Here is a 56,385-nt window from a genome sequence, read left to right on the forward strand (position 1 = left end):
GCGGTCGCCGGGCCCGGCGACAACGGCGCTGTCGCCTGCGGCGTACACATTCGGATGCGACAGCGAACGCAATGTCGCGTCGGTACGCATCCGGCCGTGCGCATCCACCGCGAGACCCGCGCGCGCCGCCAGTTGCGGTACAGCGAAACCGGCGGTCCACACCGTCGCGGCGGAGTCGATCGAGGTGCCGTCGGCCAGTCGCACCGCGTCCGCGGTCACCTCGATGACCTTCGCCTCGGTATGGATGCGCACTCCCAATCGCTCCAGTACCCGCCGGATGTGCACCTGCGCCCGCGGCGACAGCCAGGCCCCCGGCTCCTCCGTGCTGATCAGCTCTACCCGTGTGCCGCTGCGGGATTCGGCGAGTTCGGCGGCCACCTCGATACCGGTCGATCCGGCGCCGACCACGACGATCGGACCCTTCGCCGGCACCCGCGCCGCGGATTCCGGCGTCGCCACCGAGTAGGCGTGCTCGGCCACCCCCGGCACTCCGGCGTCATCAGCGATGCTGCCAAGCGTGTAGACGAGCGTGTCGTAGGCCAGTGGTTCACGACCGTCGAACCGCACCAGCGAACTCCCGGCATCGATCTCGCTCACCTGACCGTGCACGACGTGGATCCCCTTGGGTTCCAGCAGTTCTCGCAGGCTCCAGCTCCGCGTCTGCTGTCCGGCGAAACGCTGGTGCAGCCGCACGCGTTCGACGAAGTGAGTTCGCGCGTCGACCACAGTGATGGTGGCGTCCGGCGCCTTCCTCGCGAACCTTCGCGCGGCGGCCAGTCCCGCGTATCCGGCGCCGAGGACGACGATTCGATGCTGTCCGGTCATGGTGCGGCTCCTCCAGTGCTTGGGATGGTGACACCTTCCAGACCAGATGGCCCACCGATCCCTGACAGCTCCGCGCTATGAACCCGGTCACACCGGTTCAGGCGGTATCGAATTCGCCTGAACCGGAGGGCCTGCGTGGTGACGCTCCGCTGCCGCCTTCGGCCCTTGACCGGTTCAGGCGGTATCGAATTCGCCTGAACCGGAGGGCCTGCGTGGTGACGCTCCGCTGCCGCCTTCGGCCCTTGACCGGTTCAGGCGGTGGCGCGGCCGAAGTAGCCGAGCTTGCCGGGTGCGACCACAAGACGCAGCGCCGTCACCACGGTTCCGTCGGAATCGGCCGTGCACACAGCCAGCGGCGCACCGTTCGACCAGGCACATACCGCCGGCAACCCGTTGACCTCGGCGATATCGATGGTGACACCGGGAACCACCCAGCTGAACAGCTTGGCCAGGTAGTACGCCACCTTCGAGGCACCCGCGACCGGCCGCCGCGCCACGCCGGCCATGCCGTTGCCGTCGGCCACCGAAACGACGTCGGCGGCCAGCATCCGCTCGAGCGCCGCGATATCGCCGTCACGTGCGGCGGCGAAGAATCGCTCCATCAAGGCGCGCGCATGTTCTGCGGGAATATCGAAGCGGGCCTTGCCGTCTCGCACCCGCCGACCCGCCCGGTGCAGGATCTGCTGAGAATTGGCCTCGGACAGCTCGAGCATCCCGGCGATTTCACGATGCGAATAGCCGAACGCCTCACGCAACACGAACACCGCGCGCTCTACTGGCGAGAGCCGCTCCAGCGCGGTGAGCAGCGCCATCGATACGAGCTCGCGCTCCTGCGCCGATTCCAGCGGGCCGAGTTCACCCCCACCGGTCGGCACCGGTTCCGGCAGCCACGGGCCGACATACTTCTCCCGACGCAACCGCGCCGAATCCAGCCAGCTGCGGCACAGATTCACCACCACGGTCGTCAACCAGGCCTGCGCCGAACGGATCTCGGCACGATCGGCGCCGTCCCAGCGCAGATAGGTCTCCTGCACCGCATCCTCGGCCTCGGTGGCCGAGCCGAGCATGCGGTAGGCGAGAGAGAACAGGCGCGGCCGCTCGGCTTCGAAGTCGGCCAGACCCTGTGCGTCCATTACGCCACCTCCCGCACGATCAGCGGCGACGATACCCGGGCGCTCAGGTCTCGACGCCGTCCTGTTCCCGAGATTCGACACCGTTGTGTTCGCGCTTACCTCCCGGACGCCGCAACCGCAGCCGCGACGACCCGCGCATGACGGGACGGCGAATGGCCGGACGCCTGATCGCCGGACGCCTGATCGCCGGACGCCGCCGCGCCGCACGCCGCTGGGCACGACGCTCAGCGGGCTTGTGCTCCCAGGTCTCGGGCCGCGCCGCCACCCAGCGCTGCGAATACCAGGCGAACGGAATATGACCCAGGTACAGCACGATCAGCACCAGCAACAGCACGATCGGGTAGGTGACCAGCGCGGCGGCGGCCGCGGCCACCAGCACCAGCAGTCCGGCCGCGGCCTGCGGCGCCACCGACACCGACTTCATGGCCAGTGTCGGGATAGTGCTCACCGCCAGCAGTGCCGCGAAGACCACCCATGCGGAGACGGCACCGAAGCCGACCCACCAGCCGTCACCGAACTGCACGTACAGCGCGATCGGCGCGAGCGCGATGAGCGCGGCGGCCGGCGCCGGAACACCGACGAAATACTCACGCGCCCAATCGGGACGGGTGTCGTCATCCATCAGCGTGTTGAACCGAGCCAGCCGCAACACGATGCTGACCGCGAACAGCAGGGCGATGATCCAGCCGGTGCTGTTATCGCTCAGCAGACCGATGTAGAGCACCAATGCGGGCGCGACACCGAAGGAGATGGCATCCGACAGCGAATCCAGCTCCGCACCGATCTTGGTGGTGGCCGCGAGCATCCGCGCCAGGCGCCCATCGAGGGTGTCGAGCACCGCGGCAGCGCCGATCATGGCGAGCGAGACCCCGAATTCGCCGTCGAGGGCGAATTTCACAGCGGACAACCCGGAGCACAGCGCCATGATGGTCACCATGCTCGGCAGCAACCGGATCGACCGGCGCCGCCGACCGGCGGTGTCCTGCTCCATCATGACCCGGCGGTAGGCAATACGGCCAGGACGGTCTCCGCGCCGATAGTGCGCTGACCGACGTCGACCAGCAGTTCGGTGCCCGCAGGGAAGTAGGTGTCCACCCGCGAGCCGAAGCGGATCAGGCCGTAGGTATCGCCGATGGCGAGCACGTCACCCGGCTTGGCGTCGCAGACGATGCGACGGGCCAGCAGGCCGGCGATCTGCACCACCACGATCTGGGCTCCGGAGGCCGTTTCGATGACCATGCTGTTGCGTTCGTTCACCGAGCTGGCCTCGGGCAGATCGGCGGAACGGAACTGACCGGCCTGATACTGCACCTCGCGCACGGTCCCGGAGACGGGGACGCGCTGCACATGCACATCGAGCACGGACAGGAAGATGCTCACCCGCGGCAGCGGCTGATCGCCGAGGCCGAGTTCGGCGGGCGGCACCGCGGTGTCGACCAGAGCGATCTCACCGTCGGCGGGTGCGACGACAGCGCCTGCGCGGTTCGGTGGCACCCGGTGCGGATGCCGGAAGAACGTCGCGCAGGCCGCTGCGGCCACGAGTCCGCCGCGGCGCACCCAGCGCCGCTTGCCGCCGAGTACTGCGACGGCCAGCGGCGCCGCGACGAACGGTAACCCGGCCGGATGCAGCGGTGGGATCGCGTTGCGCACCAGATCGGCGACATGGCCGAGGCCGGTGCGTTCAGGCGTGCCGGGCGGGGTGGGACGGCGTGCCACAGGCTCCTCTTTCGTGCTAGGTGCTGACGAACGCGCCGTTCGAGGTCCGTCGCGGCGACGGTCTCGCGGCCCGTCGACGGATGACAACGGTCGTCGAACGGGTTCGGCGCAAGCGTTCACACCTTACGGGAACAGAGCCGATGGCACCCGGTGTCAGCTTGCCGAACGACGTCCGGTGAACAGTTTGACCAGGTAGAGCAGGATGCAGGCGCCGGCGAGGCAGGTGAAGAAGCTGAAGAACCAGCCTGCGCTCTCGACATCAACGCCGAACAGCGCCAGCACGAAACCGCCGAGCAGGCCACCGACGATACCGACCACAATATTGAGCAGAATGCCCTGTTGAGCGTCGGTTTTCATGATCTTGCTCGCGATCCAGCCAGCGAGCCCCCCGATGATGATCCACGCGACAATCCCGATTCCGAGCATGACGTCCTCGAATCATTGTGTTGGGCACGCCGCCGGACGCGGCGTGTGCCAGGGATATACCCGGGTCATTGTGAGAATACGCACTCCTGTGTACCCCCGGTAGCGCTAATATGAGGGAGCCTCATGTCTACGGATTGCGTAGTACCAGCTGATTCGTAGCTATCGACCAGTGAGGATCCACATCGATATTCGGGGACAACCCGGCGGCTGTGCCGCAGGTACATAGGAGACGCACCATGGCTGCTCGATTCGCCCAGACCACTGGCGCAGAGCACACGGCGATCCTCGGGCTCGGCGTTTATCGCCCGGCACGGGCGGTCACGAACGACGAGGTAGCGGGCCCGATCGACTCGAGCGACGAATGGATTCGGACCAGGTCCGGCATTCGCACCCGGCGCTTCGCCGATGATTCCGAAACCATCAAGAGCATGAGCGTCGCGGCCTCGCGCGGCGCATTGGAGTCGGCAGGCGTCGATGCCGACCAGGTCGATTGCGTCATCGTTGCCACCTCGACCCATCTGCTGCTCACTCCGGCCGCGGCACCGCAGATCGCTACCGAGCTCGGCATGAGCGGCGCGGCCGCCTTCGATATCTCCGCCGGTTGCGCGGGCTTCTGCCATGCACTCGCGCTCGCATCCGATCTGGTGCGGGCGGGTACCGCGAACCACGTGCTGGTCGTCGGCGTGGAGAAGCTGACCAACACGATCAATCCCACCGACCGTTCCACCGCGTTCCTGTTCGCCGACGGCGCGGGCGCGGTCGTTGTCGGTCCGTCCGACGAGCAGGGCATCGGCCCAACGGTCTGGGGCTCGGACGGCACCCAGCATCACGCCATCCGCCAGGACAAGGACTGGATGGAGTTCTTCGCCGAGATCGACGAGAAGGGCCTGGACGCCGTCCGGCCGTATATGGCGATGGAGGGCACGGCGGTGTTCCGCTGGGCCGCGCATTCGCTGGAAAAGGTCTGCCGCGAGGCGATCGATCGCGCGGGCCTGTCCACCGACGATCTCGACGCGATGATCCCGCATCAGGCCAACGGCCGGATCATCGAGATCATGGCCAGGGTGCTGAAACTCCCCGAGGAGTGCGCGCTGGCCAACGATATCGAGGAGACCGGTAATACCTCGGCCGCCTCGATCCCGTTGGCGATGGAGCAACTGCTGCGCACCGGCCAATCGAAGCCGGGCGATACCGCCCTGCTCATCGCGTTCGGCGCCGGCCTGTCCTGGGCCGCTCAGGTGGTGGCGCTGCCGAACTGGCAGTCCTGAGCTACCTGACTCGAGCCGCGGGGCGGGTGCGTTCTACGCGCCCGCCTCGACTGTTGTCTTGATTTTGCCGAGGGTCTCGTTCATCCCCTTCAACAGCGCATCCTCGAAGGCAGGCTCGCCGCCGAGGATCCCGTCGATGGCCTTGCGCACGATCCAGGTGACGCCGTTGGGCACGTCCCGGCGCTCGATCAGCCTGGTGCCCGCCTCGGTGGGTTCGAGCGTGTAGCTCCAGACGGTGGCGTTCTCGTTCATCCGGAAAGCGAAGGCCTGGTTCGGCTCGAAGCGGACGATGCGCGAGCTCGTCGGCCAGCGCTTCCACCCGTCCTTGTTGAAATTGAGCGTCCAGGTCCCCGCCTTCGGGGCGCCGAGCGGCATCATTCGGATGCACTGCGGGCTGAACTCCGGCATGCGTTTGAGGTCCGAGACGACGGCCCACACCTGCTCGGGGGGTGCGGCGATATCGATGGCGGCTTCGAGATTCTTCGACAAGACTGCCTCCGGTTACATGAGACTATGAGTAACGCACATCTTAAACGGAAGAGGACCAGGTCACATTTTCGCATGTCTGCGGGCCCGGATGTAACGACCGGCGCACAATGGGGATAGACGAGAGACACAGCCACCAGCGAACCGCCCCGAACGTGAGGTGATCGGCCGTGAACCTGCGCTCCCTGCTTCATCGTCATCCGCCGCAGTCGACCCGTGCGGCGACCCGCCTTCCTCAACTGCCCTTGATCGAGCCCGAAGGCGAATCGACCCCGCGGGTCGAGGAGCGCCTCGAAAGATTGCTCACCCCAACTGAACTCGATTTGGTACTGCATCACCGCGTGTGAGCGGCCCTGCCGCTGCGACGACAACCACCTCGGCGAGACTTCATACTCGTGAGGTGAGTACCCCCGCTGCGCCAAAGCCGGCCATTCTCAGCGTCGACGACGACCCCGGTGTCTCCCGGGCCGTCGTCCGCGATCTGCGCCGTCGATACGGCGCCGACTACCGCATCCTGCGCGCCGAATCGGGCCCGCAGGCACTCGAAGCCCTGCGTGAGCTGAAGCTGCGCGACCAGCCGGTCGCCGTCCTGATCGCCGACTACCGCATGCCGGGTATGGATGGCATCGAGTTCCTCGAGCAGGCCATGGACCTGCATCCGTACGCGCGGCGCGTGCTGCTCACCGCCTACGCCGACACCAATGCCGCGATCGACGCGATCAACGTCATCGATCTCGACCACTACCTGCTCAAGCCGTGGGACCCGCCGGAGGAGAAGCTGTACCCGGTGCTCGACGCCCTGCTGGAGGCGTGGCGCGGCAGCGACCAGCGTCCGGTCACCGGGACCAAGGTGGTCGGCAATCGCTGGTCGCCGCGGTCGTCGCAGGTCCGCGAGTTCCTGGCCCGCAACCAGCTGCCGTATCGCTGGTATCTGGCCGATGAACCGGAGGGCGCGCGACTGCTGGAAGCGGCGGGTGCCGACCAGCGCCGATGTCCGGTGGTGATCACCGCCGACGGGCAGGCGCTCCTACAACCGACCGACAGTGAACTGGCCGCCGGCGTCGGACTCAGCACCGAACCGGTCGGCGATTTCTACGATCTGATCGTGGTCGGTGGTGGCCCTGCCGGATTGGGCTCGGCCGTGTACGGCGCGTCCGAGGGGCTGCGCACGGTGCTGGTCGAACGCACCGCCACTGGCGGGCAGGCGGGGCAGAGTTCCCGCATCGAGAACTACCTCGGCTTCCCCGACGGGTTGTCGGGCGCGCAGCTGGCCGATCGGGCGCGCCGCCAGGCCGCCAAATTCGGCGCCGAGGTCATCACCACCCGCGAGGTGGTCGGCCTCGAGGTCAACGGTTCGGCGCGCACCGTGCGCTTCGCCGACGGTGGACGACTGTGCGGGCACACCGTCATCATCGCGACCGGGGTGGACTATCGACGCCATCCGGCGCCGGGGGTCGACGAATTCACCGGGCGCGGCGTGTATTACGGCTCGGCGATGACCGAAGCCGCCGAATGCGCCGAACACGATGTCTACATCGTCGGTGGCGCGAACTCGGCGGGTCAGGCCGCGATGTTCCTGTCGCGTAATGCGCGCACAGTGCATCTGGTGGTGCGGGCGAATTCGCTGGAGCAGTCCATGTCCTACTACCTGATCCAGCAGATCGCGCAGACACCGAACATTCGCGTGCACACCCGCACCGAGGTGGTCGGCGTCGACGGTGACGATCACCTGCACACCATCGTGCTGCGCGATAACGACACCGGCGCCGAGGAGAAGGCCGCCACCGAGCGGCTGTTCCTGTTCATCGGCGCGGCACCGCAGACCGACTGGCTCGACGACGTGGTGCAGCGTGACGAGGCCGGTTATGTACTCGCGGGTCCCGACCTGCTGGTCGATAGCGCGCGCCCGGCCGGCTGGGAGCTGCCGCGGCCCCCGCACCACCTCGAGACCAGCGTGCCCGGGGTGTTCGTGGCCGGTGACGTGCACGCCGAATCGGCGAAGCGGGTGGCCTCGGCCGTCGGTGAAGGCGCGATGGCGGTCATGCTCGTGCACCGGTATCTGGCGTAGGAGGTCGCAGACGTGGGCAAAGAATTGATCTGTGATCCGGCGGAACTGCGCACCCTGTTCCTGTTCGAAAAGCTCGACGACGAGCAGCTGGCCTGGTTGTGCGCCGACGGACGCATCGAGCGGATCGAACCAGGACCGGTCTACCGCGAGGGCGAAGCCGCGACCTGCTTCTACGTGCTGATGGACGGTGAGGTGCGGTTGACCAAACTGTCCGCGGGCCAGGAGATCGAGATGGTGCGCACCGACCATCGTGGCTCCTACGCCGGAGCGTGGGCGGCCTATCTCGGCGAGCGCGCCGATCAACACTACGGCGGCTCGATGTACGTCACGCGCCCGTCACGGTTCTTCGTCATCGACGCCACCACCTTCTCGCGGATGATGCACGAATGGTTCCCGATGGCGGTGCATCTACTCGAGGGCGCATTCTTCGGCCAGCGCAATAACAACGCCCGCATCGCCCAGCGCGAGCGGCTGCTCGCACTCGGTTCGCTCTCGGCGGGCCTGACCCATGAGCTGAACAATCCGGCCGCCGCCGCGGTGCGCGCCACCTCCGGTCTGCGCGATCGAATCGCGGGCATGCGACACAAGCTGGCCATGATGGCCCACGGCAAATTCGGCACCGCCTCATTGGAGGCGCTGGTGCGGTTGCAGGAAGAGGCCGCGGCGCAGGTCGCCAAGGCACCAGAGCTGACCCCGCTCGAGGCCGCGGACAGGGAGGACCTGCTCGGCGAATGGCTCGACGAGCACGGCATCGCCGACGGATGGGATCTCGCGCCGAACTTCGTGCAGGCCGGCTTCGACGCCGACTGGCTCGACCGGGTGGCCGCGACCCTCGAAAACTGCACCCCGCAGGTGCTCGAGGGTGCGATCCGCTGGCTGAACTACACCATCGAAACCGAATTGCTGATGAACGAGATCGCGGACTCGACCACCCGCATCTCCACGCTGGTCGGTGCGGCCAAACAGTATTCGCAGATGGACCGGGCCCCGTTCCAGGTGGTCGACCTGCACGAACTGATCGATAGCACGCTGGTGATGCTCAACCGCAAGATCGGCGACTCGATCGAGGTGGTCAAGGACTACGATCGCGCGCTGCCCCCGGTCCCCTGCTACGCGGCGGAGCTCAACCAGGTGTGGACCAATCTGATCGACAACGCCGTCTACGCGATGGACGGATCGGGCACTCTCACCATCCGCACCAGGCACGAGAACGATTGTGCCGTCGTGCAGATCAACGACTCCGGCCCTGGCGTGCCCACCGAGGTGCGCGACCGCATCTTCGAACCGTTCTTCACCACCAAACCGGTCGGTGAGGGCACCGGCCTCGGCCTCGACATCTCGTTCCGGATCGTGGTGAACAAGCATCACGGCGATATCCGGCTCGAATCCCGGCCGGGCGACACCACATTCACCGTGTGGTTGCCGCTGCACCGAGAAGAGGACAAACCCGCGAATCTGGAATCGACAGGAGATCCGGCATGACCGAGCTACCTCAGGGCATCGATCCGACCGTTCCACCGAGCGGACCGGGCTGCGTGGAATGCGACGCCGCGGCGGGCTGGTGGGTGCATCTGCGCCGCTGCGCACAATGCGGACACGTCGGCTGCTGCGACAGTTCCCCCGCCCAGCACGCGAGCAAGCATGCCGCGGTGACCGGCCATCCGTTCATCCAGAGCTATGAGCCGGGCGAGGACTGGTACTGGGATTTCCGCACCGAGGAGATGTTCAGCGGCGGGCCCGAGCTGGCACCACCGCAGCAGCATCCCGAGGAACAGGGTGTGCCGGGTCCGCGGGCCAGGGTGCCTGCCGATTGGCAGTCGCTGATCAACCGCTGAGCTGCGGCGATGCGAGCCTTCAGCGATCGATAAGGGGACGGCAAGGCCGATACCCGACAGTAGGTCACGCACCTGCCCGTGCGCCCGACGGGCGCTCGATCCTGTGAGGCTCCCATGTCGAAGAACCGTCTATACCCGGTACGCTGCACCGGATGCGCCGGAGGCTCCGGCGCCGCTGATCACCGGGGAACCCACGATATGAAGCGAATTCCTGCGACGATTCTGTCCGTCGGCGCGTTGGCTCTCGTGCTGGCCGGCTGTGGACCGGATGAGGCCACCGAGGCGAATGGGCTGCGCAAGGGCACCACCGAGACCTCGACCGCCGCCACCACAACCGCGGCGACCACCACGACCGAGTCGAGCGAAACCACGGGCACGCCCACCACGACCCGCTCCGGGGAAAGCACGTCTGGCGCGGCCTCGCAGACCACCTGCGCGGAGTTCCGGGAACTCGACATCGAAGGGGAGAAGGCCCTGATCGAGCAGATTCTGGTCGAGCATCCGGAGAGCCCGTTCGTCGGCAGCCCCAATGTCGCGCTCGGCACCGCGAAGCTGGTCTGCCTGTCCGACGAAATGGCCGACGTTCCGGTCGCCGAAGCCGCGGGCATCGTCGAACCCTGACCTAGACCGTTAACGAAACAATCGACGCAACCGCTGGGGACACCAAGACGGGCGACCTCGAGGAGCCCGGTTCGCGGCCAGCCACGGGCCGCGAACACGCGACGCCGCAGGCGGCGCTAATCAGATGCAGAATGGTCAACGATGGCTGACTTGGCTTTGACCGCGCGTCTGAATCCTTCCGCCGCCGACGCTCGCCGTGGCGTGGTGCGGTTGCATGCCGAGGTGCTCACCGCACTCGGTTTGCGCGAGTGGGACGGGATTACGCTGGTGGGTTCCCGGCGCACCGCCGCGGTGGCCGGTATCGCGCCGGCGGGCACACCCGCGGGGGTTGCCCTGCTCGACGACGTGACATTGTCCAATGCCGGCCTGCGGGAGAACGCGACCGTTGTGGTGTCGCCGGCGACGGTCTACGGGGGTAAGCAGATCTCGGTCAGCGGCTCCGCGCATGCCACCGGATCCATCCCGGCGGCGACGCTGCGGCAGGCGCTGCTCGGCAAAATCGTCACCGTCGGTGACACGGTCTCGCTGCTCCCCCGCGATCTGGGACCGGATCTGCCGTCCTCGGCGGCGAGTCAGGCCCTGTCGCGCACCTTCGGCATCGCCTGGACCACCGAACTGCTCACCGTTACCTCGACCGATCCGTCACCGGGACCGGTGAGCGTTCAACCCAATACTGCGGTCGACTGGGGGCCGGGTTCCATCGCCGCCGCGGCGGGCAACAACGGCCGGCCGACCGCCACTTCGGGCGAACACGACTCCTCCGCGAGCATGACCACCGATCCGACGGGCACGGTCGCCGCGGCCCGCGCGGCCGCGATTCCGGTCGAGGATCTGGTGGGGGCGCATACCCAGGCGGCCAAGCTCGCCGAATGGTTGACGCTGGCGTTGGACGAACCCGACCTGCTGAAAACCCTTGGTGCGTCGCCACATCTCGGGGTGCTCATCACCGGCCCGGCGGGCGTCGGCAAGGCGACGCTGGCCCGCGCGGTCACCGCACCGCGCCGCATCATCGAACTGGACGGACCTGCCGCCGGCGCCGCCGAGAGCGGCGCACGACTGCGTGAGGTGGCCTCGGCTGTGGCCGAGGTGAGCTCCGGGCAGGGCGGGATCCTGCTCATCACCGATATCGATGCGTTGCTGCCCGCGACCGCCGATCCGGTGGCCACGCTGATTGTGGATCAGCTGCGGGCGGCGATCGCCGAACCATGCGTCGCCTTCCTCGCCACCACGGCCCATCCGGCCGCCCTCGATTCGCGGCTGCGTGGGCCCGACCTGTGCGATCGCGAGCTGGCCCTGACACTGCCCACCGCTTCGGTGCGCCGGGCACTGCTGGAGCAGCTGCTGCGCAAGGTCCCGACCGGAGAGCTGAAGCTCGACGACATCGCCGCGAAGACCCCCGGCTTCGTGGTGTCGGATCTGGCCGCGCTGTGCCGGGAGGCGGCTCTGCGCGCGGCGTCACGGGCCAATCGTGATCAGGCCGAACCGCAGCTGGACCAGCCGGATCTGCTCGGCGCGCTCGAGGTGATCAGGCCGCTATCGCGCTCCGGGATGGAGGAATTGGCCATCGGCAGTCTCGGTCTCGATGATGTCGGCGATATGGCCGAAACCAAACAGGCACTCACCGAGACGGTGCTGTGGCCGCTGCGGCATCCGGATTCGTTTGCCCGGCTCGGCATCGAACCACCGCGGGGAGTGCTGCTGTACGGGCCGCCCGGCTGCGGCAAGACCTTTTTGGTGCGCGCGTTGGCGGGCACCGGCCACCTGAGCGTGCATGCGGTCAAGGGCGCCGAGCTGATGGACAAATGGGTCGGGTCCTCCGAACGCGCGGTGCGCGAGCTGTTCCAGCGGGCGCGTGATTCGGCGCCGTCGTTGATCTTCCTTGACGAGGTGGATGCGCTGGCACCACGTCGCGGCCAGAGCTCGGACTCCGGTGTCGGTGACCGGGTGGTTGCCGCACTGCTCACCGAACTCGACGGAGTGGAGCCGTTGCGCGAGGTGGTCGTCCTCGGCGCGACCAACCGTCCCGAGCTGATCGATCCCGCGCTGCTTCGTCCCGGTCGGCTGGAGCGGCTGGTGTTCGTGCCGCCACCCGATGCGCAAGCCCGGCTGGCAATCCTGAAAACGACCGGGCGTTCGGTGCCGCTGGCCGCCGACGTCGACCTGGCCACACTGGCCGAGGTGCTCGACGGCTACTCCGCCGCGGACTGTGCCGCACTGCTGCGCGAGGCCGCACTCGCGGCGATGCGCCGTGATGTCGCCGCCGCCGATGTCACCGCCGCGGATCTGGCCGCGGCGCGGTCGGTGGTGCGGCCGTCACTTGACCCCGATCAGGTCGAATCCCTGCGCCGCTATGCCGAAGCGAGAGTCGACAAACGCTGAGTACGGCATGGTTGATCGCGTCGGCTCGACGCACTCCGGGCAGCGGCGCCCAACCGGATTCACACCGGACCTCACCGGCACCGAAAGATTTGCGGAGGCATAGCCCGTACGGCCGAATATGGCGGAACACATAGATACCTGGACGCAAGTCCTACTATCCGCCCACGTAGGATGAGACCGCACACCCCGCCGCACCGACCCGACGGAGTGAAGTTTGCTCGGAATTCTGCTCGCCCATGCCCTGGCCGCTCTCTTGGCACCACTGTGCGTTCGGGCGATCGGGCGAAACGCCTTCTATCTCCTCGCTCTCGTCCCCCTCGGCTGCTTGACCTGGGTCTTCGCGAACTGGAACGAGACGAAACAGATTCGGTTCAGCTGGGCACCGAGCATCGAGATGAATATCGACCTGCGCTTCGACTCGCTGGCAGCGGTCATGTGCGCACTGGTTCTCGGCATCGGGTCGCTGATCCTGTTCTACTGCGGACGCTACTTCGACGACTCCGAACCACGTCTCGGCGTGTTCGCGGCCCAGATGGTCGCCTTCGCCGGCGCCATGTTCGGTCTGGTCACCAGCGACAACATGGTGTTGCTGTTCGTCTTCTGGGAGACCACGACCGTCCTGTCCTTCCTGCTGGTCGGCCACAACTCCGAACGCGCCGAGAGCCGGCGGGCCGCCATCCAGGCGCTGCTGGTGACCGCCGCGGGCGGACTGGCCATGCTGGTCGGCATCATCATCCTCGGGCAGGTCAACGGCAGCTATCTGCTGTCGGATCTGCTGGCCGCCGAACAGCCGCCGAGTGGGCTCGCGGTGAATGTCGCGGTGGTGTTGATCCTGGTCGGCGCGCTCAGTAAATCCGCCATCGTCCCGCTGCACTTCTGGCTTCCCGGCGCCATGGCCGCACCCACCCCGGTCAGCGCGTATCTACACGCGGCGGCCATGGTGAAGGCCGGTGTCTACCTGGTCGCCCGACTGGCGCCGGTCTTCGCCAACAATCCGGTCTGGCATCCGATCGTGCTCGTACTCGGCGGCGGCTCGATGCTGCTCGCCGGCGTACGCGCCCTCCAGGTCAGCGACCTCAAATTGGTGCTCGCCTTCGGCACCGTCAGCCAGCTCGGCTTCCTCATCCTCATGGTCGGCATCGGCACCCCCGATGCCGCGCTGGCCGGAGTGGCGCTGATCGTGGCCCACGCACTGTTCAAGGCATGCCTGTTCATGGTGGTCGGCATCGTCGACCACGGCACGGGCACCCGCGATCTGCGCGCACTGACCGGCCTCTGGCGCCGCGCGCCCATCCTGTGCGGTGTGGCGGCGCTTGCCGCGTTGAGCATGGCGGGGATTCCGCTGATGGTCGGGTTCGTCGCCAAGGAGAGCGCGCTCGAAGCGACCCTGCACGCCGGAATCCTCACCGAACCCTCCCGCTTGCTGCTGACCGGTGTCGTCGCGCTCGGCTCGATGTTGACCGTCGCCTACAGCGCGCGCTTCATCTGGGGCGCGTTCGGCGACAAACCGGGCGTCACCGAACCGCACTGGCACCGGCCGGGCGCACTCCTGCTCGGCGCACCCGCGCTCCTGGCCGCGGGCAGCCTGATCGCGGGCTTGGCCGCACCCGGCCTGGACAAGCTGATCAGCCCCTACGCGCGATCGGTGCCCGGTGCACTCGACTCGCACCTGCTGCTGTGGCACGGCTTCAACGAAGTACTCGCCCTGACGATCCTGATCATCGCGGCGGGCCTTGTCCTGTTCCGGTTCCGCGGACAGATCGGCGAATCCCCGCGCCCGATGCTCGGCAATGCCGACCGCGCCTATGACGCCACCCTGCGCGGCATGGACAAGCTGTCGCTGCGGATGACCGGTTCGGTGCAGCGTGGTTCGCTGCCCTTCAGCCAGGCGATCATCCTCTGCACCCTGATCATCCTGCCGTCGGTCGTGCTCGCGCTCGGCACCAGGACCGGGGTGGAGATGAGGTTGTGGGACTCGCCGCTGCAACTCGCGATCGGCGCGATCATGGTGGCCATGGCGCTCGGCGCGACGGTGCTGCGCAACCGCCTGGCCAGCGTGCTGGTCGTCGGCGTCACCGGCTACGGCTGCGGTGTCATCTTCGCGTTGCACGGCGCACCCGATCTCGCGCTCACCCAGTTCCTGGTGGAAACCCTGACGCTGGTGGTGTTCGTACTGGTCTTGCGGGCCTTCCCAGCCGAGATCAGCGGCGCGCGCAGCACCGGTTTCAATGTCAGGCGGGCGGTGCTCGCGGCCTGTGTCGGCGTCACCGTCACGGTGCTCGGCGCGTTCGCGGTCGCGGCCCGCAGTACGACACCGATCTGGCAGCGCATCCCGGACGCGGCCTACGAATTCGGCGGCGGGAAGAACGCGGTTAACGTGCTGCTGGTCGACATCCGCGCATGGGACACCCTCGGTGAGATCTCGGTGCTGGTCGTGGCGGCCACCGGTGTGGCGTCACTGGTGTTCCGGAGCCGCCGCTTCGGCAGCGCACCGCGCGCGGCGGACGCACCCAACTATCGGCCAGGGCTGGTGAGCTGGCTGCCCGCGGGCAGGCTGGTCGACCGGCGCGAACGCTCGATGGTCATGCAGATCACCACCAGGTTGGTGTTCCCGACCATGATGGTGCTGTCGGTCTACTTCTTCTTCTCCGGCCACAACGGCCCCGGCGGCGGCTTCGCCGGTGGTCTCACTGCCGGATTGGCACTGGTACTGCGGTACCTCGCCGGCGGACCATACGAGCTCGGTGAGGCGCTGCCGGTGGAAGCCGGGCACCTGCTCGGCGCCGGCCTGACCCTGGCGGCAGGTACCGCGACCACCTCACTGATCCTCGGCGCACCGCCGCTGTCGTCGGCGATCCTCGAGGTCACGCTGCCGCTGCTCGGCCACGTCAAGCTGGTGACCTCACTGTTCTTCGATCTCGGCGTCTATCTGATCGTGGTCGGCCTCGTCCTCGACGTGCTGCGCAGCCTCGGTGCACGCCTGGATCGCGAACTGGCCGAGTCATCCGAACCCGCCGAGGTCCGGGAGGCAGTCAAGTGAGCGTGAATCTGACCCTGATGATCGTCATCGGCGTGCTGGTGGCGTGCGGTGTGTATCTGATCCTCGAGCGGGCCGTGTCGAAGATGCTGCTCGGCATGATCCTGTTCGGCAACGCGGTGAACCTGCTGGTGCTCACTATGGCGGGCGCGGACGGGAAACCACCCATCAGCGGCGCCACCGATGACGCCCATGAGGAGATGGCCGATCCGCTGGCTCAGGCCATGGTGCTCACCGCGATCGTCATCACCATGGGCATTGCCGCCTTCGTGCTCGCTCTCGCCTACCGGTCCTTCACCCTGACCACCACCGATGACGTCGAGAACGACCCGGAGGATGTCGGGATCGCGGCCAAGCGCGAGCAGGAGGATCCCGAGGAATGACTTTGTCGCCCGACCTGCTGCCGGTGCTGACACCCTTACCGGTCCTGATCCCCCTGCTCGCTGCCGCGACCACGCTGGTCTTCGGCCGTCGTCCGCGCACCCAGCGCACGGTCGCGCTGATCGCATTGTCAGCGGCGGTGGCCGTATGCGCGGTGCTACTGTTCCTCGCCGACCGTGACGGCACCACCGCCTTACAGGTCGGCGCGTGGGAAACCCCGATCGGTATCACGCTCGTGGTGGACCGGCTCTCGGCGGCGATGGAGTTGGTGTCGTCGATCGTGTTGCTCGCCGTCGCGGTCTACGGTGCGGGCCAGAACATCCGCGACGCCGACACCAAGCAACCGACCTCGATCTTCTGGCCGACGTATCTGGTACTGAGCGCGGGCGTCTCGATGACGTTCCTCGCAGGCGATCTGTTCAACCTGTTCGTCGGCTTCGAAATCCTGCTGGTCGCCTCGTTCGTGCTGCTCACCCTCGGCGCGACCGAGGAACGCATCCGCGCCGGTGTGTCCTATGTGATGGTCTCGATGCTGTCGTCGCTGATCTTCCTGACCGGCATCGCGCTGGCCTACGGCGCGACCGGAACACTGAACATGGCCCAGCTGGCCGTCCGGATGGACGAGGTGCCGGTCGGCATCCGCAACGCGGTGTACGCGGTGCTGCTGGTCGCATTCGGCATCAAAGCGGCGGTGTTCCCGCTGTCGAGCTGGTTGCCGGACTCCTACCCCACCGCCCCCGCGCCGGTGACCGCGGTTTTCGCCGGTCTGCTGACCAAGGTCGGTGTCTACTCGATCATCCGCACGTACACGCTGATCTTCCCCGACGGCGGCTTCGACAACGTTCTGTTGATCTCGGGCCTGCTGACCATGCTGGTCGGCATCCTCGGTGCGATCGCCCAGAGCGATATCCGCCGACTGCTCTCGTTCACCCTGGTCAGTCATATCGGTTACATGGTGTTCGGTGTCGGTCTCGCCAGCCGGATGGGGTTGTCGGGCGCGGTGTACTACATCGCCCACCACATTCTGGTGCAGACAGCGTTGTTCCTGGTCGTCGGCCTGATCGAACGACAAGCCGGATCGGTGTCGCTGCGCAGGCTCGGCGGACTGGCCACGGCGAGCCCGCTGCTGGCGATTCTGTTCCTTGTGCCCGCGCTCAACCTCGGCGGCATTCCGCCGTTTTCCGGGTTCGTCGGCAAGGTCGCCCTCCTGCAGGCGGGTGCACAGAACGGCAGTGCGCTGGCCTGGGTGCTGGTCGGCGGCTCTGTGCTCACCAGCCTGCTCACCCTGTACGCCGTCGCGCGGGTGTGGAGCAAGGCTTTCTGGCGACCGCGAGCCGATGCGCCCGAGGGTCATCTGGCGGCGGCGACGCTGCCAACGCTGGTGGAGGATTCCACCGACATGCTCTACGACGAACGCACCCACCCCGGCCGGATGCCGTCGCTGATGGTGACCTCGACCGCCGCGCTGGTCGGCGTCGGCCTGGCGCTGACGGTCTGGGCCGGGCCGATCCTGAACATCGCCGACCGCGCCGCCGACGACCTGCGCGACCGCGGTGTCTACATCACCGCCGTGCTCGGATCGGAGCCGCGATGAGCCGGGAGACCGTGATCCGGATCGCCATCCTGCTGTGGCTGGCAGCGGTGTGGGTGGCACTGTGGGGCAGGCTCAGCGTCGCCAACGTGATCGCCGGTCTCGTGGTCGGGGCGCTCATCATGGTGACGTTGCCGCTGCCGCGGGTGCCCGTCACCGGGTGGGTGCGGCCGATCCCGCTGCTGCAGCTGTTCGCCGTCAGCGTGTACTACGCGCTCGAATCGAGTCTGCAGGTGGCGTGGTTCGCGGTCCGGCCAGCGCCGCCGCCGATCTCCGGCGTGCTGCGGGTGTACTTCAGCTTCAAATCGGATCTGGTGCTGGTGTTGTGCACCAATCTGCTCAATCTCATCCCCGGCACCATGGTGCTGGAGCTCGATCGCGAACGCTGCGTCGTCTACGTACACGTCATGGATGTCGGCAGCGATAAGGCGGTGGACAAGTTCTACCGCACCACCAGGCAATTGGAGCGGCTGCTGATCGCGACCTTCCAGAGACCCGTGGTCGCAGCGAGTGTGACACCGGAGGTGAAGCCATGATCGTCGTCGCCGGGACGGCCGCAATCCTGTTGGTGGCGGCCGCGGTGATCACCGCATACCGCACGCTGGCCGGGCCGAGCACCCTCGACCGCGTGGTCGGCATCGATTCGCTGGTCGCCATGGCCATCTGCGGGCTCGCCGTGTGGGCGGCCTACAGCCGCGACACCACCGTGGTGCCCGCCATCGTGGCGTTGGCGCTGGTCGGGTTTCTCGGCTCGGCGGCCGTCTCCCGCTTCCGAGTGCAGGACGACCGATGAGCACTGTCCTCGATTGGATCTCCGGCGCCCTCATCGTGCTCGGCGCGGCCCTGGCGTTCACCGCCGCCATCGGCATCGTCCGGTTCCCCGACACCCTCATGCGCATGCACGCCGCCACCAAGCCACAGGTCATCGGTCTGAACCTGGTGCTCGCGGGCACGATCATCCGGGTGTACGACAGCCCGGACGCCTGGATGCTCGTGCTCGTCGGCCTCTTCACCCTGCTCACCGCACCGGTGATCGCGCACCTGATCGGCCGTACCGCCTACCGCGAACAGCGGCACCGCGATGGGCTGCTCGCGGTCAACGAACTGGGCAACGAGCTGGACCAGCGGTCCGGGAACTGATCACCGGCCGGCGAACTCGGCCTGCTCCAACTCTCCCGCCCGCACCTTCTGCCGACGCGCGAACCAGGTCCCGTGGAACGCCGCGGCCACGGCCGCCAGCAGCGCCATCACGACGGTCCCGGCGAGCACCGGATACTCCGCCATGGGGACGGCCAGGTAGCGGTAGGAGACCAGCAGCGCCGCAAGTACCAGGGCACCACCGGCGACCAGCCGGATGCGGAACCAGCCCCAGCCACGCTCCGGATCGCGCAGCGCCGACTCCACCGTGAGGCACAGCACCGCACCTGCGACCAGGTCGACGCCGTAGTGGTAGCCGAAGCCGAGCGTCGCCGCCAGCGTGCACAGCAGCCAGAACATGCCGCCCCAGCGCAACCAGCGCGGCGCCAGGCTGCCGTCGGCGGCGCGGCGAGTGTGCAGGAAGACCGCGAGCGCCCACGCCGTGTGCATCGACGGCATGCAGTTACGCGGCGTCACGGAGTCGAAGTCCAACGCCGACGGATTGCGATCGATCGGCGGCACCACCTGCGGCCAGTAGTTTCCCAGCTGGAATCCGGCGCCATCGGCACCGAAGGCGAACATCGGGCCTACCACCGGGAACAGCACATAGACCAGCGGACCGACCAGCCCGAGCACCAGGAACGTCCGCACCAGGTAGTGGCCCGGCCAGCGTCCGGTCGACGCGACCCCGCGCAATTGCCACACTGCGACCACGATCGCCGCAGCGGGCAGTTCGATGTAGACCCAGTGCAGCACCGCCTCCACCGACGGGCCGAGGGTCTCGAGTACCCGGCCCATCACCCACGACGGGTCGCCGAGGGCGTGATCGGCCAGCATGACGTACTCGTCGAGGACCTGCGGCTGGGTGAGGATCGTGACGTGCAACCAGACGTCACCGACCTTGGTGGCCAGGATCAGCAGCGCACCAAGCGCCGCCGCGTGCAGGGCGTTGCGGCGCTCGGTCCCGTCCCAGCGCACCAGCGCGAGCACCGCGATCGCGGTCAGGACGATCACCGGTCCATTCCCCACCGCGAACGGGTCGCCCGCCAGCATCCGGCCACCGGCACAGACGGCGTCGATCGCCACCGCGACGCCTGCCGCGATGATCCGGCGCCGCGTCGGCAGCCCAACCAACGCCAGCGCAAGACCCGCCCATGGCACCGTCATCGACTTGGGGGTGCCCACGTAATCACGCCACAGGCTCTCCAGCGGACCTTCGAAACCCTGCACCAGAGCGACCACCTGCAGGGTGATCAACAGCGCAGGGACCGCGGCGATCGCGGCACCCATCGCGAGGACTCGAATCCGGGTACGCGGCACGGACAATCGGTCCGCGTCGCCGGCTCTGGAGTTCGGGTCTTCGACTAACACATCGACCATGTTAAACGGCAGGTGAACGTCATCCCCCTGGCCGACTGAACGTCAGCCGACAGCAGCCGTACCGCTTACTGATCGAGCTCTTTGACCAGCTCGTCCACCACCGCGACCAGGTCACCCTGCGCCGCGGCCGCAACCTTGCGCTGCCGCTGGTAGGAGGCGCCGCGGGCGGGAATCTCGGCGACCGAGGCGAGTTCGTCGGCACAGCCGAGCAGCTTCGCCGTCGGCTCCAACCGGTTCAATAGCTCGGCGAGATCATCTGTGACGAGTCGCTCATTACTGTCGGCGTCGACGATGACGATCGCGTCCAGTCCGTAACGCGCGGCCCGCCACTTGTTCTCCTGCACATGCCACGGCGGCAGGGTCGGCATCTGTTCGCCGTTTTCCACGCGACGATCCAGGTCGACGATGAGGCAGTGGATGAACGCAGCCATCGCGGCCAGTTCGGCGCGGGTGGAGATACCGTCGCAGACCCGCACCTCGATGGTGCCCCATTTCGGCGCGGGCCGGATATCCCAGTGCATACCGCCGAGTTGTTCGAACACACCGGTTTTGAACTGATCGTGCACGAAATACTCGAACTCGGTCCAGTTCTCGAACTGAAACGGCAGACCCGCGGTGGGCAGCTGCTGGAACATCAACGCGCGGTTGCTCGCATAACCGGTATCGGCTCCGGACCACATCGGCGAGGACGCCGACAGCGCGAGCAGATGCGGATACGTCACCAGCAGCGAGTTCAGGATCGGAAAAACCTTGTCCTGATGCGATACTCCGACGTGCACGTGCACGCCCCAGATCAGCATCTGCCTACCCCACCACTGGGTGCGTTCGATCAGCTCGTCGTAATGCGGTGAGCGAGTAAGCTGCTGGGCCGACCATTGTGCGAATGGATGGGTGCCCGCGCAGAACAGGTCGACGCCGAGCGGATCGGCGGCGCGGCGCAGCGTATTCATCGTGGCACTCAGGTCGTCGATCGCCTCGCCGACCGTGTTGTGCACACCGGTGACCAGCTCGACGGTATTGCGTAGCAGTTCTTTGGTCACTTGCGGGGTGCCGTCGTGGGCACGCAGGTCACCTACCGAATCGAACACTGCCGCAGCAGTATTGGACAGATCGCGGGTCACCTTGTCGACGAGCGCGATCTCCCATTCGACGCCGATGGTCGGGCGGGGCGAACCGTGGAAGACAACCCTCTCGATCCCAGCCCCGCCCATGCCGGCACGCTCCTACTGGATAACGCCGCAGGCGACACGGCCGCCCGCGTCGCCGGTCGCGAGGGTGGCCTCATCAGGGCCCGTGCCACCGGCGCGGGTGTAGCGGCCGGGGATGTTGCCGAAGTTGTCGGAGTCGGCGTGGATCATCAGCGCCTTGCCACGGATGTCGGCCATGCTCACCTTGTCGGTGGTGGTGACGAGGGTGGCGTTGCCGTCTTCGCGGACCTGCAGCGAGGTCAGGTCACCGCTGGCCGGATGCGAGTTGGCGGCGCCGACCTGCAGGTGGCCACCGGCGGAGAGGAAGTCGCCGGGCGAACCTCCGGTGGGGGCCACCGAATTGGGCTCGCACTTGCCGACCTGGTGGATGTGCAGGCCGTGGAATCCGGGTCGCAGGCCGTTGGCCTCGACGCTGATGCGTAGGAAGCTGCCCGCCTCGGTGATATCGGCGGTGCCGACGGTGGTGCCCGCAGCATCCTTCAGTTCGACTTTGGTGCCACCGGCGGCAGGGGTCTCGCCGTGTCCACCGGTGCTGCCACCGTGGCCGCCGCCATGACCGGTTTCGGTACCGGCCGGGGCGGGCGAGCTCGTCCACACCGGCGGGGTCGTTCCCTGGACGTCACTCGACTCCTGGCTGTTCGTGCAGGCGGTGAGGCCGAAGACGGCGATCGCCAGCACCGGGGTCACGGTCCGCCAGGACGGGCGACGAGTTGTGGACGGTGCCATCGGGGAACTCCTTTACGAGTACCGAGTTTACGAGTAAAGCTGGGTGGACACGTTTGTTTTATCGGTCAAGATGATGCCACGCCCGCCGTGTCGCTCGATTCTCGGGCCGTGTCGGGGCGGGTCAGTTCCCGGTCACCACGACGACAACGCCGGTCGATCCGGCGCCCAATCCGGGGATCATCGGTGCCACGCCCGCGCCGAGAACTGCCGCAACGGCTTCGGCCGCGGCCTTGTCTCCGGTGGCGGTGCCGTAATAGACGGTGGTGGCCGGAATCGTTGAGCCGGCATAGTTGCCCGCCGTGGCGTTTTTCCAGCCGTTGGCGGCGAGCTGATTCACCGTCTTGGAGGCCAGCCCGGCGACCAGGCTGTTGTTGAGCACCCGGATCGGCGTCGACTGGTCCACCACCGCCGTGGTGCTGGCAGTGGACCGAGCGGCCGTCGTGGTGGGTGTGGCGGTGGTGGTCCGCGCCGAGGTGGCCTGCGGGGCCACGGCCACCGACGTCGTTTCTGGCGCGCTGGTCTCGGCGGCCGTCTCGGTGTCGGAGTCGGCGCTCGACAGCGACATCGCGCCCAGACCGGCGAAAACGATGGCGAGTGCGATCAACACCATCGCCAACGCACGCAGCGGGATCCCGCCGGAAGTGGGTTTCGGATAACTCACCTGTTCGAGCCTAGTCCGTCACACCTGGAATCCGAGCTTGCGCGCGTCACGGGCTTTGCGCCTGCTGGCCCGCAGCCTGCGCAGCCGTTTGACCAGCATCGGATCTGCGGCCAGCGCCTCCGGACGGTCCACAAGCGTGTTGAGCACCTGGTAGTACCGGGTGGGCGACATCGAGAACAGCTCCCGGATGGCTTCTTCCTTGGCCCCGGCGTATTTCCACCACTGGCGTTCGAAGGCCAGGATGTCGTGTTCGCGACGGCTCAGGCCGTCGTCGTCACCGGCCTGCTGAGTGGCCGTGACCTCTTCGCTCGTAGGAGGGCTGTCCTGGATTGCGGAAAGGTCCCGCGCTGTTGCGCCGTCCATCTTGCTCCCTCGCCGAGTCACCGTCGGACGAAATGATGCTTGTACGTCGCGGATCATTCAACCACGGGAATAGCTCATTGCGCCGTCTGTCCAGCGGCGTGTCCGGTACCAGCGGTTACGTGTCGCGCGGGCATGGTGACTACCGCTCCGGCCGGCTTCGGCACACGGTCACAGCGCCCGCCGAGGGGCGCCGCGAACCGTTCGACGACCGCGCGGCAAAATTGTGCCCATGGCAATCCTCCCTATCGTGATCGTCGGCGATCCCGTTCTGCACAATCCGACCGAGCGGGTGACTCAATCGCCGGAGGAGCTGGCCGGGCTGATCGCGGACATGTACGACACGCTCGACGCGGCCAACGGTGTCGGCCTGGCGGCGAACCAGGTGGGGAAGCCGCTGCGCTTGTTCGTCTACGACTGCCCGGATGAGGGCGCCGACGGCACGATCACCCGCCGCCGCGGCGCGGTGATCAACCCTGTGCTCGAGACCTCCGAGATCCCTGAGACCATGCCCGATCCCGATGACGACGAGGAGGGCTGCCTGTCGGTTCCCGGCGAGCAGTTCCCGACCGGCCGGGCCGACTGGGCCAAGGTCACCGGCGTCGACGAGCACGGCGAGCCGGTGGAGATCGAGGGCAAGGGTTTCTTCGCCCGAATGCTGCAGCACGAGGTCGGCCACCTCGATGGCTTCCTCTACGTCGATGTGCTTGTCGGCCGCAATGCGCGCGCTGCGAAGAAGGCCATCAAGCGCAGTGGCTGGGGCACACCGGGTTTGAGCTGGATGCCCGGCACGGTGCCGGACCCGTTCGGGCATGACTGATTTCGCCGATATTCCGCTCGGCCGCCGGGTGGTACTGCGGTATCTGCTGCCGGAGGGCTATCCACAGCCGATGACAGATGTGATCGGGGAGCTGGTCTCGCTCGATCCGCCGACCGTGCGCGGCGCCGACGGTCAGATGGTATCGGTCTCCACCGATCGCGTGGTCGCACTGAAAGCGTTGGGGCCGAGGCCGGTTCGTACCAGCGAGATCCGCGCGGTGGAAGCGGCGGCGGCAGACGGGTGGCCCGGCGCCGAACACGCCTGGATCGACGGCTGGTTGGTGCGTGCCGGGCGCGGCTACACCGACCGCGCGAACTCCGCTGTACCGCTCGGCAATTCGGAGGGTCCCGCACTGGTCTCGGCGGATGCGCTGCATCGGATCGAGGCGTGGATGACCGAACGCGGCCTGCCGTTGCGGTTGCTGCTGCCGGATCGGCTGGCCCCGCCACCGTCGGGCTGGCATACCTGGGGCGAGACGGCGGTGCTCGGGATCGACCTGGACAACTTCGTGCTACCCCGCGGGCCGTCGATGGTGCGGATCGCGCCCGCGCCCGATGCGGCATGGCTGGAACTGCATCGTCAGCGCGGCGCCGAACCGGCGGACCCGGACGCCGCGATGCCCGACCTGGATGTGCTGACTTCGGTGCGCGGCGGTGAGCTCGGCTTCGCTTCGCTCGGCGTGCCCCAGCCCATCGCGATCGGCCGCGGCGCGCTGACCACTGCGCCGGACGGGTTGCGCTGGGTCGGGCTGACGTGTGTGGCGACCATGGCACAGCACCGACGGCACGGGCTGGCCTCGCTGGTCTGCGCCGAGCTGATCCGATGGGGCCGCGACCGCGGCGCCACCCACGCCTATGTGCAGGTCGAGACGGATAATGCCGGTGCGCTCGCGCTGTACCGGGAGCTCGGTTTCCTCGACCATCACCACTACCGCTACGCCGCCCCTGGGCCCCGCATCCCCGTGGTGCGGTAGAACGGGATCAGGCTTTCCCTTCCACTCTCTTCGACAAGGAACCCCGTGCGCCTCGCGACCTGGAACGTCAACTCGATCCGCTCCCGGATGGACCGGGTCGCGGCCTTCCTCGACCGTCAGGACATCGACGTACTGGCGATTCAGGAAACCAAGTGCCGCGACGACCAGTTCCCGTTCGAACGGTTCGACGAGCTCGGCTATGAGGTGGCCCACCTTGGCATCAACCAGTGGAACGGGGTGGCCATCGCCTCCAGGGTCGGCCTGGCGGAGGTGGAGTTGGCCTTTCCGAATCAACCCGGCTTCGACAAGAACGCGGGCGAATCGCTGATCGCCACCCCGGTGGTGGAATCACGTGCCATCGGCGCCACCTGTGGCGGGGTGCGCGTATGGAGCCTGTATGTGCCCAACGGGCGCGCCTTGGACGACCCGCACTACACCTACAAGCTGGAATGGCTCGCCGCGCTGCGCGACAACGCCGCCCGGTGGCTGACCGAGGACCCGCAGGCCAAGATCGCCCTGGTCGGCGACTGGAATATCGCCCCCACCGACGACGACGTCTGGTCGCCCGAATACTTCGCGGGCAAAACCCACACCTCCCAGCCCGAACGCGACGCCTTCACGGCCGTCCTCGACACCGGTTTCGCCGACGTCATGCGCCCCTTCGCTCCCGGCCCCGGCGTCTACACCTACTGGGACTACACCCAGCTGCGCTTCCCCCGCAAAGAGGGCATGCGCATCGACTTCCTGCTGGCTTCCCCCGCCCTCGCGTCCACCGCCACCGACGCTGTGGTCGACCGGGAGGAACGCAAAGGTAAAGGCGCGAGCGACCATGCCCCGGTGATCGCGGAATTCACGGACGCAGAGACCGCGTGACTACTTGACCCAGGCTTTCAGCGGCCCGGTATCGAGCGACACTGCGACTGGCGTTTCGCCTGTACACAGCCGGTAGGACCGTGTCCGCCATGGGCGAGCACACCTGTTCGGCAGCACCGGTTCGACCTTCGCCCCGCTGATACCGTTGGTGCATGAGCACCGAATCGGCTGTGCGTCCGCGCCGACGGGCGCAGCATCTCGGCCCGGAACGCCGACGGCCCCAAGTGCTCGACGCCGCACTGGCCATCGCCATCGAACAGGGCATCGCGGCGGTCACCGTCGCCGCGGTCGCCGAACGAATGAGCGTCACGCGCCCGGTCGTGTACGCGTGCTTCCCCGACCGTGTCGCGCTGATCGAGGAACTGATTCGCCGGGAAGAGTCGTACGTGATCGGCGGGGTTCTCGGCGCACTGCGCAAACGTGCGGTCGACGCGGGTGAGCCGGTGTTCGTCGAAGGGTTCCGGGCTCTGCTCGAGGTGGTGGCGGCGCGGCCGGATTCCTGGCTACTGCTCTACGGCAACCCGGATCCCGCGGTGGCCGATTCGTTCGGACGCGGACGCGGACTCGTCGTCGAACGATGCACCCGCCTGCTGCGCCCGACCCTGCAGGCCTGGGGTATCGAGGATGTCGACCGCAAGCTTCCGGTCCTGGTCGAGCAGTGGATATCTGCCGGTGAAGGTGCGGTGCGGAGCCTGCTCTCCGACACCGGCGACTGGACGCCGGAGGAGCTGGGTGCATTCGTCGGCGCCGCCGTCTACCGGGCGCTGCGCGACGCCTGAGATCCGCGCCGAGATCATTCGCCCGGCAATGTCAGCGGGTAACCGCTGAGCCGACCAGGCTGCCGCGAGCCGCACCTACGCCGCACGGTCGCGGCATACGATAGGAACTGGCTGTCCGTCCGTTCGACGGGAGGTGTGGTCATGGCTTTCTATCGGCAGGTGGGGTCGGTGCCGCCGAAGCGGCATACCCAGCATCGCGACGATGAGGGGCGCCTGTTCTATGAGGAGCTCATGGGCGAGGAGGGCTTCTCCGGCGACTCGTCGCTGCTGTATCACCGCGGCCTTCCGCCTGCGATCATCGACTCGACGGTGTGGGAGTTACCCGATCAGTCGACGACACCCAATCATCCGCTGCGCCACCGGCATCTGCGATTGCACGAATTGTTCCCGGGCGACAGCTTGGCCGGTGTGGATGTGGTCACCGGACGGCGGTTGCTACTGGCCAATGCCGATGTGCGGCTGTCCTATGTCGTGGCCGGAACCGCCTCACCGCTGTACCGCAATGCCATCGGCGACGAACTGGTGTACGTGGAGTCGGGTGCCGCGGTAGTGGAGACGGTCTTCGGCGCGCTACCTGCCCGGCAGGGCGATCAGGTGCTGATTCCGCGGGCCACCACACACCGCTGGCTGCCCATCGGCCCCGACCCGCTGCGCGCCTATGCGATCGAGGCGTCGAGCCACATCACCCCGCCCAAACGCTATCTGTCGAAATTCGGCCAGCTGCTGGAGAATTCGCCCTACTGCGAGCGTGATCTGCACGGACCGGGCGAACCGCTGCTCGCCGTCGGCACGGAGATCGAGGTGCTGGTCAAACACCGCCCCGGCGGCCGGATCGTCGGCACACGCATGGTGTACGCGACGCATCCATTCGATGTGATCGGCTGGGACGGTTGCCTGTATCCGTTCACCTTCAATATCGGTGATTTCGAGCCCATCACCGGGCGGGTACACCAACCACCGCCGGTGCATCAGGCTTTCGAAGGCATCAATTTCGTGGTCTGCAACTTCGTTCCGCGCAAGGTGGACTATCACCCGCTGTCGATTCCGGTGCCGTACTACCACTCCAATGTCGATTCCGACGAGATCATGTTCTATTGCGGCGGGAATTACGAGGCCAGGCGCGGTTCCGGGATCGGCCAAGGCTCGATTTCGGTGCATCCGGGCGGCTACGCTCATGGCCCGCAGCCGGGTGCGTACGAGGCGAGCATTGGGGTGGAGTTCTTCGATGAACTGGCCGTCATGGTCGACACCTTCCGCCCGCTCGAGTTGGGTGAGGGCGCCCTCGCCTGCGAAGATCCCGGATATGCGTGGACCTGGTCGGGGCAGGGGCCGCAGTGAGGACGCGGCTCGAGATCCCGCCGGATTCGCTGTTCGGCCCACAGCATCTGCCGTACGGGGTGTTCGCGCCGGGGGGCGACGATTTCCGCGTCGGCGTGCGGGTCGGCGATCACGTCATCGATCTGGCAACGGCGCTCGATGATCCGGTGTTCGCCAGACCGAATCTCAATCCCTTTCTGGCCCAGGGTCCGCGGCGCTGGGCGCAGGTACGGGAGCGGGTCCGCGAACTGGTCGACGGCGGCCTCTCCGCGGACGCGGTCTTTCCGCTCGCGGCGGTACACCTGGCTCTGCCGGTGCGAATCGGCGACTACGTCGATTTCTACGCCAGCATCCATCACGCGACGAACCTGGGTAAATTACTGCGTCCGGGATCGGAACCGCTGCTGCCGAATTGGCGCCACCTTCCGGTCGGGTATCACGGCCGCGCGGGCACCGTTGTGGTGTCGGGCACCGATATCGTTCGCCCGTGTGGTCAGCGGCGAACCAATTCCGACACACCGGATTTCGGTCCGTCCCGGCGGCTGGATATCGAGGCGGAACTCGGCTTCGTCATCGGCGTCGGCTCCGAGCTCGGCAGTTCCATCGGCACCGCGGGCTTCGCCGACCACGTCTTCGGGGTCGCCCTGATCAACGACTGGTCCGCCCGAGATATCCAAGCCTGGGAGTACCAGCCCCTCGGCCCGTTCCTCGGGAAATCCTTCGCGACGTCGATGGGAGCGTGGGTCACCCCGCTGGCGGCGCTGGAATCCGCGCGGATCCCACTGCAACCCCAGGACCCGCCACCCCTGCCCTACCTGCGCGAACAGCATCCGTGGGGATTGAATCTCGAGCTGTGCGTGCGATGGAACGGCGATCTGGTCGCGCGGCCGCCGTATTCCGGAATGTACTGGTCACCGGCGCAGATGCTGGCGCACCTGACGGTCAACGGCGCCGCCACCCGTCCCGGCGACCTCTTCGCCTCCGGCACCATCTCCGGCCCGGCCGCCGACCAGCGCGGATCATTCATGGAGCTGTCCTGGGGCGGTACCGAACCGCTCACCGTGGCCGGCTCCGAACGCACCTTCCTGCTCGACGGCGACGAGGTCACCATCACCGCTACAGCGCCGGGAACCGCAGGCACCCGCCTCGGCCTCGGCGAAGTCACCGGCAGGATCCTTCCGGCCCGTAATCACTGAGGTCATTCCCGTCGATGGCAGGACGACACGTCGGCCCAGTTCTGCGAAAACCCGCGATGAATTTCACCGGGAGGCGCAGTCTGCATTGATAGGGCCAGATCATTCGATCGGGAGGACAACCATGCAGAAGATCGTCACCAACCTCTGGTACGACATACAGGCCGAGGAAGCGGCCGAGTTCTACTGTTCACTGTTCCCGGATTCCAAGATCATCCGAGTCTTGCGCTTTACCGACTCCGGGATGCGCGAGGCCGGATCGGTCATGACCGTGGATTTCGAACTCGCAGGTCAACGATTCACCGGCATCAACGGTGGCGGCGAGTACAGCTATACCCACGCGATGTCGCTGCTGATCAACTGTGACAGTCAGGAAGAAGTCGACCGGCTCTGGGATGCTCTGCTCGCCGACGGCGGCAAGGAGATCGAATGCGGCTGGCTGTTCGACAAGTACGGCGTCCCGTGGCAGGTATGGCCCGCCGAGGCCGATGCGCTGCTGACCGGTGATCCGGCCGCCGTCGATCGCGCCACCGCCGCGATGTTGAAGATGAAGAAGATCGACCTCCAGGCCATGCGCGACGCCTACGCGAACACCTGACCCACTCCTCACCACATGCCGCGCCCGGCGGTGAGCCGGGCGCTGTCGCCGGTCTGCCTCGGGCGCGAACCTGGGCGGGTATGGTCAGGCGGGTACATCACGCCAACGGGGGCTCGCACCAGCGGGCTGAGAGGACGGCTAGCCCATTCCGGGCGGATCAGGGCCGTCGACCGTATGAACCTGACCGGGTAATGCCGGCGTAGGGAGGAAATATGGGTTCCACTGGCCGTTCCGCGACCACCGCGGGTGTCGACACGGTGACCACCGGGCCGATCCAGGGCAGTGTCAAGCACTACGAACAGGTCGAAGCCGACGGGTTGACCCTGCGCATCCCGCTGCGCCGGATCAACCTGACCACCGGCGCGCACTTCGACGTCTACGACACCTCGGGGCCGTACACCGACGACACCGCGACCATCGACCTCGAGGCAGGCCTGCCCAAGCTGCGCGACGGCTGGGGCAAGCCCGAGGTCGAAGGCCCGCGCACCCAGCTGGCTTGGGCACGGGCGGGCATCATCACCGCCGAGATGCGTTATATCGCGGCGCGCGAAGGGGTTTCGCCCGAACTGGTGCGTGACGAAGTCGCCGCGGGCCGCGCGGTGATCCCCGCCAACCACCGCCACCCCGAATGCGAGCCGATGATCATCGGCAAGAAATTCGCGGTGAAGATCAACGCCAATATCGGCAACTCGGCCGTCTCGTCCTCCATTGCGGAGGAGGTCGAGAAGATGGTGTGGGCGACCCGCTGGGGCGCGGACACCATCATGGATCTGTCGACCGGCAAGAACATCCACGAGACGCGCGAATGGATCATGCGCAACTCGCCGGTCCCGGTCGGCACGGTGCCGATCTACCAGGCACTGGAGAAGGTGAACGGTGATCCCACCCAGATGACCTGGGAGATCTACCGCGATACCGTCATCGAGCAATGCGAGCAGGGCGTCGACTACATGACGGTGCACGCGGGCGTGCTGCTGCGCTATGTGCCGCTGACCGCCAAGCGGGTCACCGGCATCGTCTCGCGCGGCGGTTCCATCATGGCCGCGTGGTGCCTGGCGCACCATCAGGAATCGTTCCTCTACACCCATTTCGAGGAGCTGTGCGAGATCCTCGCGCGCTATGACGTCACGTTCTCCCTCGGTGACGGTCTGCGCCCCGGCTCCATCGCCGACGCCAACGACGAGGCACAGTTCGCCGAGCTGCGCACCCTCGGCGAACTCACAAAGATCGCGAAATCGTATGGCGTGCAGGTGATGATCGAGGGCCCCGGCCATGTGCCGATGCACAAGATCGTGGAGAACGTGCGGCTGGAAGAGGAGCTGTGCGAGGAGGCGCCGTTCTACACCCTCGGCCCGCTGGCCACCGATATCGCGCCCGCCTACGACCACATCACCTCGGCCATCGGCGCCGCGATCATCGCCCAGGCCGGTACCGCGATGCTGTGCTACGTCACGCCGAAGGAGCACCTCGGCCTGCCCAACCGTGATGACGTGAAGGTCGGCGTGATCACCTACAAGATCGCCGCGCACTCCGCCGATCTGGCCAAGGGACATCCGCGCGCGCAGCAGCGTGACGACGAATTGTCCAAGGCGCGTTTCGAATTCCGCTGGGTCGACCAGTTCAACCTGTCGCTGGATCCGGACACCGCCCGCGAATACCACGACGAGACCATGCCCGCCGAGCCTGCCAAGACCGCACACTTCTGCTCCATGTGCGGCCCGAAGTTCTGCTCCATGCGGATCTCCGCGGATGTGCGTGAATACGCGGAGAAGCAGGGCCTCACCGATGTCGAGGCCATCGAAGCGGGCATGGCGGAGAAGTCCGCCGAGTTCGCCGACGCCGGTAAGAAGGTGTATCTGCCCGTCGTCTCCTAGGCAGCGGATTCCGGCGGTGGCAGCTCGGCTGTCACCGCCGGATTCTGTTCTACTGCTGGTCGAATCGGTTGTCGACGAAGTCGCTGAAGGTGACCTTGCCTGGGATCGCGCCGGCCTCGGTGAAGGCGTCGGCGATCTCCTGTTCAGAGGCCACCACCTGATCGTCGAGGGCGATCGGTTCCTTGATCGAGCGGGTCCAGGTGATGCGGGAGGCATCGACCGGGATCGAAGTCAGTTCGGCGTACTCGGTCGACCACAGGTCCAGGTTGTCGGAGGACCATGTGGTGGCCGCCGCGTAGCGGGTGAAGAAGTCGCGGATCGCCGCTGACTTTCCGGCATCGCCGACCGACTGGTTCGAAGCGACCCAGAAGTTGTAGCCGTTTGCCGCTTGGTCGGCGGAGGCGATGGATGTGGCGCCCACTTCCTTTTCCGCGATCGCGGTATAGGGGTCCCACACCGCCCACGCGTCGACGTCGCCCCTGGTCAGGGACGCGTAGCCATCAGCGGGCGCCAGATAGACCGGTTCGACATCGTCCAGGCTCAGACCGGCCTTCCGCAGGTGCAGCAGCAGGTTCGCATTCGCCGAACTGCCCTTGGTGACCGCGACCTTCTTGCCTTTCAGATCGGCGACCGAACCGATAGCCGAGTCCTTGCCGACGAGGATGGCATCGCCTTTGCCCGTCGCCGCCAGCGCGCCGACGATCTTGATATCGGCATTCGCCGCGGCACCGAAGATCACCGGGGTATTGCCGGTCTGTGCGAGGTCGATACCGCCCGCGCCCGCCGCCTCGATCAATGGCGGACCGGCGGTGAAGGTGGAGAACTCGATCTTGTACGGGAGATTCTCCAGCTGTCCCGATGCCCGCATCAGTACCTCGATCGAAATCGCCTTCTGATCACCGACTTTCAAAGTCACAGTACTGAGATCCACCGGACCGCTCGGCGTGGGCGCAGCCTCCTCGCCACACGCGGAGGTGGCGAAGACAGCGGCGGCCACCATGGCCACACCTGCAAGACGGGATACCGAGAGTCGTTTCACGAGAACTGCTTTCCTGCGTTGTGGATAGGTCAGTCGGCGACGCCGAGCAGCGCAAGCAACCGCGTGACGAAATCGGCGGCTCGAGGCGAGGAACGCGGGCGCGGACGGGGCAGATCGACGCTGACTTCCTCGGCGATGCGGCCGTTGTCGAGCACCAGCACGCGATCGGCGAGCGCGACCGCCTCGCCGACATCGTGGGTGACGAGCAGGACGCCGAACCCGCGCTCGGCATGCAGTCGCAGGAGCAGGTCATGCATGGCCAGCCGGGTCAGCGCGTCGAGGGCACCGAACGGTTCGTCGAGCAGCAGCAGCGTGGGATGGGCGACCAACGCCCTGGCCAAGGCGACGCGCTGGGCCTCACCGCCGGAGAGGGTGAGCGGCCAGGCATCGGCGCGTTCGCGCAGATCGACCTGCTCGAGCAGCTCGCGGGCGATGGTTTCGTCGTCACGGCGGTTGTGTGGACGCGGACGCCCGAGCGCGACATTGCGCGCCACCGGCAGCCACGGGATGAGCCGCGCCTCCTGGAAGACGATCGTCGGTTGCGCATCGACGGTCACGGCGCCGCGATCTGGGCGCTCCAATCCGCCGATGATCCGCAGCAGGGTCGACTTACCGGAGCCGCTACGCCCGACCAGCGCGACGATCGCCCCCGCCTCGATATCGACGTCGATGCCGTCGAGCACGGTGTTGCCGCCGAAACTCTTGCCGAGTCCGGTGATTCGCGCTGCCGAGGTGGTGACCGCTGCGGTCTCGGTGATGGTCATCGCTGAATTCCTCGGTCGGTCGGGCTCCAGCGCAGGGCGCGATGTTCCATGGCCCGCACGACCGAATCGGTGGCAAGCCCGAGCAGGCTGTAGATGAGCAGGCCGAAGATGACGATGTCGGTGCGCAGGAATTCGCGGGCATTGTTGATCACGAAGCCGAGTCCCGCGCTCGCATTGATCTGTTCGGCCACGATCAACGACAGCCAGGCGATGCCGAGGCTCTGCCGCGCACCGACCAAGATCTGCGGCAGCGCACCCGGGATGATGAGCAGACGCAGCCGTTCGGACAAGGTCAATTGCAGGGTGCGGCCGAGCTCGAGCAGCTTCGGATCGAGCTTACGGATACCCGCGAACGTGTTCAGATACAGCGGGCAGAACACCCCGAGCGCGATCAGGTAGATCTTCGGTTCCTCACCGATCCCGAACCAGATGATGAACAGCGGGATCAGCCCGAACAGCGGGATGGTGCGCAGCATCTGAAGCGGCGGGTCCAGCGCATATTCGCCGACCTTGCTCAGCCCGGCGACGATGCCGAGCGCCAATGCGAGCACCGCACCGAGCAGGAAGCCGAACAACGCCCGCTCCCCCGAGACCAGCAGCGCCTCACCGAGTTGACCGGAACGATAGATCTCCAGGCCCGCATCGAGCACCACCGCCGGAGCGGGCAGCTTCTTGGCCGAGATCCAGCCACCGGTGCTGGCGATCTGCCAGAGCAGCAGCAGCCCGATCGGGGCGAGGGCACGCAGGAACCCCGGGCGTCGGTATAGCGAGGTCCGCCGCTCGGCGGGCACTGTGCGCCTCTCCATGAGCATTCGTGCATGATGCGGGGCGCGAGGGGGTGGCCGACAGGGTTGCACTCACCCTGAATCGATCCCGCCGGCGCAGCGTGCGCGGAAAGAGCGGCGGGCTGCGGTTCCCTGCCGGAACGCCAGTGATGTACGTCAGGCGGCAAGTAGCCCTCACACAACTGGCGGTTAATGAAAATGGTTATCATTTGTAGATGACCACTTCGACATCACAGCAACTGCCGGTGACCGTGCTGTCCGGATTCCTCGGCGCCGGCAAGACCACCCTGCTCAACCACATCCTGGCCAACCGGGAGGGTCGCCGCGTCGCGGTGATCGTCAACGATATGAGCGAGGTGAACATCGATGCGGCGCTGGTGGCGGGGCAGGGCCATCTCGATCGCACCGAGGAGAAGCTGGTCGAACTGACCAACGGTTGTATTTGCTGCACTTTGCGCGAGGACCTCATCGAAGCGGTCGCCCGGCTGGCGCGGGAGGGTCGCTTCGACCAGCTGGTCATCGAATCTACCGGCATCTCCGAGCCGATGCCGGTCGCGGCGACCTTCGATTGGGAGTTCGAGGACGGTTTCACGCTCGGTTCGATCGCCCGGCTCGACACCATGGTGACCGTCGTCGACGCATCGACCTTCCTCGCCGAGATCGCACGCGGTCAGGCACTCACCGAACGGAACCTCCAGGCGGGTGAGGGCGATGAACGCGGCATCGCCGATCTGCTGGCCGATCAGGTCGAATTCGCGGATGTGCTGTTGGTCAACAAGACCGATCTGGTGAGCGCGAGCGCCGCGGGTACCGTCGAGGCAGCGGTCCGACGAATGAATCCGCGCGCCAAGGTTCTCCGCACGCGCCACGGTGTCGTCGAACTCGACGAGGTACTCGACACCGGCCGATATGACCCGATCGCCGCCGCCTCGACCGAAGGCTGGGAAGAGGAACTCGCGGGCGGACATGTGCCGGAAACCGAGGAGTACGGCATCAGCAGCCTCACTTACACCGCCGACCGGCCGTTTCATCCGCAGCGGCTGTCGGACGCGCTCGAACAACTGCGTGGACTGCTGCGCAGCAAAGGTTTCTGCTGGATCGCCAGCCGATCGGAATTGGCAGCCATCTGGTCGCAGGCGGGCCCGAACCTAGTGTTCGAGCCAGCCGCCTGGTGGTCGTCACTGGAGGTTCCAGCGGGTCAGGAGATCGTCTTCATCGGGCTCGAGCTGAACCGCGATCACATTCGCGCTCTACTCGATCACGCGCTGCTCACCGATGCCGAACTGGAGGCGGGCCCGCAGACCTGGGCTACCTACCCCGACCCGTTTCCTGCATGGGGCGATCTGCACGAGCACGTCTGATCGCTCCAGTCGACACGCCCCACGCGTTCACGCCCGCCCGGGTTCAGCGCCCCGGGCGGGCATCGATCCGGTTCACCCCGCCTGCGCGAAGAACTGCCGGATATCACCGGCCAGCACCTCCGGCGCCTCGTGCGCGGCGAAATGTCCGGCAGCGTCGTTGGGCCCGCCGACAACCGAGCCGACGTCATAGGAATTCCAGCTGACGATAGTGCTGTGATCGCGCTCCGCGAACCGGCGCATCGACTGAAAGTCACCCTTGAACATGGCGAGCGCGATCGGCACCGTGGTCGGCTCCGACGGGTGCTCGGTCGCATGGGCCTGCTCGTAATAGAAGCGGATCGAGGTGGGTCCGGTGCCGGTCAGCCAGTACAGCGCGATATTGCCGATGACGAACTCCTCGTCCAACGCCTCGCCGAACAGCTGCGCGTTCCAGCCGAGCAGTCCGAGCGGGGAATCGGCCAGCGCGTAGGCGAGGGTTTGCGGTTGCTGACTGCAGAACAGATTGAACGCCATCTTGTTGTCCTGGAACCACTTCAGATGCTCGAGGGCCGCCAGGTCGTCTGCGTGAATGCCGTCGAATTCCGCGGGATCACCGGACGGAAACGAGAACAGCTGCGTCACATGCACCCCCACCACACGGTCGGGCACGAGCCTGCCGATCTCCGGCGAGATCATCGAGCCACCGTCGTTGCCGATCGCCCCGAACTTGTCATAGCCGAGCTGATCCATCAGCTGCACCCAGGCGCGGGCGGTCCGCTGGACGTTCCAGCCGGTACTGCGGGTCGGGCCGGAGAATCCGAATCCGGGCAGTGACGGGATCACCACGTGGAAGGCCGGCGCATCGGCCGATTCCGGCGCGGTCAGCGGTTCGATGAGGTCGAGGTATTCCAGGACCGAACCCGGCCAGCCGTGGGTGAGGATCACCGGCAGCGCGTCCGGACGCGGTGAGCGGATATGCAGGAAGTGGATGCTCTCGCCATCGATATCGGCGATGAACTGGGGGTGGGCGTTGAGCCGCGCTTCCACCGCACGCCAATCGAACTTCTCCAGCCAGTACTCGGCGAGTGCTCGCACCCGATCTCCGGGCACACCGTAGGAATCACCGACACCGGGCAGCTCATCAGGCCACAGCGCGCGCCGCAACCGATCGGCCAGATCGTCCAGCCGGGCCTGTGGGATGTCGACGGTGAAGGGGCGGACGGTCATGATGAGCTCCTCGCTAAGGGAACGGAATGTTTTGTTCTGTTTCAAGCTAACAGAACGGAACATTCCGTTTCAAGTGCTAATCTGAATCCATGCCGAAGACCTCCGATGCGCCACAGGGCAAGGCCCTGCCCGGCCGCAAAGCCCAGGCCGCCCGCAATGACGGCATCATCCTCGACGCCGCACGAGCGGTGTTCCTCGCCGACGCGGGCGCACCGATCTCCGCCGTCGCCGAACGCGCGGGCGTCGGCATCAGCGCGCTCTATCGCCGCTACCCGAGCAAAGACGTACTCCTTCGGACGCTCTGCTACGACGGTCTGCGCCGCTACAACGCTGAAGCGGAAGCAGCCCTGGAGGATTCCGACGGCTGGCGAGGCTTCGTGGGTTTCCTGGAGCGGGTGGTGGACGCCGATGTCCATTCGCTCGCGGTGCGTCTGGCGGGAACCTTCACACCAGACGACTCGATCGTGCCCGACGTGCAGCGCTCCGGTGAGCTGACGACGGAACTGGTGCGGCGGGCCCATGTCACCGGCCGGCTTCGCTCGGAAGTGACCGACCTGGACCTGGGACTGGTGCTCGACGCCTGCGCTGCCGTCAGCACGCCCGAGCCCGAACGCACCACCCAATTGCGTCGGCGAGTGCTCGCCCTGCTGGTAGACGGCATGGCCGGCGTCGGCGAACTCCCCGGCCCGGCACCGCAGCCGGGTGAGTTCGCTTGGCGCTGGCAGCCGCGTACCAGCAGGTGATCGCTCACCATCAGTTCGAGATGGACGCGGCCCGGCGCAGGTAGGTGCGGTCGGTGAGCTGTTCCAGCATGAAATCGGCGATATCGGCGCGAGAGATCTTCAGCGTCAGGCCGCTTTCGGTCGCCGAGAACCCCTGCCGGTAGGTTCCGGTTGCCGGGCCGTCGGTGAAGGCACTCGGGCGCACGATGGTCCAGTCGAGGTCGCTGGCCCGCACATACTTCTCCTGTTGGACGTGGTCGTTGTAGGCAGGCCGCAGCACGATGCCGAACAAGATGTACTTCCAGAGGAAGTTCAGATTGGGCCTGCTGTCGCCGACACCGAGGGTGGACTGGCAGATCAGCCGCTTCACCCCGTTACGCTGCATGGCCTCGATAACCGTGCGGGTACCCTCGGCGCGAACAACGCCCTTGCGGCCGTTGCCGAGGGAAATGAGCGCCGCATCCTGTCCGCTGACCGCCTGTTCGACGGCCGCCGGGTCGAGCACATCGCCCTGGATCACGTGCAGTTTCCGGTGCGAGGTTCCGACCCGGTTCGCATCGCGAGTAAGAACGGTGACCTCGTGCCCCTGCGCGAGCGCCCGCTCGACAACGTGGCGGCCGATGGTTCCGGTGGCTCCGAAGATGGCGATTCGCATGATGTTCTCCTGAATTCTCGAAAGCTGTTGTTTCGTTGGTGAATCCAGTACACCGCGTGCGAGCGAGACGTTCCATGGCCTGTGGTCTCGCGAACATAATCGGGCGTCTACTTAGAGGAACGACGGAAACCCTGCATCCAGCCAGTCGGGCGAAGCCTCAGACCCGGCCGAGCGCGAGCGCGACGTTGTGCCCGCCGAAGCCGAAGGAATTAGTGAGGGCGTAATCGATGCGCTGCTGACGCGGCATACCGGCGACGATATCCAGGTCGACGTCCGAGTTCTCCAGATTGAGCGTCGGCGGTACGACCTGTTCCCGCAGGGTGAGTGCGGTGATGACGGTTTCCAGCGCACCGACCGCGCCGATGGAATGTCCGAGAGCCGACTTCGGAGCGTAGATCGAGGCCGACGGCGTCACCGCGGTGATGGCATTGGCCTCCGAGGCATCGCCGATCGATGTCGAGGTGGCGTGCGCGTTCACATGCTGGATATCCGAATTCTCCAGTCCCGCAGTGGTAATCGCTTTTCGCATGGCCCTGGCTGCGCCGTTTCCCTCCGGTTCGGACGCGACGATGTGATACGCGTCGGAGGTGATGCCCGCGCCGAGGATGCGTGCGTGGATTCGCGCACCCCTGGCTCGCGCATGCCGTTCCGATTCGAGGACGACCAGCGCTCCGGCCTCACCGAAGACGAACCCGTCGCGATCCCGATCGAACGGGCGCGATGCGCGTTCGGGTTCATCGTTACGGGTGCTCATGGCCCGCATCATGGCGAAGCTGGCGATCGGCACCGCGTGGATATGGCCCTCCACGCCACCGGCGACGACCACGTCCGCCTCGCCCGTTCGAATCAGGCGCCAGGCATGTGCGATGGCTTCCGAACCGGAGGAACAGGCCGATACGGGAGCGTAAACCCCTGCCCGCGCGCCGATTTCGAGACTCACAGCAGCGGCCGGGCCGTTCGGCATGACCATCGGCACAGTCATGGGCGCCACTTTCCGGTAGCCGCCAGCGCGCATCGCGTCGACCGCGTCGATCAGGGCGTCACCACCACCAAGCCCTGTCCCGATGACGACCGCGAGCCGCTCACTCTCCACCTCCGGCGCCCCGGCGTCACGCCACACGCGACGGCCGAGCACCAGCGCCAACTGCTCCACATACGAATGCCTGCGCTGCTCGACCCTGGTCAATTCGTCGGCCGGGTTCTCGGTCAGCTTGCCGCCGATCCGGACCGGGAGGCCGTCGGCGAACTCATCGTCCAGCAGGCCGATGCCGGTGCGACCCCGGAGCAGCTCCGACCAGGTTGCCTCCATATCGCCGGCCAGCGACGTGGTGGCCGCGTAGGCCGTCATGACCACGCCATCCGTCGACCTTGGAGTTTCTGAAGCGACTGTTACATCCACGATGTCATGAATACCTGTACCAATCGCTACAGTCAACCCATGGCCCGCCCCCTCGACCACGCCAAACGCACTGAACTGCTGACCGCCGTGGTGCGCTATATCGCCGAACACGGCCTCGCCGACCTGTCCCTTCGCCCACTCGCGGCCGAACTCGGCACCAGCTCGCGCATGCTCATCTACTACTTCGACACCAAGGAGAATCTGCTGGTCCAGGCGCTGACTACGCAGCGACCCGATATCGCCGCGGTGTTCGCCGACATCACCGACGCCGAAGCGTTGCGTGAGCGGCTGTGGGAATTCTGGCTGGCGAACACCTCCGGTGACGGCGCTACCAGCGCCAGGGCGATGACCCAGGTAATCGGCGCCGCCTGCGCCCCGCACGGCCCCTACGCCGGCTATGCCAACGACGCCATCGCCGTTTTCGTCTCCGCCATCGCCGACGGCCTGCGCACCATCGACACCATCGACGACCAGGAAGCCGTCGCCACCTTGCTGATCTCCGGCCTACGCGGCATCCTGCAAGACCGCCTCATCACCGGCGACGTCGACCGCACCGACCGCGCGGCCCGTCGCTTGATCGACCAGACGGTGCGCTGAACCGGATTCGACCCCAGCGCGATTCGCCATTCCTGTCGGTACCCGCTGCCATACTGCCGCCATGGCCGAACCCGGTAACCCCGCAGAAACCACCAAAGCCATCGACTCCTATGACGACCCGGACGCACCATGGAACCGGGAGTACTCCCCCGAGGAAATCGCCACCTGGAACGACGACGTCATCCGAGAGTTCCGCGCGAACGACGGAAAAGTCGGCGGCGACTACGCCGAAGCAACGCTGCTGCTGCTCACCACCACCGGCGCCAAGAGCGGACGCCCCCACCTGGTCGTCCTCGGTGCCCTCTACCGCGGCGACACCCTGTATGTCAGCTCCTTCATCGAGGACCGCTACCCCGCCTGGTTCCACAACGTCCGAGCCAACCCCGACGTGACAGTAGAACTCGGCAGCATCACCTACCGCGCCACCGCTGAAGCACTCGAGGGTGAACGCTACGACGAGTTCGCCACCTGGGTCCTCCGCGAGAACCCGCTACTCGCCGACTATCAGTCGAAGGTATCGCGGCCGCTTCCCCTTGTGGTCATCACGCTGGGTGATCCGGTCGCGGCCGACCGTTCCTGATATCGCCTCCTCGCCGGGCTGCTCGTACGCTCCGGTCGCGCCTCGGGCCGACGGCACAATCGCCCGACGACCGCCGGATAAGGTGAGCGGGTGGAATTGCTGCCCTTGGTACCCAGTGGTCAGACGCCGGTTCGGGCGCTCACCATCGCCGGAACAGATTCTGGGGGCGGGGCCGGAATTCAGGCCGATTCGCGCACGATGGCGTTGTGCGGGGTGCACGCGTGTGTCGCGGTGGCCGCGGTGACGGTGCAGAACTCGGTGGGGGTGAGTGGGTTCCACGAGATTCCGCCGCAGATCGTGGCCGATCAGGTGCGGTCAGTGGTCGGGGATATCGGGGTGGGGGCGGCGAAGACCGGAATGCTGGCCTCTACGGCGATCATCGAGGCTGTGGCGGAGGTGTGCCGCGAGGTCGGGATCGGCCGCGACGGTGATATTCCGCTGGTAGTGGACCCGGTCGCCGCCTCGATGCACGGCGATCCGCTGCTACACGAAGAGGCGTTGGACGCGGTGCGCAACACCCTGTTCCCGATCGCCACCATCGTCACCCCGAACCTCGACGAGGTCCGCCTCATCACCGGCATCGAGGTCACCGATGACGCCAGCGCTCGCCGGGCCGCCGAGGCGCTGCACGCGCTGGGGCCGCGCTGGGCGGTCGTGAAGGGCGGGCACCTGCGCTCCTCGGAGAACAGCACCGACCTGCTCTTCGACGGCGACCGCTTCCTCGAGTTCACCGCGCCACGCATCGACACCGGCAACGACCACGGCGGCGGCGACACCCTCGCCGCGGCCATCGCCTGCGCCCTCGCACACGGCTACTCGGTGCCCGACGCCTTCGAGTTCGCCAAGGAATGGACCCGCCGCTGCCTGGCCGCCTCCTACGACCTGGGCAAAGGCCACGGACCGGTGTCACCGCTGTGGCGTTTGCAGTCCACGGGCCTGTCGTGACCCGTTTTTGTCGGTGGGTCGGCGCATACTGAGGTCGTCGCAAACACCGTTGGCCTCAATGACGCGGCACAGCGAGAACAACGTGGTTCGTGTGTAAGCGGCACGACACTGGGGGCGGCTGCGGAGGCAGAGCGGCGTGGGGGCCCGCTCAGCCCGCCGTGAAGGCGAGGTGCAATGGCTGATCGGCATCGATGGTGAAACCGCTGAGCCGGGCGTCCGCGCGGACCAGCGCCGAGATCATCTCGGTGAGGTAGGCGACGAACCGCTCGACCGGCATCGGGTCCTCGCGGCGGTTGGCGCCGAGCCACCAGTCCGTGGCCGAGGCCACCGCGCCGAACACCGAATAGATCACCAGCTCGACACCGTTCGGGTCGATCGGACGATCGGCGACCGAGCCCATGAACAGATCGGCAACCTGCCTGGCCGCTTGCCGCGCCGACTGCAACGATCGCGGCGATTCCGGTGAACTGTCCTGCCGTTGAGCGAAGTGGCCGTTCAAGATGAAGCGGAACACGTTGGGATGCTGGGTCACCACCGCCACGTATTCGTTCGCGCCGCGACGGATCAGCTCACGAACCGGATCGTTGGTCAGGTCGACACCGTCGACGATCCGTTCCCACAGCAGATCCCGCATCCGATCCACGATCGCGTCGTACAGATCCGCCTTATCCGCGAAATGCCGATAGAGCTTGGGTTTCGCCGCACCCGCTGCCTTCGCGATCTCCCCCATGCTGACCTCGGGCCCGAACGTCCCCAATGCCTGAAACGCCGCGTCGACGAACTCCGCCCGCACCTTGACCCGATGCTCGCGCCATCGTTCGGTCCGCGCATCGACCCGCCGCCCAGGAACCTCCCCCGCACCCCGGTCGCCGCGTCTCACCACAACCGGGGATCGTACTCACCCGGTCGAATGGGCCGGTCCAGGGCCCGATGCGGTCGGCCAGGACAGCTGTGCGGATACCGCGTCACGCCGGACGTCGCGTCGTGTGCGCCAACGATTCGCGGTTCGATGATCAGCCGCGGCCGCTCATGAGGCCGGCGAGTGTCGCGGTGTCGGTCGTCAGGGAACCGCCCGCGAATTCCAGTGTGGCAAGTGATCGCTGCGCGGCTTCGGGATGCCCGGCTCCGCAGGCGTCGGTCACCATGATCGGCAAGTAGCCAAGGTCGAGGCTGTGCCGCACGGTCGGCTCGATGCCCACTTCCATGGCGATCCCGGCGATCGCGTAGCTGTCGATGCCGCAGTCGCGGAGGGCGATATCGAGGGGTGTCGCCGTGAACGCGGACATGGTGATCTTGTCGAACACCATCTCGTCGGGGCCAGGGGTGAGCTCGGGAACCAACTGGTACTGCGGTGAGCCCTGCGGGAAGGCCGAACGCACCGACATCGGGTCTTCCACTCGCTGCCACTCCATAGCGGTCCGCAGCTGCGATACGCCCGCGGTGGCAGGCGGCAACGACATGTGCCTCAGGTAGAACACCCGGAATCCGCCCGCACGCGCCGCGTCGCGCAGTTCCACGCAGGACTGCATGATCTTGTCCCCATCGGGGATCTGACGAACGATCCCGACCTGCATGTCGTAGATCAGCACCGCCATCCGGGCCGGGTCGCAGGCGTCTTCGACGGTTTGCGGAATGCTGAGACCGTAGGCGTGACGCATCGGTCGACCTCTCATTCGTGCGATCGTAGGGTTCGCTGATTTCGGGTGTAATGCTATGGCCTACTTACGTTTCCGTCCTCCGCTCCCCTGGATGCTCCCAGTCCGCACTGCGCACACCCCACCGCACGAGGCAGACTTGCCCCATGGCCGACGAAGTCGTAGACGTAACCATCACCGCCGGCGATGCCGAATGGCTGGCCGAGTTCACTCGGCGGCTCGTTGCGGATCGGCTGGTGGCGTGCGGGAACATCATTCCCGGCGTGCGGTCGATCTATCGGTGGGAAGGCGCCGTCCACGATGACGGCGAAACGCTGGTCGTGTTGCATACGCGGCGATCGCTGGTGGGCGCGATCATCGCACGGGCCGATGCCGAGCATGCGAATGAGACGCCGCAGGTGCTTGCTGTCCCGGTAGTGCAAGCGCATCCGGGGTATCGCCAGTGGGTGCTGGATTCGACTATCGAGCCGACGGTGGACGCCTAGCTCACGGCCCTCGCTCACCCACCACCGGACGCGGGTCAGCGGTGAGCAGTTCGACCGGCGTGCGGGCCGCGACCGAAGGAATCGTCGGCACCGAGTTCCCGCACGGGGTCCGTCGCGTTTTCGATCTACAGTCCGGGCCTGGGGGTGAACAGGGCACGCGCCGACGGCAGGCGGTCTGGCGTGCCCCCTCAGGCCCCGGCTTCACCTCGTTCAGGCGCCCGCTGTGGCCCGAACCCGACGATCGGTAGACGCAACGCGGCAGGTGCGTGGTCGGGCACCACCGGATTGCGTGGCGGTACCGGCGGGATGCGGCGGTGCCGGCTGCCCATCGGCGGGCGAGTGTCGGCCTCCCCCTTGTTCGGCCATAGCGCGGCCGCGCGTTCGGCTTGGGCGGCGATCGTCAGCGACGGGTTCACGCCGAGGTTGGCGGAGATGGCGGCGCCGTCGACGACGCTGAGTGTCGGGTAGCCGTAGACACGGTGGTAGGAGTCGATGACGCCGTGGTCGGGGTCTGCTCCGATGGCGCAGCCGCCGATGAAGTGGGCGGTCATCGGGACGTCGAACAGGTCGGGCCAGGTGCTACCCGCGGTGGCGCCGAGTTTCTCGGCGACGCGGCGGGTGGCTTCATGGCCTGCGGGGATCCAGGTGGGGTTCGGTTCGCCGTAGCCCTGTTTACTGGCGAACTTGCGGCCGAACAGTCCCCGCCGGGTATAGGTGGTGATCGAATTGTCCAGCGACTGCATGACCAGCAGAATCAGAGTGCGTTCGCTCCACTGACGGGTGCGCAGCAAGCGGACGGTGCGGATGGGCTGTTTCAACGCCAGCGGCAGCACCCGCACCCACGGTGGAATCCGGTGGTCGCCGTCGATGAGGTAGGTCTGCAAAAGCCCCATGGCATTGGAACCCTTGCCGTAGCGGACGGGTTCGACGTGGGTGTCGGGTGTGGGGTGGAACGAAGAGGTGATGGCGACACCGCGGGTGATGTCCATAGTCGGGTCGATCTCGGTGCGTCCGGCGCCGAGGATGGCTTCGGAGTTGGTCCGAGTCAGCACGCCGAGCCGTTTCGACAGTTCGGGTAGCACGCCGGTGTCGCGCATCGTGAACAGCAGCCGCTGGGTTCCCCAGGTTCCGGCGGCCAGCACCACCCGGCCCGCGCTGAAAGTGCGGCGGCCGCGGCGGGTCCAGGATCCGGTGCGGCGGGTATCGACGAGCCAGGTGCCGTCGGGTTGCGGTCGTATCGCGGTCACCGTCGTCATCGGATATACCTGTGCGCCGGCCTGTTCGGCCAGCCCGAGATAGTTCTTGACCAGTGTGTTCTTGGCGCCGTGACGACAGCCGGTCATGCATTCACCGCATTCGATACAGCCGGTGCGATCGGGCCCGACACCGCCGAAATACGGGTCGGGCACGGTCGTGCCCGGCTCGCCGAAATACACCCCGACGGGCGTGGGCACGAAGGTCTCGCCCGCGCCCATATCGGCGGCCACCGATTGAATGATGTCGTCGGCCGGCGTCATATGCGGGTTCCGCACGACGCCGAGCATCTTCTTCGCCTGCTCGTAGAACGGGCTGAGCTCGTCATCCCAATCGGCGATATCGGCCCACTGCTGATCAGCGAAGAACGCGGGACCCGGTTTGTAGAGGGTGTTGGCGTAGTTGAGCGAACCACCGCCGACGCCCGCGCCGGCCAGGATGAAACAGTCACGCAATCGGTGAATGCGCTGAATGCCATAGCAGCCGAGTTTGGGAGCCCACAGGTAGCGGCGCATATCCCAGTTGGTCGCGGCGAATTCGGCATCGGTGAACCGGCGGCCCGCCTCCAGCACTCCGACCCGATAGCCCTTCTCGACCAGCCGCAACGCGGTAACGCTGCCACCGAACCCGGATCCGACGATCAGGACGTCGACATCGAGTTCCCCGCTCATCTGTCACCTCCGACGCCGACGTTAACAGCCGTGGACGTGCGGTTTCGCAAGATTGTGCGGTATCGCAACACTCCGGCGCCGCGGCTTACTACGCGTCACAACGAGCTGCTCACCGCCCGTCTGTGCACCAACCCTCGACAGCAACTAGAACATGTTCTAGTTTGAAACCGGCCGACAGCTTCCGTCGGCGTGCTCGATCAGCGAGGTCGCGATGGATTGGTACACCGGAAACACCGCGTACGACACCGTGCTGACGATTGCGTTCGCCTTCGCGGCATTCGTCATCGTTGGCGGCCTGTTCATGCAGAGCCCGTATGGACGGTTCGCGTCGACGAATATCGGGTTCAACCTGAATCCGAAGCTCGGCTGGTGGTTGATGGAGATTCCCGCCACCGTCGTGTTCGCGGTGTTCTACCTCTCCGGGCCGAACCGCTTCGAGCCGACGTCGATGGTGCTGGCGGGAATCTGGTTGCTGCACTACGCCAACCGCGGCTGGTTCTTCCCGCTGTCCATCCGGCAAGTGCCGGGTAAACGCAGCAGCTTCAACGTTTCCGTGCTGGCGGCAGGCGTTTTCGTCACCGCGATGCACGGCTACCTGAACGGGGCGTTCTTCAGCCAGGACTACCTGGGTCAGTACGGGACCGAATGGTTGACCGATCCGCGCTTCCTGATCGGCGTGGTCGTGTACCTCGGCGGGTTCGCGCTCCTGGTCCGGTCCGAGTGGATCGTGCGCAACCTGCGGGACAAGGACAACCCGGGCGCCACCGAGTACCGCATCCCTTTCGGCGGTGGCTTCCGATTCGTCAGCAGCCCCGCCTATCTCGGCGAGCTGATCGCCTGGGCCGGTTTCGCCCTGCTCACCTGGTCACTGGCCGGGGTCGTGATCTTCCTGATCACCGCGGGCAACTTGGTGCCACGCGCTTTCGCGACGCATCGCTGGTATCGGGAGAAGTTCGCGGACTACCCGGGTGATCGAAAAGCCTTGGTGCCGTATGTGGTCTGAGCTCAGAGATGGGTCGTCGCCCTCGTACCTACTGTGCGCTGTCGAGCGCCGTATGCAACGTCACCGCCCACTGGTGAATGATCTGCTTGCGTCGTACCGAGTCATCGGTCAACACGTCAGCCAGGCCGAGCCCACGCGCCATATCGAGGGTGGCCTGGACGAGGTGGTGGGTTACCGGGTCGGCGTCGTCGACGCCGAGAGCCTCTACCGCGCGGCGGTGCGAGATCCGGCCGAAGCGGGCTTCCAGCGGGACGATGCGTTCGCGGAGGGCCGGGTCGGCGGCGGCGTGGGTCCACACCTGGAGTGCCGCCTTGAACAGCGGGCTCGTATACGACTCCACCAGTCCCGCCACCACGGCCTCGGTCCGCCCGACCCCCACCGCGGTGGCGGCCAGTGTCTCCGCCTCCACCTTCGCCTGCTCGGTCCTGGTGTCGAACATGTACTCGAGGGCCGCGGTGATCAGGTCCTCCCTGGTGGGAAAATGGTGTTGGGCCGCGCCACGCGACACCCCCGCGCGTTCGGCGACCACGGCCACCGTCGCGGCCGCCCAGCCCATCTCGGCCAGGCAGTCGATGGTCGCCTCGAGCAGCCGCTGCCGGGTGGCCCGGCTGCGGTCCTGCTTCGGTTCGTGGGGTGTCGCCATGGGCTTATTGTGCCCAGCTCGGCGGGCGCTTCTGCAGGAAGGCCGTCATGCCCTCGATCACTTCGGGGGTGCCGAAGAAGCTGCCCGAGCGCTCGGCCAGTTCCTCGGCCTCCGCGTCGAACCCGGCGAGCAGTTGCGCGTTGACCAATTTCTTGGACTCGGCCAGCGCCTGCGGCGAGCCTTTGCGCAGCTCACCACACAGCCGCTCGACCTCGGCCGCCGCATTATCGGCGGCAATGGTGATGAGCCCGATCTCCTGCGCCACCGCGGTATCGAACTTCTCACCGGTGAGGTAGTAACGATTGGCGGCGCGCTGATCGAGCTTGGGCAGCAGGGTCAGCGAGATCATGAACGGCGCCATACCGATGCGCACTTCGGTGAGTGCGAAGCTGCTCGACGGACCCGCGACCACCAGATCGCAGGCGGCGATGATGCCCATGCCGCCGGCCCGCACATTGCCGTCGATCTGGGCGATCACCGGTTTCGGCGCAGCGACCAGTCCGCGCAGCACATCGATCATCTGACGGGTGCGCTGGTCGGCCGCGGTGGCAGGGTCGGAGTTCGCTGCCTCACTCAGGTCCGCGCCGGCGCAGAAGGTGTTGCCGGTGTGGGTGAGCACGAGGCCGCGCACCGCGGGATCCGCAACGGCGGCGTCGATTCCGGCGAGCAGCTCCCGAACCAGCTTGGATGACAGGGCGTTGCGATTGTGCGGGGAATCGAAGGTCAGCGTCGCGAACCCGTCGGCGACCTCATAGCGCACGAACGGCGCCTCGGCTGTCCCACTCATGCCTGCACCTCTCCGACACTCGGCGACGAAGCAACCGAGGTCTCGACTGTGTTGAATGCTCGCCCGCGGCGCCCACTCATCCGAATCTCCATTCCGGCGTCCGATGCCGGCCCCGCACCCGATGATGCGAGGCCAGGGATCGACATCAGTAGGACTTCGGCAGACCCAGCGAGTGCTGGGCGACGAAGTTGAGGATCATTTCCCGGCTCACCGGCGCGATGCGGGCGATCCTGGCAGCGCCGAGCATGGCCGCCAGGCCGTATTCGCGAGTCAGGCCAGCGCCGCCGTGGGTCTGGATGGCCTGGTCGAGGGCCTTGATGCTGGCCTCGCCCGCCGCGTACTTGGCCATGTTCGCGGCCTCGGCGGCACCCATCTCGTCACCGGCGTCGTAGAGGGTCGCGGCCTTCTGCATCATCAGCTTGGCCAGTTCCAGCTCGATCTTCACCTGGGCCAGCGGATGCGCGATGCCCTGGTGGGCACCGATCGGCGTCTTCCAGACCGTGCGCTCCTTGGCATATTCCACCGCCCGGTCGATCGCGTAGCGACCCATACCGACCGCCATCGCGGCACCCATGATGCGCTCGGGGTTGAGCCCGGCGAACAGCTGCATCAGCGCGGCGTCCTCCTTGCCGACCAAGGCGTCCGCGGGCAGCCGGACGTCGTCGAGGAACAGCGTGAACTGGTGGTCCGGTTCGATGATGTCCATCTCCTGCGGCGTTTTGTTGAAGCCGGGAGCGTCGGTCGGGACAATGAACAGGGCAGGCTTGAGCTTGCCGGTCTTGTGGTCCTCGGTGCGGGACACGATGAGCACGGCCTCGGCCTGGTCGACACCGGAGATGAAGATCTTGCGGCCGTTGAGGATCCAGTCGTCACCATCGCGGCGGGCGGTGGTGGTGATCTGGTGTGAGTTGGAGCCTGCGTCTGGCTCGGTGATGCCGAAGACCATCTTGCCGGTGCCGTCGGACAGTTTGGGCAGCCAGGCCGCCTTCTGCTCCTCGGTGCCGTACTTGGTGATGATGGTGCCGCAGATGGCAGGCGAAACCACCATGAGCAGCAGGCCCGCGCCCTGGGCGGCCAGTTCCTCCATCACCAGCGCCAGCTCGTACATGCCCGCGCCGCCGCCGCCGAACTCCTCCGGCAGGTTGACGCCGAGGAAGCCGAGCTTGCCCGCCTCCGCCCACAGTTCGTCCAGCGGCTCGTTAGCGCGTGCCTTCGGCAGCACGTAGTCGCGGTAGTTGTACTTCGAGGCGAGCGCGGCGACCGCGGCTCGCAGCTCCTTGCGCTCTTCGGATTCGATGAAGCTCATCGGTCTTACTCCTGATCTTCCGAGGGCTCGTCCACCACGGCGAGCACGGCGCCGACCTCGACCTGCTGGCCGACGGCGACATTGAGGGCACTGAGGACACCGGCGGCGGGGGCGACGATGGTGTGTTCCATCTTCATCGCCTCCAGCCACAGGATGGGCTGACCGAGTTGGACCTGATCACCGGCCGAGGCGCCGAGCCGGATCACGCTGCCGGGCATGGGCGCCAGTAGTGAACCGGCGGCCACCTGATCGGCCGGATCGGTGAAACGCGGCAGCCTGCGGGCCGCGACCGGACCGAGCGGCGAATCCACGCAGACCAGATCGTCATAGCGCGCGATCTCGAACTGCCTGCGCACCGGCCCGCGCGCACCGGGCACACTGAGCACGACGCGATCCGGGGTGAGATCGACCAGTTCGAGGCCCTCATGGCCTTCGACCTGGACGCCAGTCCGGGTGAAGCGGTAACGCACCTCGTGAGTGCCGCTGGTACGGCTCTCGTAGGACTTGGTCTGCGGAGCGGAGGCGAGATTACGCCAGCCGCTGGGGATTCCGCGATCGGAGCGAGCGGCGCGCCGGTTGGCCGCCGCGTCCGCGAGCGCGGCGGCGACGATCGAGAGCGCTTCGTCGGACTCGCTGGTCAGCGGCGCGGACAACGCGTCGAGCCCGTGCGTGGCGAAGAAGGCGGTATCGGTGTCGCCCGCCAGGAAGGCTGGGTGCCGCAGCACCCGCACGAGTAGGTCACGGTTGGTGACCAGGCCGTGGATCTTGGCCCGCTGCAAGGCCGTAGCCAGCAGATGCGCGGCCTCGGCCCGGGTTTCGGCATAGGAGATGACCTTGGCCAGCATCGGGTCGTAGTGCACGCCGACCACCGAACCGTCGATGACACCGGTGTCCAACCGCACACCGCTCTGCTCGAGCACGGTGAATTCTCCGGCGGTGAACGGGATGTCGAGTTTGTGCACCTGGCCGCTCTGCGGCTGCCAGTCGTGGGCCGGGTCCTCGGCATAGAGTCGGACCTCGATCGAATGCCCGCGCTTGGCCGGCGGGGTAGCAGGCAGCGGCAGCCCGGAGGCGACCTGCAACTGCAACCGCACCAGGTCGAGTCCGGTGGTCTGCTCGGTGACCGGATGCTCCACCTGGAGGCGGGTGTTCATCTCCAGGAAGAAGAACTCGCCCTTCTCATCGGCCAGGAACTCGACGGTGCCCGCACCCTCGTAGCCGATCGCCCCGGCCGCGAGCCCGGCCGCCTCGAACAGCCGATCCCGCATGCTGCGCCCATCTGCGCTGCTCACGGCCCCTGCGTGGTGACGCTCCGCCACCGCCTCCGGGGCCTGAGCTCGCAGCGCGTCGATCTTCTCGACGAGCGGCGACGGCGCTTCCTCGACCACCTTCTGATGACGACGCTGAATCGAGCATTCCCGCTCGCCCACCGCCCACGTGGTGCCCGTGGTATCGGACATGACCTGGACCTCGATATGACGTCCGGTCTCCAGGTACCGCTCGCAGAACACCGTCGGATCACCGAACGCCGACTCGGCCTCGCGCCGCGCCGCTTCGATCTGCCCGGACAGTTCGCTCAGCTCACGCACCACACGCATACCGCGGCCACCACCACCGGCGGAGGCCTTGATCAGCACGGGCAGATGCGCGTCGGTGACCTCGGCCGGGTCGAGTTCGGCCAGCACCGGCACCCCGGCGGCGTCCATCAACTTCTTGGACTCGACCTTGGAGCCCATCTGCTCGATGGCGGCCACCGGCGGACCGATCCACACCAGACCGGCGTCGAGTACGGCGCGCGCGAATTCGGCGTTCTCGGACAGGAATCCGTAGCCGGGGTGAATGGCGTCGGCGCCGGCCGCGTGTGCGGCCTCGATGATCAGCTCGCCACGCAGGTAGGTCTCGCCGGGCGTGCTGCCTGGCAGCCGGATGGCTGCGTCGGCCTCGGCCACATGGGGCGCGTCCGCGTCGGCGTCGGAATACACCGCGGTAGTCGCGATGCCCATGCGGCGGCAGGTGGCGAACACCCGGCGCGCGATCTCACCACGGTTGGCGACCAGGACATTGGTAATCGCTGTAGGCCCGCCCGTCGCCCGACCGCCGCCCCTCCCCGAATCGCTTCGCGATGCAGTCATTGTTTGCCTCACATTCGGAAGACGCCGAAGCCCTCGGCGCCCTGGATCGGGGCTGTATGGATGGCCGACAACGCCATCCCCAGCACGGTGCGGGTGTCACGCGGGTCGATGATGCCGTCGTCGAAGAGCCTGCCGGACAGGAACATCGGCATCGCCTCGGCCTCGATCTGCGCCTCGACCATGGCGGCGAGACCCGCGGCGGCCTCCTCGTCGAACGGCAGGCCCTTGGCCTCGGCGGCACCGCGCTGCACGATGGTGAGCACGCCGCCCAGCTGCGCACCACCCATGACGGCGGACTTCGCGCTCGGCCAGGCGAACAGGAAGCGCGGGTTGAACGCGCGCCCGCACATGCCGTAGTGGCCCGCGCCGTAGGACGCGCCGATCAGCAACGAGATATGCGGCACCTTCGAGTTTGCGACCGCGTTGATCATCATCGCGCCGTGCTTGATGATGCCGCCGTGCTCGTAGTCCTTGCCAACCATGTAGCCGGTGGTGTTGTGCAGGAACAACAGTGGCGTGTTCTTCTTGTTCGCCAGCTGGATGAACTGGGTGGCCTTCTGCGATTCCTCGGAGAACAGCACGCCGCGTGCGTTGGCAAGGATGCCGATCGGGTAGCCGTTGATCTCGGCCCACCCGGTGACCAGGCTGGAACCGTAGAGCGGCTTGAACTCGTCGAAATCGGAGCCGTCGACCACACGGGCGATCACCTCGCGCGGGTCGAACGGGATCTTCAGATCCGAGGGCACGATGCCGAGCAGTTCCTCGGGATCGTAGAGCGGCGAGATCACGTCGGGGCGCGGCTCGGGGCCCTGCTTCTTCCAGTTCAGCCGGCGCACGATGCCGCGGCCGATGCGGATGGCGTCCTGCTCGTCGGCGGCCATGTAGTCGGCGAGACCGGAGGTGCGGGCGTGCATCTCGGCGCCACCGAGGGTCTCGTCATCGGAGTCCTCACCGGTGGCCATCTTGACCAGCGGCGGTCCGGCCAGGAAGACCTTCGCGCCCTCTTTGACCATCACCACGTAGTCGGACATGCCGGGGATATAGGCACCACCGGCGGTGGAATTGCCGAACACCAGGGAGATCGTGGGGATTCCGGCCGCTGAGGCCTGGGTGAGATCGCGGAACATCGCCCCGCCCGGGATGAACACTTCCTTCTGCGTGGGCAGATCGGCGCCGCCGGACTCGACCAGCGAGATCACCGGCAGGCGGTTCTCCCGGACGATGTCGTTGATCCGCAGCGTCTTGCGCAAGGTCCACGGGTTGGAGGTGCCACCTCGCACGGTGGGGTCCGGGGCGACGATCATGCACTCGACGCCCTCGACGATGCCGATACCGGCGATCGTCGACGCCCCGACATGGAAGTCACTGCCCCACGCGGCCAGCGGGCACAGCTCCAGGAACGGCGAATCCTCATCGAGCAGCAGTTCGATCCGCTCACGCGCGGTGAGCTTGCCGCGCTTGTGATGGCGCGCGACCTTGTCCGGGCCGCCGCCCGCGATGGCCTTGGCGAATTCGGCCTCGAGCTCGGTGAGTTTGTCGGTCATCGCCTCCGCGGACGCGGCGTACTCCGGCGACGACGGATCGAGTGTGGAACGGAAGGTCGTCACGACTGGTACCCCAATACTTTCGACGCCAACATGGTCAGGATTTCGTTCGTGCCACCGCCGATGCCGATGATGCGGACGTCGCGGTAGATGCGTTCGATCTCGGATTCGCGCATGTAGCCCATGCCGCCGTGCAGCTGAACACCCTGGTTGGCCACCCATTCGGCGGTTTCGACGGCGGTGTTCTTGGCGAAGCAGACCTCGGCGATGAGCCCAGGCTCACCGGCCGCGTGCCGTTCGACCAGCGAGCGGGTGTAGACCCGGGCCACGTCTACGCGGCGGTGCATGTCGGTGAGCGTCATCTGCACCGACTGGCGGCTGATCAGGGGGCGGCCGAAGGTCTCGCGGTTACGGCACCACTCGAGGGTGAGATCCAGCGCCCGCTGTGCCTGCGCGTACGCCTGCACGGCCAGGCCGACCCGTTCGCTGACGAACGCCGTGGCGATCTGGGCGAATCCGGTGTTCTCCGCGCCAACCAGGTTCTCCACCGGAACCCGCACATCCTCATAGGACAGTTCGCCGGTGTCGGAGGCCAGCCAGCCCATCTTCTCCAGCTTGCGCGCCACCGTGAAGCCCGGCGTATCGGTGGGCACGATGATCAGCGAGACGCCCGCAGCGCCCGGTCCGCCGGTGCGCACCGCGGTCACCACGAAGTCGGCGCGGCAGGCCGAGGTGATGAAGGTCTTTGCGCCGTTGATGATGTAGTGGTCGCCGTCGCGGACCGCCGAGGTGGTCAGGTGGCCGACATCGGAACCGCCACCGGGCTCGGTGATCGCCAGCGAGCCGATCAGGTCACCGGCCAGCGTGGGCTTCACCCAGCGATCGATCTGCTCGGTATTGCCGGAGGCGATGATGTGCGGCAAGGCGATTCCGCAGGTCATCAACGATGCCCACGCACCGCCGGAGGCGCCGGCCTGGTGGAACTCCTCACCGAGGATGACCGCGTCGACGGCATTGCCGCCGGACCCGCCAGCGGATTCCGCGACGTCGATACCGAGCAGTCCCAGTTCCCCGGCCTTCTTGTGCAGCTCACGCGGCAGCTCGCCGGCCCGCTCCCAGGAGTCGAGGTCGGGCAGGATCTCCCGTTCGACGAACCCGCGCACGGTGGCACGCAGCTCCTTACGTTCCGGTGTATCCCAGACGCTCATGGGTCAGACCTCCTGTGTTCGATTGCGCCATGAGCGGGCGGCCTGCGTGGTTACGCACGCTGCCTCCTCCAGCCGCTGACCGCTCATGGCTCTGTCCGATTGCGCCATGAGCGGACGGCCTGCGTGGTTACGCAGGCTGCCTCCTCCGGCCGCTGACCGCTCATGGCAGAAACTCGGTCGGAATATCGATATGGCGGGAGCGCAGCCATTCGCCGAGCCCCTTGGCCTGCGGATCGAAACGGGCCTGATAGGCCACGCCCTTACCGAGCAGACCGGAGATGATGAAGTTCAATGCGCGCAGGTTCGGCAGCACATGCCGGGTGACCTCGAGTGATGCGGTTTCCGGTAGCAGTTCACGCAACCGGTCGACGGTGAGGGTGTGTACCAGCCAGCGCCACTGATCGTCGGTGCGCACCCACACACCGATATTGGCGTCCCCACCCTTGTCGCCGCTACGGGACAGCGCGATGGTGCCGAGGGGTGCACGTCGGGTGTCGTTCGCCACCAACGGTTCCGGCAGCTCAGGTGCAGGCACCGGCTCGAGGGGCTGCGTTTCGGTGGCTTGTGCGATGTCGACCCGGCTGCCGTCGGCCAAGACTGCGATGTGCGGTACCTCGCCCGCGTCGACGAAGCCCGGGGTGTACACGCCGTATGGCGAACCGTTGCCCGGCAGCGTGGTGAAGCTGCAACCCGGGTAGCTGGCCAACGCGAGTTCTACTGCGACGCTGGAGAAGGCCCGACCGACCTTGTTCGGATCCGGGTCGCGGACCACACAGCGCAGCAGAGCGCTTGCCTGCTCCTCGGAGTCGGCATCGGGGCGGTCCAGGCGAGCAAGGGTCCAGTCGAGTTCGGCTGGGCGCACCGTCAGCCAGGATTCGAGCTGACGTTGCGCCAGTTCGGCTTTCGCTTCGATATCGAGCCCGGTGAGCACGAACTCCATCTCGTTGCGGAATCCGCCGAGTGTATTGAGTGAGACCTTCAGCTGCGGCGGCGGTGCCTCACCGGTCACGCCGCTGATCAGCACCCGGTCCGCGCCTTCCTGCTCGACCCGGATGGTGTCGAGGCGGGTGGTGACATCGGGCCCGGCGTAGCGCGCGCCCTGGATCTCGTACATGAGCTGGGCCCGCACGGTGTCGACGGTGACGGCACCACCGGTGCCGGCATGTTTGGTGATGACGCTGCTGCCGTCACGGCGGATCTCGGCGATCGGGAAACCGGGACGACCCAGATCGGCGAGCTCGGTGAAGAAGGCGTAATTGCCGCCGGTGGCCTGGGTGCTGCATTCGATGACGTGCCCGGCCACCACGGCGCCGGCGAGCCGGTCGTATTCGGCACGCCCCCAGCCGAAGTGCGCCGCGGCGGGGCCGACGATCACCGAGGCATCGGTGACCCGGCCGGTGACCACGATGTCGGCGCCGGAATTCAGGCATTCCACGATGCCCCATGCGCCGAGGTAGGCGTTGGCGGTGAGCGGCGAGCCGAGGTCGAGCTCGGCGGCGCGGCCTGCGAGATCATCGCCTTCGACATGGGCGATCTTGGCGTCGAGGCCCAGTTCGGCGGCCACCTTGCGCAGTTTCTCGGCCAGACCGGCCGGATTGAGTCCGCCCGCATTGGTGACGATCTGGACGTTACGTTCCAGCGCCAGGCCGAGACAGTCCTCGATCTGCTTGACGAAGGTTTTCGCGTAGCCGAGGCTCGGATCCTTCATCCGGTCTCGGCCGAGGATCAGCATGGTCAGTTCGGCGAGGTAGTCGCCGGTCAGCACGTCGAGTTGCCCGCCTTCGAGCATCTCGCGCATCGCGCTCAACCGGTCGCCGTAGAACCCGGAACAGTTGCCGATCCGGATGACGTCCGGATCGTCGGCCAGCCTACTCATCAGCGGGTATGCCTCCTGTCGCGCTGGATCGGGCTGTCGCTGGGATCAGGCGGGCGCCGCGCGGCGCCCGGGATCCGCGTACGACACCAGCATCACAGCCGGT

The 56,385-nt window shown here is 66.8% G+C and carries 55 protein-coding genes; 28 read left to right on the top strand and 27 right to left on the bottom strand.

Annotated elements, in window-relative coordinates; all coding sequences use genetic code 11:
• The 5 genes from GV792_RS08530 to GV792_RS08550 form a co-directional block, all read right to left on the bottom strand.
• The coding region (locus GV792_RS08530) for an NAD(P)/FAD-dependent oxidoreductase (RefSeq protein ID WP_163823609.1) at window positions 1–825 on the bottom strand (825 nt) is incomplete at its 3' end.
• A gap of 251 nt (window positions 826–1,076) precedes the next feature.
• A complete protein-coding gene (locus tag GV792_RS08535) occupies window positions 1,077–1,958 on the bottom strand; it encodes an RNA polymerase sigma-70 factor (protein WP_163823477.1) in 882 nt (293 codons plus the stop codon).
• A 43-nt stretch (window positions 1,959–2,001) separates the two neighbouring features.
• Window positions 2,002–2,952, bottom strand: a complete 951-nt coding sequence (locus tag GV792_RS08540) for a CDP-alcohol phosphatidyltransferase family protein (protein WP_163823479.1) — start codon at window positions 2,950–2,952, stop codon at window positions 2,002–2,004.
• The gene (locus tag GV792_RS08545; protein WP_163823482.1) at window positions 2,949–3,674 is read right to left on the bottom strand and encodes a phosphatidylserine decarboxylase; all 726 of its coding nucleotides are present in this window, start codon (window positions 3,672–3,674) and stop codon (window positions 2,949–2,951) included. The genes GV792_RS08540 and GV792_RS08545 overlap by 4 nt, the downstream gene beginning before the upstream one ends.
• A 153-nt stretch (window positions 3,675–3,827) precedes the next feature.
• Complete coding sequence (locus tag GV792_RS08550; protein ID WP_163823484.1) at window positions 3,828–4,100, bottom strand: GlsB/YeaQ/YmgE family stress response membrane protein; 273 nt, start codon at window positions 4,098–4,100, stop codon at window positions 3,828–3,830.
• A gap of 236 nt (window positions 4,101–4,336) precedes the next feature.
• Between GV792_RS08550 and GV792_RS08555 the strand changes: the two genes are divergently transcribed.
• Window positions 4,337–5,368: a beta-ketoacyl-ACP synthase III gene (locus tag GV792_RS08555; protein ID WP_163823485.1), complete on the top strand. Its 1,032-nt coding sequence runs from the start codon at window positions 4,337–4,339 to the stop codon at window positions 5,366–5,368.
• Window positions 5,369–5,401: 33 nt separating this feature from the next.
• On the opposite strand, the gene GV792_RS08560 is transcribed toward GV792_RS08555, so the two are convergent.
• A complete protein-coding gene (locus tag GV792_RS08560) occupies window positions 5,402–5,857 on the bottom strand; it encodes an SRPBCC family protein (protein WP_163823486.1) in 456 nt (151 codons plus the stop codon).
• A gap of 167 nt (window positions 5,858–6,024) precedes the next feature.
• Here GV792_RS08560 and GV792_RS08565 point away from each other — a divergent pair, with 167 nt between their 5' ends.
• From GV792_RS08565 to mnhG, 12 genes are all read left to right on the top strand, one after another.
• Window positions 6,025–6,201, top strand: a complete 177-nt coding sequence (locus GV792_RS08565; protein WP_163823487.1) for a hypothetical protein — start codon at window positions 6,025–6,027, stop codon at window positions 6,199–6,201.
• A 53-nt stretch (window positions 6,202–6,254) separates the two neighbouring features.
• Entirely contained in the window at window positions 6,255–7,922 is a 1,668-nt protein-coding gene (locus tag GV792_RS08570) for an FAD-dependent oxidoreductase (protein WP_163823488.1), read from the top strand.
• Between the two features lie 12 nt (window positions 7,923–7,934).
• Window positions 7,935–9,404, top strand: coding sequence for an ATP-binding protein (locus GV792_RS08575; RefSeq protein ID WP_163823489.1), 1,470 nt, complete (start codon window positions 7,935–7,937; stop codon window positions 9,402–9,404).
• Entirely contained in the window at window positions 9,401–9,757 is a 357-nt protein-coding gene (locus GV792_RS08580; RefSeq protein WP_163823490.1) for a UBP-type zinc finger domain-containing protein, read from the top strand. Before GV792_RS08575 ends, GV792_RS08580 begins: the two co-directional genes overlap by 4 nt.
• 198 nt (window positions 9,758–9,955) lie before the next feature.
• Complete coding sequence (locus tag GV792_RS08585; RefSeq protein ID WP_256668124.1) at window positions 9,956–10,378, top strand: hypothetical protein; 423 nt, start codon at window positions 9,956–9,958, stop codon at window positions 10,376–10,378.
• A gap of 141 nt (window positions 10,379–10,519) precedes the next feature.
• Entirely contained in the window at window positions 10,520–12,757 is a 2,238-nt protein-coding gene (locus GV792_RS08590) for an AAA family ATPase (protein ID WP_163823491.1), read from the top strand.
• Window positions 12,758–12,971: 214 nt separating this feature from the next.
• A complete protein-coding gene (locus tag GV792_RS08595) occupies window positions 12,972–15,797 on the top strand; it encodes a Na+/H+ antiporter subunit A (protein WP_163823492.1) in 2,826 nt (941 codons plus the stop codon).
• The gene (locus GV792_RS08600) at window positions 15,794–16,177 is read left to right on the top strand and encodes a Na(+)/H(+) antiporter subunit C (protein WP_163823493.1); all 384 of its coding nucleotides are present in this window, start codon (window positions 15,794–15,796) and stop codon (window positions 16,175–16,177) included. Before GV792_RS08595 ends, GV792_RS08600 begins: the two co-directional genes overlap by 4 nt.
• The gene (locus tag GV792_RS08605) at window positions 16,174–17,769 is read left to right on the top strand and encodes a Na+/H+ antiporter subunit D (RefSeq protein WP_163823494.1); all 1,596 of its coding nucleotides are present in this window, start codon (window positions 16,174–16,176) and stop codon (window positions 17,767–17,769) included. Before GV792_RS08600 ends, GV792_RS08605 begins: the two co-directional genes overlap by 4 nt.
• Window positions 17,766–18,302 (top strand): Na+/H+ antiporter subunit E, encoded by a 537-nt coding sequence (locus GV792_RS08610; RefSeq protein WP_163823495.1) that lies wholly within the window; start codon window positions 17,766–17,768, stop codon window positions 18,300–18,302. The genes GV792_RS08605 and GV792_RS08610 overlap by 4 nt, the downstream gene beginning before the upstream one ends.
• Window positions 18,299–18,559, top strand: coding sequence for a monovalent cation/H+ antiporter complex subunit F (locus GV792_RS08615; RefSeq protein ID WP_163823496.1), 261 nt, complete (start codon window positions 18,299–18,301; stop codon window positions 18,557–18,559). The genes GV792_RS08610 and GV792_RS08615 overlap by 4 nt, the downstream gene beginning before the upstream one ends.
• Complete coding sequence (mnhG, locus tag GV792_RS08620; protein WP_163823497.1) at window positions 18,556–18,906, top strand: monovalent cation/H(+) antiporter subunit G; 351 nt, start codon at window positions 18,556–18,558, stop codon at window positions 18,904–18,906. The genes GV792_RS08615 and mnhG overlap by 4 nt, the downstream gene beginning before the upstream one ends.
• Here the strand turns inward: mnhG and GV792_RS08625 are convergent, their stop codons facing one another.
• The 5 genes from GV792_RS08625 to GV792_RS08645 all read right to left on the bottom strand — a co-directional run bounded on the left by GV792_RS08625 (window position 18,907) and on the right by GV792_RS08645 (window position 23,241).
• On the bottom strand, window positions 18,907–20,193 hold the full coding sequence (locus GV792_RS08625) for a phosphatase PAP2 family protein (protein ID WP_256670471.1): 1,287 nt from the start codon (window positions 20,191–20,193) through the stop codon (window positions 18,907–18,909).
• A gap of 155 nt (window positions 20,194–20,348) precedes the next feature.
• On the bottom strand, window positions 20,349–21,494 hold the full coding sequence (locus tag GV792_RS08630) for a glutamate--cysteine ligase (RefSeq protein WP_163823498.1): 1,146 nt from the start codon (window positions 21,492–21,494) through the stop codon (window positions 20,349–20,351).
• A 12-nt stretch (window positions 21,495–21,506) separates the two neighbouring features.
• Window positions 21,507–22,217, bottom strand: coding sequence for a superoxide dismutase[Cu-Zn] (gene sodC / locus GV792_RS08635; protein WP_163823499.1), 711 nt, complete (start codon window positions 22,215–22,217; stop codon window positions 21,507–21,509).
• A 121-nt stretch (window positions 22,218–22,338) separates the two neighbouring features.
• Window positions 22,339–22,878, bottom strand: a complete 540-nt coding sequence (locus GV792_RS08640) for a LytR C-terminal domain-containing protein (protein ID WP_175583110.1) — start codon at window positions 22,876–22,878, stop codon at window positions 22,339–22,341.
• Window positions 22,879–22,896: 18 nt separating this feature from the next.
• On the bottom strand, window positions 22,897–23,241 hold the full coding sequence (locus GV792_RS08645; RefSeq protein WP_163823500.1) for a DUF3263 domain-containing protein: 345 nt from the start codon (window positions 23,239–23,241) through the stop codon (window positions 22,897–22,899).
• A 229-nt stretch (window positions 23,242–23,470) separates the two neighbouring features.
• On the opposite strand from GV792_RS08645, the gene GV792_RS08650 reads away from it, so the two are divergent.
• From GV792_RS08650 to thiC, 8 genes are all read left to right on the top strand, one after another.
• The gene (locus tag GV792_RS08650) at window positions 23,471–24,058 is read left to right on the top strand and encodes a peptide deformylase (RefSeq protein ID WP_163823501.1); all 588 of its coding nucleotides are present in this window, start codon (window positions 23,471–23,473) and stop codon (window positions 24,056–24,058) included.
• Window positions 24,051–25,031, top strand: a complete 981-nt coding sequence (locus tag GV792_RS08655) for an N-acetylglutamate synthase, CG3035 family (protein ID WP_163823502.1) — start codon at window positions 24,051–24,053, stop codon at window positions 25,029–25,031. The genes GV792_RS08650 and GV792_RS08655 overlap by 8 nt, the downstream gene beginning before the upstream one ends.
• 45 nt (window positions 25,032–25,076) lie before the next feature.
• Window positions 25,077–25,904 carry an exodeoxyribonuclease III gene (locus tag GV792_RS08660; protein ID WP_163823503.1) on the top strand — a complete coding sequence of 276 codons (828 nt, stop codon included), beginning with the start codon at window positions 25,077–25,079 and terminating at the stop codon, window positions 25,902–25,904.
• A gap of 152 nt (window positions 25,905–26,056) precedes the next feature.
• Complete coding sequence (locus GV792_RS08665) at window positions 26,057–26,683, top strand: TetR/AcrR family transcriptional regulator (RefSeq protein WP_163823504.1); 627 nt, start codon at window positions 26,057–26,059, stop codon at window positions 26,681–26,683.
• 141 nt (window positions 26,684–26,824) lie between these two features.
• Window positions 26,825–28,021: a homogentisate 1,2-dioxygenase gene (locus GV792_RS08670; RefSeq protein WP_163823505.1), complete on the top strand. Its 1,197-nt coding sequence runs from the start codon at window positions 26,825–26,827 to the stop codon at window positions 28,019–28,021.
• Window positions 28,018–29,196, top strand: coding sequence for a fumarylacetoacetase (fahA, locus tag GV792_RS08675; RefSeq protein WP_163823506.1), 1,179 nt, complete (start codon window positions 28,018–28,020; stop codon window positions 29,194–29,196). Before GV792_RS08670 ends, fahA begins: the two co-directional genes overlap by 4 nt.
• A gap of 121 nt (window positions 29,197–29,317) precedes the next feature.
• Window positions 29,318–29,791 (top strand): VOC family protein, encoded by a 474-nt coding sequence (locus GV792_RS08680; protein ID WP_163823507.1) that lies wholly within the window; start codon window positions 29,318–29,320, stop codon window positions 29,789–29,791.
• Between the two features lie 212 nt (window positions 29,792–30,003).
• A complete protein-coding gene (gene thiC / locus GV792_RS08685; protein WP_163823508.1) occupies window positions 30,004–31,665 on the top strand; it encodes a phosphomethylpyrimidine synthase ThiC in 1,662 nt (553 codons plus the stop codon).
• Between the two features lie 49 nt (window positions 31,666–31,714).
• On the opposite strand, the gene GV792_RS08690 is transcribed toward thiC, so the two are convergent.
• The 3 genes from GV792_RS08690 to GV792_RS08700 all read right to left on the bottom strand — a co-directional run bounded on the left by GV792_RS08690 (window position 31,715) and on the right by GV792_RS08700 (window position 34,280).
• Window positions 31,715–32,665 (bottom strand): ABC transporter substrate-binding protein, encoded by a 951-nt coding sequence (locus GV792_RS08690; RefSeq protein WP_175583114.1) that lies wholly within the window; start codon window positions 32,663–32,665, stop codon window positions 31,715–31,717.
• Between the two features lie 68 nt (window positions 32,666–32,733).
• Window positions 32,734–33,468 carry an ABC transporter ATP-binding protein gene (locus GV792_RS08695; protein ID WP_163823510.1) on the bottom strand — a complete coding sequence of 245 codons (735 nt, stop codon included), beginning with the start codon at window positions 33,466–33,468 and terminating at the stop codon, window positions 32,734–32,736.
• On the bottom strand, window positions 33,465–34,280 hold the full coding sequence (locus GV792_RS08700) for an ABC transporter permease (protein ID WP_163823511.1): 816 nt from the start codon (window positions 34,278–34,280) through the stop codon (window positions 33,465–33,467). Before GV792_RS08700 ends, GV792_RS08695 begins: the two co-directional genes overlap by 4 nt.
• A gap of 188 nt (window positions 34,281–34,468) precedes the next feature.
• Here GV792_RS08700 and GV792_RS08705 point away from each other — a divergent pair, with 188 nt between their 5' ends.
• Window positions 34,469–35,614 carry a GTP-binding protein gene (locus GV792_RS08705; protein ID WP_163823512.1) on the top strand — a complete coding sequence of 382 codons (1,146 nt, stop codon included), beginning with the start codon at window positions 34,469–34,471 and terminating at the stop codon, window positions 35,612–35,614.
• A gap of 72 nt (window positions 35,615–35,686) precedes the next feature.
• Here GV792_RS08705 and GV792_RS08710 read toward each other — a convergent pair whose 3' ends face one another.
• Window positions 35,687–36,820, bottom strand: coding sequence for an epoxide hydrolase family protein (locus GV792_RS08710; RefSeq protein ID WP_163823513.1), 1,134 nt, complete (start codon window positions 36,818–36,820; stop codon window positions 35,687–35,689).
• Between the two features lie 89 nt (window positions 36,821–36,909).
• Here GV792_RS08710 and GV792_RS08715 point away from each other — a divergent pair, with 89 nt between their 5' ends.
• Entirely contained in the window at window positions 36,910–37,563 is a 654-nt protein-coding gene (locus GV792_RS08715) for a TetR/AcrR family transcriptional regulator (RefSeq protein WP_163823514.1), read from the top strand.
• A gap of 10 nt (window positions 37,564–37,573) precedes the next feature.
• Here the strand turns inward: GV792_RS08715 and GV792_RS08720 are convergent, their stop codons facing one another.
• Window positions 37,574–38,197, bottom strand: a complete 624-nt coding sequence (locus GV792_RS08720; protein ID WP_163823515.1) for an NAD(P)-dependent oxidoreductase — start codon at window positions 38,195–38,197, stop codon at window positions 37,574–37,576.
• Window positions 38,198–38,354: 157 nt separating this feature from the next.
• A complete protein-coding gene (locus tag GV792_RS08725) occupies window positions 38,355–39,596 on the bottom strand; it encodes a KasA/KasB family beta-ketoacyl-ACP synthase (protein ID WP_309138593.1) in 1,242 nt (413 codons plus the stop codon).
• A 39-nt stretch (window positions 39,597–39,635) separates the two neighbouring features.
• On the opposite strand from GV792_RS08725, the gene GV792_RS08730 reads away from it, so the two are divergent.
• The 3 genes from GV792_RS08730 (at window position 39,636) to thiD (ending at window position 41,718) form a co-directional block, all read left to right on the top strand.
• Complete coding sequence (locus GV792_RS08730) at window positions 39,636–40,193, top strand: TetR/AcrR family transcriptional regulator (protein WP_163823517.1); 558 nt, start codon at window positions 39,636–39,638, stop codon at window positions 40,191–40,193.
• Between the two features lie 61 nt (window positions 40,194–40,254).
• Entirely contained in the window at window positions 40,255–40,773 is a 519-nt protein-coding gene (locus GV792_RS08735) for a nitroreductase/quinone reductase family protein (RefSeq protein ID WP_163823518.1), read from the top strand.
• A 90-nt stretch (window positions 40,774–40,863) separates the two neighbouring features.
• Window positions 40,864–41,718 (top strand): bifunctional hydroxymethylpyrimidine kinase/phosphomethylpyrimidine kinase, encoded by an 855-nt coding sequence (thiD, locus tag GV792_RS08740; protein WP_163823519.1) that lies wholly within the window; start codon window positions 40,864–40,866, stop codon window positions 41,716–41,718.
• A 148-nt stretch (window positions 41,719–41,866) separates the two neighbouring features.
• Here the strand turns inward: thiD and GV792_RS08745 are convergent, their stop codons facing one another.
• The gene (locus tag GV792_RS08745; RefSeq protein WP_309138592.1) at window positions 41,867–42,601 is read right to left on the bottom strand and encodes a TetR/AcrR family transcriptional regulator; all 735 of its coding nucleotides are present in this window, start codon (window positions 42,599–42,601) and stop codon (window positions 41,867–41,869) included.
• Window positions 42,602–42,731: 130 nt separating this feature from the next.
• On the bottom strand, window positions 42,732–43,391 hold the full coding sequence (locus GV792_RS08750; protein WP_256670460.1) for a cysteine hydrolase: 660 nt from the start codon (window positions 43,389–43,391) through the stop codon (window positions 42,732–42,734).
• A 128-nt stretch (window positions 43,392–43,519) separates the two neighbouring features.
• Between GV792_RS08750 and cutA the strand changes: the two genes are divergently transcribed.
• On the top strand, window positions 43,520–43,858 hold the full coding sequence (gene cutA, locus GV792_RS08755; RefSeq protein ID WP_163823520.1) for a divalent-cation tolerance protein CutA: 339 nt from the start codon (window positions 43,520–43,522) through the stop codon (window positions 43,856–43,858).
• A 188-nt stretch (window positions 43,859–44,046) separates the two neighbouring features.
• On the opposite strand, the gene GV792_RS08760 is transcribed toward cutA, so the two are convergent.
• Entirely contained in the window at window positions 44,047–45,783 is a 1,737-nt protein-coding gene (locus GV792_RS08760) for a GMC oxidoreductase (RefSeq protein WP_163823521.1), read from the bottom strand.
• 211 nt (window positions 45,784–45,994) lie between these two features.
• On the opposite strand from GV792_RS08760, the gene GV792_RS08765 reads away from it, so the two are divergent.
• Complete coding sequence (locus GV792_RS08765) at window positions 45,995–46,786, top strand: methyltransferase (protein ID WP_163823522.1); 792 nt, start codon at window positions 45,995–45,997, stop codon at window positions 46,784–46,786.
• 28 nt (window positions 46,787–46,814) lie between these two features.
• Here the strand turns inward: GV792_RS08765 and GV792_RS08770 are convergent, their stop codons facing one another.
• From GV792_RS08770 to GV792_RS08800, 7 genes are all read right to left on the bottom strand, one after another.
• Entirely contained in the window at window positions 46,815–47,429 is a 615-nt protein-coding gene (locus GV792_RS08770) for a TetR/AcrR family transcriptional regulator (RefSeq protein WP_163823523.1), read from the bottom strand.
• Window positions 47,430–47,433: 4 nt separating this feature from the next.
• Window positions 47,434–48,216: an enoyl-CoA hydratase family protein gene (locus GV792_RS08775; protein ID WP_163823524.1), complete on the bottom strand. Its 783-nt coding sequence runs from the start codon at window positions 48,214–48,216 to the stop codon at window positions 47,434–47,436.
• A 145-nt stretch (window positions 48,217–48,361) separates the two neighbouring features.
• Window positions 48,362–49,522 (bottom strand): acyl-CoA dehydrogenase family protein, encoded by a 1,161-nt coding sequence (locus tag GV792_RS08780; protein WP_163823525.1) that lies wholly within the window; start codon window positions 49,520–49,522, stop codon window positions 48,362–48,364.
• A 5-nt stretch (window positions 49,523–49,527) separates the two neighbouring features.
• A complete protein-coding gene (locus tag GV792_RS08785; protein WP_175584119.1) occupies window positions 49,528–51,654 on the bottom strand; it encodes an acetyl/propionyl/methylcrotonyl-CoA carboxylase subunit alpha in 2,127 nt (708 codons plus the stop codon).
• Window positions 51,655–51,662: 8 nt separating this feature from the next.
• Window positions 51,663–53,261 carry an acyl-CoA carboxylase subunit beta gene (locus GV792_RS08790; RefSeq protein WP_163823526.1) on the bottom strand — a complete coding sequence of 533 codons (1,599 nt, stop codon included), beginning with the start codon at window positions 53,259–53,261 and terminating at the stop codon, window positions 51,663–51,665.
• Window positions 53,258–54,406, bottom strand: a complete 1,149-nt coding sequence (locus GV792_RS08795) for an acyl-CoA dehydrogenase family protein (RefSeq protein WP_163823527.1) — start codon at window positions 54,404–54,406, stop codon at window positions 53,258–53,260. Before GV792_RS08795 ends, GV792_RS08790 begins: the two co-directional genes overlap by 4 nt.
• A gap of 160 nt (window positions 54,407–54,566) precedes the next feature.
• Window positions 54,567–56,282 carry an acyclic terpene utilization AtuA family protein gene (locus GV792_RS08800; RefSeq protein ID WP_163823528.1) on the bottom strand — a complete coding sequence of 572 codons (1,716 nt, stop codon included), beginning with the start codon at window positions 56,280–56,282 and terminating at the stop codon, window positions 54,567–54,569.
• Between the last annotated feature and the right edge of the window lie 103 nt (window positions 56,283–56,385).

Origin of the sequence: Nocardia cyriacigeorgica, assembly GCF_010868145.1 — a bacterium.
GTDB lineage: Bacteria > Actinomycetota > Actinomycetes > Mycobacteriales > Mycobacteriaceae > Nocardia > Nocardia cyriacigeorgica_D.

What these genes read in the sequence shown, in the direction of transcription:
- GV792_RS08765 (WP_163823522.1), top strand. Translation starts at nt 45,995, where the DNA reads ATGGATTGGTACACCGGAAACACCGCGTACGACACCGTGCTGACGATT.
- GV792_RS08550 (WP_163823484.1), bottom strand. Translation starts at nt 4,100, where the DNA reads ATGCTCGGAATCGGGATTGTCGCGTGGATCATCATCGGGGGGCTCGCT.
- GV792_RS08700 (WP_163823511.1), bottom strand. Translation starts at nt 34,280, where the DNA reads ATGCTCATGGAGAGGCGCACAGTGCCCGCCGAGCGGCGGACCTCGCTA.
- GV792_RS08605 (WP_163823494.1), top strand. Translation starts at nt 16,174, where the DNA reads ATGACTTTGTCGCCCGACCTGCTGCCGGTGCTGACACCCTTACCGGTC.
- mnhG (WP_163823497.1), top strand. Translation starts at nt 18,556, where the DNA reads ATGAGCACTGTCCTCGATTGGATCTCCGGCGCCCTCATCGTGCTCGGC.
- GV792_RS08610 (WP_163823495.1), top strand. Translation starts at nt 17,766, where the DNA reads ATGAGCCGGGAGACCGTGATCCGGATCGCCATCCTGCTGTGGCTGGCA.
- thiC (WP_163823508.1), top strand. Translation starts at nt 30,004, where the DNA reads ATGGGTTCCACTGGCCGTTCCGCGACCACCGCGGGTGTCGACACGGTG.
- GV792_RS08750 (WP_256670460.1), bottom strand. Translation starts at nt 43,391, where the DNA reads ATGAGAGGTCGACCGATGCGTCACGCCTACGGTCTCAGCATTCCGCAA.
- GV792_RS08555 (WP_163823485.1), top strand. Translation starts at nt 4,337, where the DNA reads ATGGCTGCTCGATTCGCCCAGACCACTGGCGCAGAGCACACGGCGATC.
- GV792_RS08540 (WP_163823479.1), bottom strand. Translation starts at nt 2,952, where the DNA reads ATGATGGAGCAGGACACCGCCGGTCGGCGGCGCCGGTCGATCCGGTTG.
- GV792_RS08645 (WP_163823500.1), bottom strand. Translation starts at nt 23,241, where the DNA reads ATGGACGGCGCAACAGCGCGGGACCTTTCCGCAATCCAGGACAGCCCT.
- GV792_RS08670 (WP_163823505.1), top strand. Translation starts at nt 26,825, where the DNA reads ATGGCTTTCTATCGGCAGGTGGGGTCGGTGCCGCCGAAGCGGCATACC.
- sodC (WP_163823499.1), bottom strand. Translation starts at nt 22,217, where the DNA reads ATGGCACCGTCCACAACTCGTCGCCCGTCCTGGCGGACCGTGACCCCG.
- GV792_RS08795 (WP_163823527.1), bottom strand. Translation starts at nt 54,406, where the DNA reads ATGAGCGTCTGGGATACACCGGAACGTAAGGAGCTGCGTGCCACCGTG.
- GV792_RS08590 (WP_163823491.1), top strand. Translation starts at nt 10,520, where the DNA reads ATGGCTGACTTGGCTTTGACCGCGCGTCTGAATCCTTCCGCCGCCGAC.
- GV792_RS08625 (WP_256670471.1), bottom strand. Translation starts at nt 20,193, where the DNA reads ATGGGTGCCGCGATCGCCGCGGTCCCTGCGCTGTTGATCACCCTGCAG.
- GV792_RS08655 (WP_163823502.1), top strand. Translation starts at nt 24,051, where the DNA reads ATGACTGATTTCGCCGATATTCCGCTCGGCCGCCGGGTGGTACTGCGG.
- GV792_RS08680 (WP_163823507.1), top strand. Translation starts at nt 29,318, where the DNA reads ATGCAGAAGATCGTCACCAACCTCTGGTACGACATACAGGCCGAGGAA.
- GV792_RS08615 (WP_163823496.1), top strand. Translation starts at nt 18,299, where the DNA reads ATGATCGTCGTCGCCGGGACGGCCGCAATCCTGTTGGTGGCGGCCGCG.
- GV792_RS08760 (WP_163823521.1), bottom strand. Translation starts at nt 45,783, where the DNA reads ATGAGCGGGGAACTCGATGTCGACGTCCTGATCGTCGGATCCGGGTTC.
- GV792_RS08665 (WP_163823504.1), top strand. Translation starts at nt 26,057, where the DNA reads ATGAGCACCGAATCGGCTGTGCGTCCGCGCCGACGGGCGCAGCATCTC.
- GV792_RS08720 (WP_163823515.1), bottom strand. Translation starts at nt 38,197, where the DNA reads ATGCGAATCGCCATCTTCGGAGCCACCGGAACCATCGGCCGCCACGTT.
- GV792_RS08695 (WP_163823510.1), bottom strand. Translation starts at nt 33,468, where the DNA reads ATGACCATCACCGAGACCGCAGCGGTCACCACCTCGGCAGCGCGAATC.
- GV792_RS08535 (WP_163823477.1), bottom strand. Translation starts at nt 1,958, where the DNA reads ATGGACGCACAGGGTCTGGCCGACTTCGAAGCCGAGCGGCCGCGCCTG.
- cutA (WP_163823520.1), top strand. Translation starts at nt 43,520, where the DNA reads ATGGCCGACGAAGTCGTAGACGTAACCATCACCGCCGGCGATGCCGAA.
- GV792_RS08630 (WP_163823498.1), bottom strand. Translation starts at nt 21,494, where the DNA reads ATGGGCGGGGCTGGGATCGAGAGGGTTGTCTTCCACGGTTCGCCCCGC.
- GV792_RS08785 (WP_175584119.1), bottom strand. Translation starts at nt 51,654, where the DNA reads ATGACTGCATCGCGAAGCGATTCGGGGAGGGGCGGCGGTCGGGCGACG.
- GV792_RS08800 (WP_163823528.1), bottom strand. Translation starts at nt 56,282, where the DNA reads ATGAGTAGGCTGGCCGACGATCCGGACGTCATCCGGATCGGCAACTGT.
- GV792_RS08780 (WP_163823525.1), bottom strand. Translation starts at nt 49,522, where the DNA reads ATGAGCTTCATCGAATCCGAAGAGCGCAAGGAGCTGCGAGCCGCGGTC.
- GV792_RS08775 (WP_163823524.1), bottom strand. Translation starts at nt 48,216, where the DNA reads ATGAGTGGGACAGCCGAGGCGCCGTTCGTGCGCTATGAGGTCGCCGAC.
- GV792_RS08735 (WP_163823518.1), top strand. Translation starts at nt 40,255, where the DNA reads ATGGCCGAACCCGGTAACCCCGCAGAAACCACCAAAGCCATCGACTCC.
- GV792_RS08585 (WP_256668124.1), top strand. Translation starts at nt 9,956, where the DNA reads ATGAAGCGAATTCCTGCGACGATTCTGTCCGTCGGCGCGTTGGCTCTC.
- GV792_RS08690 (WP_175583114.1), bottom strand. Translation starts at nt 32,665, where the DNA reads ATGGTGGCCGCCGCTGTCTTCGCCACCTCCGCGTGTGGCGAGGAGGCT.
- GV792_RS08650 (WP_163823501.1), top strand. Translation starts at nt 23,471, where the DNA reads ATGGCAATCCTCCCTATCGTGATCGTCGGCGATCCCGTTCTGCACAAT.
- GV792_RS08710 (WP_163823513.1), bottom strand. Translation starts at nt 36,820, where the DNA reads ATGACCGTCCGCCCCTTCACCGTCGACATCCCACAGGCCCGGCTGGAC.
- GV792_RS08580 (WP_163823490.1), top strand. Translation starts at nt 9,401, where the DNA reads ATGACCGAGCTACCTCAGGGCATCGATCCGACCGTTCCACCGAGCGGA.
- GV792_RS08715 (WP_163823514.1), top strand. Translation starts at nt 36,910, where the DNA reads ATGCCGAAGACCTCCGATGCGCCACAGGGCAAGGCCCTGCCCGGCCGC.
- GV792_RS08730 (WP_163823517.1), top strand. Translation starts at nt 39,636, where the DNA reads ATGGCCCGCCCCCTCGACCACGCCAAACGCACTGAACTGCTGACCGCC.
- GV792_RS08705 (WP_163823512.1), top strand. Translation starts at nt 34,469, where the DNA reads ATGACCACTTCGACATCACAGCAACTGCCGGTGACCGTGCTGTCCGGA.
- GV792_RS08770 (WP_163823523.1), bottom strand. Translation starts at nt 47,429, where the DNA reads ATGGCGACACCCCACGAACCGAAGCAGGACCGCAGCCGGGCCACCCGG.